Source organism: Methylobacterium sp. WL9, assembly GCF_008040035.1.
GTDB lineage: Bacteria > Pseudomonadota > Alphaproteobacteria > Rhizobiales > Beijerinckiaceae > Methylobacterium > Methylobacterium thuringiense.
Window position 1 is genome coordinate 56469 of the sequence record NZ_VRVE01000006.1, and the last position, 54406, is coordinate 110874.

General features: G+C 68.9%; 64 protein-coding genes and 1 tRNA gene (1 of these 65 running past the window's edge). 32 read left to right on the top strand and 33 right to left on the bottom strand.

The window, feature by feature from the left end; genetic code table 11:
• The 12 genes from FV217_RS04085 to FV217_RS04140 all read left to right on the top strand — a co-directional run.
• Positions 1–294 carry the 3' end of an EAL domain-containing protein gene (locus FV217_RS04085; protein WP_147814556.1) on the top strand. The gene continues 1812 nt to the left of window position 1, outside the view, so the window shows 294 of its 2106 coding nt (coding positions 1813–2106); its start codon lies off the left edge, out of view; the stop codon is at positions 292–294.
• 150 nt (positions 295–444) lie between these two features.
• On the top strand, positions 445–648 hold the full coding sequence (locus tag FV217_RS04090) for a CsbD family protein (protein ID WP_147814558.1): 204 nt from the start codon (positions 445–447) through the stop codon (positions 646–648).
• A gap of 73 nt (positions 649–721) precedes the next feature.
• Complete coding sequence (locus FV217_RS04095) at positions 722–898, top strand: DUF1328 domain-containing protein (RefSeq protein ID WP_147814560.1); 177 nt, start codon at positions 722–724, stop codon at positions 896–898.
• Positions 899–1077: 179 nt separating this feature from the next.
• A complete protein-coding gene (locus tag FV217_RS04100) occupies positions 1078–3033 on the top strand; it encodes a pseudouridine synthase (protein WP_147814689.1) in 1956 nt (651 codons plus the stop codon).
• 73 nt (positions 3034–3106) lie between these two features.
• Positions 3107–3667, top strand: a complete 561-nt coding sequence (gene rsmD / locus FV217_RS04105) for a 16S rRNA (guanine(966)-N(2))-methyltransferase RsmD (RefSeq protein WP_147814562.1) — start codon at positions 3107–3109, stop codon at positions 3665–3667.
• 154 nt (positions 3668–3821) lie between these two features.
• Positions 3822–5954 (top strand): molybdopterin oxidoreductase family protein, encoded by a 2133-nt coding sequence (locus FV217_RS04110; RefSeq protein ID WP_147814564.1) that lies wholly within the window; start codon positions 3822–3824, stop codon positions 5952–5954.
• A 57-nt stretch (positions 5955–6011) separates the two neighbouring features.
• Entirely contained in the window at positions 6012–6923 is a 912-nt protein-coding gene (gene hemF / locus FV217_RS04115) for an oxygen-dependent coproporphyrinogen oxidase (RefSeq protein ID WP_238232233.1), read from the top strand.
• Complete coding sequence (locus FV217_RS04120; RefSeq protein WP_147814568.1) at positions 6920–8038, top strand: AAA family ATPase; 1119 nt, start codon at positions 6920–6922, stop codon at positions 8036–8038. The genes hemF and FV217_RS04120 overlap by 4 nt, the downstream gene beginning before the upstream one ends.
• A gap of 34 nt (positions 8039–8072) precedes the next feature.
• Positions 8073–8720 carry a maleylacetoacetate isomerase gene (gene maiA, locus FV217_RS04125; protein WP_147814691.1) on the top strand — a complete coding sequence of 216 codons (648 nt, stop codon included), beginning with the start codon at positions 8073–8075 and terminating at the stop codon, positions 8718–8720.
• A gap of 138 nt (positions 8721–8858) precedes the next feature.
• Positions 8859–10187, top strand: coding sequence for an NAD(P)/FAD-dependent oxidoreductase (locus FV217_RS04130; RefSeq protein ID WP_147814570.1), 1329 nt, complete (start codon positions 8859–8861; stop codon positions 10185–10187).
• Positions 10188–10193: 6 nt separating this feature from the next.
• Positions 10194–11246: a hypothetical protein gene (locus FV217_RS04135; protein ID WP_147814572.1), complete on the top strand. Its 1053-nt coding sequence runs from the start codon at positions 10194–10196 to the stop codon at positions 11244–11246.
• Between the two features lie 93 nt (positions 11247–11339).
• Positions 11340–11588, top strand: a complete 249-nt coding sequence (locus tag FV217_RS04140) for a hypothetical protein (protein WP_147814584.1) — start codon at positions 11340–11342, stop codon at positions 11586–11588.
• Between the two features lie 4 nt (positions 11589–11592).
• On the opposite strand, the gene tgt is transcribed toward FV217_RS04140, so the two are convergent.
• Positions 11593–12732: a tRNA guanosine(34) transglycosylase Tgt gene (gene tgt / locus FV217_RS04145; RefSeq protein WP_147814596.1), complete on the bottom strand. Its 1140-nt coding sequence runs from the start codon at positions 12730–12732 to the stop codon at positions 11593–11595.
• 210 nt (positions 12733–12942) lie between these two features.
• Positions 12943–14031 (bottom strand): tRNA preQ1(34) S-adenosylmethionine ribosyltransferase-isomerase QueA, encoded by a 1089-nt coding sequence (gene queA, locus FV217_RS04150; protein WP_147814597.1) that lies wholly within the window; start codon positions 14029–14031, stop codon positions 12943–12945.
• Between the two features lie 133 nt (positions 14032–14164).
• Here queA and FV217_RS04155 point away from each other — a divergent pair, with 133 nt between their 5' ends.
• Together FV217_RS04155 and FV217_RS04160 are read left to right on the top strand one after the other, a co-directional pair.
• Complete coding sequence (locus FV217_RS04155; protein WP_147814598.1) at positions 14165–14380, top strand: hypothetical protein; 216 nt, start codon at positions 14165–14167, stop codon at positions 14378–14380.
• Positions 14381–14389: 9 nt separating this feature from the next.
• Positions 14390–14722 carry a hypothetical protein gene (locus FV217_RS04160; protein ID WP_147814599.1) on the top strand — a complete coding sequence of 111 codons (333 nt, stop codon included), beginning with the start codon at positions 14390–14392 and terminating at the stop codon, positions 14720–14722.
• Between the two features lie 60 nt (positions 14723–14782).
• On the opposite strand, the gene FV217_RS04165 is transcribed toward FV217_RS04160, so the two are convergent.
• Positions 14783–15010, bottom strand: coding sequence for a hypothetical protein (locus tag FV217_RS04165; RefSeq protein WP_147814600.1), 228 nt, complete (start codon positions 15008–15010; stop codon positions 14783–14785).
• Positions 15011–15203: 193 nt separating this feature from the next.
• Here FV217_RS04165 and FV217_RS04170 point away from each other — a divergent pair, with 193 nt between their 5' ends.
• From FV217_RS04170 to FV217_RS04185, 4 genes are all read left to right on the top strand, one after another.
• Positions 15204–16091: a cation diffusion facilitator family transporter gene (locus FV217_RS04170; RefSeq protein ID WP_147814601.1), complete on the top strand. Its 888-nt coding sequence runs from the start codon at positions 15204–15206 to the stop codon at positions 16089–16091.
• 123 nt (positions 16092–16214) lie between these two features.
• Complete coding sequence (argB, locus tag FV217_RS04175; RefSeq protein WP_147814602.1) at positions 16215–17111, top strand: acetylglutamate kinase; 897 nt, start codon at positions 16215–16217, stop codon at positions 17109–17111.
• 89 nt (positions 17112–17200) lie between these two features.
• Positions 17201–17935 (top strand): pyrimidine 5'-nucleotidase, encoded by a 735-nt coding sequence (locus tag FV217_RS04180; RefSeq protein ID WP_147814693.1) that lies wholly within the window; start codon positions 17201–17203, stop codon positions 17933–17935.
• Positions 17932–18351 carry a metallopeptidase family protein gene (locus tag FV217_RS04185; RefSeq protein WP_147814603.1) on the top strand — a complete coding sequence of 140 codons (420 nt, stop codon included), beginning with the start codon at positions 17932–17934 and terminating at the stop codon, positions 18349–18351. Before FV217_RS04180 ends, FV217_RS04185 begins: the two co-directional genes overlap by 4 nt.
• On the opposite strand, the gene FV217_RS04190 is transcribed toward FV217_RS04185, so the two are convergent.
• The 7 genes from FV217_RS04190 to FV217_RS04220 form a co-directional block, all read right to left on the bottom strand.
• Positions 18352–18741: a type II toxin-antitoxin system VapC family toxin gene (locus tag FV217_RS04190; protein ID WP_147814604.1), complete on the bottom strand. Its 390-nt coding sequence runs from the start codon at positions 18739–18741 to the stop codon at positions 18352–18354. It abuts the gene before it with no gap.
• A complete protein-coding gene (locus FV217_RS04195; RefSeq protein ID WP_147814605.1) occupies positions 18734–18982 on the bottom strand; it encodes an AbrB/MazE/SpoVT family DNA-binding domain-containing protein in 249 nt (82 codons plus the stop codon). The genes FV217_RS04190 and FV217_RS04195 overlap by 8 nt, the downstream gene beginning before the upstream one ends.
• A gap of 107 nt (positions 18983–19089) precedes the next feature.
• On the bottom strand, positions 19090–20316 hold the full coding sequence (locus FV217_RS04200; RefSeq protein ID WP_147814695.1) for a peptide ABC transporter permease: 1227 nt from the start codon (positions 20314–20316) through the stop codon (positions 19090–19092).
• A gap of 127 nt (positions 20317–20443) precedes the next feature.
• Entirely contained in the window at positions 20444–20974 is a 531-nt protein-coding gene (locus FV217_RS04205) for a DUF2937 family protein (RefSeq protein ID WP_147814606.1), read from the bottom strand.
• Between the two features lie 64 nt (positions 20975–21038).
• Entirely contained in the window at positions 21039–21317 is a 279-nt protein-coding gene (locus tag FV217_RS04210; protein ID WP_147814607.1) for a hypothetical protein, read from the bottom strand.
• Between the two features lie 7 nt (positions 21318–21324).
• Positions 21325–22332, bottom strand: coding sequence for a WD40 repeat domain-containing protein (locus tag FV217_RS04215; protein WP_147814608.1), 1008 nt, complete (start codon positions 22330–22332; stop codon positions 21325–21327).
• 31 nt (positions 22333–22363) lie between these two features.
• Positions 22364–23047, bottom strand: a complete 684-nt coding sequence (locus FV217_RS04220; protein WP_147814609.1) for a YoaK family protein — start codon at positions 23045–23047, stop codon at positions 22364–22366.
• 177 nt (positions 23048–23224) lie between these two features.
• Here FV217_RS04220 and FV217_RS04225 point away from each other — a divergent pair, with 177 nt between their 5' ends.
• Both FV217_RS04225 and FV217_RS04230 read left to right on the top strand, forming a co-directional pair.
• Positions 23225–23659: a response regulator gene (locus tag FV217_RS04225; protein WP_147814610.1), complete on the top strand. Its 435-nt coding sequence runs from the start codon at positions 23225–23227 to the stop codon at positions 23657–23659.
• Between the two features lie 38 nt (positions 23660–23697).
• Complete coding sequence (locus FV217_RS04230; RefSeq protein ID WP_147814611.1) at positions 23698–24048, top strand: photosystem reaction center subunit H; 351 nt, start codon at positions 23698–23700, stop codon at positions 24046–24048.
• Between the two features lie 225 nt (positions 24049–24273).
• On the opposite strand, the gene FV217_RS04235 is transcribed toward FV217_RS04230, so the two are convergent.
• From FV217_RS04235 to FV217_RS04265, 7 genes are all read right to left on the bottom strand, one after another.
• Entirely contained in the window at positions 24274–24909 is a 636-nt protein-coding gene (locus FV217_RS04235) for a DUF2939 domain-containing protein (protein WP_147814612.1), read from the bottom strand.
• A gap of 45 nt (positions 24910–24954) precedes the next feature.
• A complete protein-coding gene (locus FV217_RS04240; RefSeq protein WP_147814614.1) occupies positions 24955–25500 on the bottom strand; it encodes an RNA pyrophosphohydrolase in 546 nt (181 codons plus the stop codon).
• 138 nt (positions 25501–25638) lie between these two features.
• Positions 25639–26868, bottom strand: coding sequence for a divergent polysaccharide deacetylase family protein (locus FV217_RS04245; RefSeq protein WP_147814616.1), 1230 nt, complete (start codon positions 26866–26868; stop codon positions 25639–25641).
• Between the two features lie 135 nt (positions 26869–27003).
• Positions 27004–28326, bottom strand: a complete 1323-nt coding sequence (locus FV217_RS04250) for a S41 family peptidase (RefSeq protein ID WP_147814618.1) — start codon at positions 28324–28326, stop codon at positions 27004–27006.
• Complete coding sequence (locus FV217_RS04255) at positions 28326–29642, bottom strand: peptidoglycan DD-metalloendopeptidase family protein (protein ID WP_238232229.1); 1317 nt, start codon at positions 29640–29642, stop codon at positions 28326–28328. The genes FV217_RS04250 and FV217_RS04255 overlap by 1 nt, the downstream gene beginning before the upstream one ends.
• A 144-nt stretch (positions 29643–29786) precedes the next feature.
• Positions 29787–30278 (bottom strand): 23S rRNA (pseudouridine(1915)-N(3))-methyltransferase RlmH, encoded by a 492-nt coding sequence (rlmH, locus tag FV217_RS04260; RefSeq protein ID WP_147814619.1) that lies wholly within the window; start codon positions 30276–30278, stop codon positions 29787–29789.
• A 114-nt stretch (positions 30279–30392) separates the two neighbouring features.
• On the bottom strand, positions 30393–31019 hold the full coding sequence (locus FV217_RS04265) for a 2-hydroxychromene-2-carboxylate isomerase (protein ID WP_147814621.1): 627 nt from the start codon (positions 31017–31019) through the stop codon (positions 30393–30395).
• A 202-nt stretch (positions 31020–31221) separates the two neighbouring features.
• Here FV217_RS04265 and FV217_RS04270 point away from each other — a divergent pair, with 202 nt between their 5' ends.
• Both FV217_RS04270 and FV217_RS04275 read left to right on the top strand, forming a co-directional pair.
• Positions 31222–32469 (top strand): argininosuccinate synthase, encoded by a 1248-nt coding sequence (locus FV217_RS04270; RefSeq protein ID WP_147814623.1) that lies wholly within the window; start codon positions 31222–31224, stop codon positions 32467–32469.
• 118 nt (positions 32470–32587) lie between these two features.
• On the top strand, positions 32588–32881 hold the full coding sequence (locus tag FV217_RS04275) for a GIY-YIG nuclease family protein (protein WP_147814625.1): 294 nt from the start codon (positions 32588–32590) through the stop codon (positions 32879–32881).
• A gap of 98 nt (positions 32882–32979) precedes the next feature.
• Here the strand turns inward: FV217_RS04275 and FV217_RS04280 are convergent, their stop codons facing one another.
• A complete protein-coding gene (locus FV217_RS04280) occupies positions 32980–33552 on the bottom strand; it encodes a hypothetical protein (RefSeq protein WP_147814627.1) in 573 nt (190 codons plus the stop codon).
• Positions 33553–33611: 59 nt separating this feature from the next.
• Positions 33612–34286, bottom strand: a complete 675-nt coding sequence (gene mtgA, locus FV217_RS04285; protein ID WP_147814699.1) for a monofunctional biosynthetic peptidoglycan transglycosylase — start codon at positions 34284–34286, stop codon at positions 33612–33614.
• A gap of 116 nt (positions 34287–34402) precedes the next feature.
• On the opposite strand from mtgA, the gene FV217_RS04290 reads away from it, so the two are divergent.
• The 3 genes from FV217_RS04290 to leuB all read left to right on the top strand — a co-directional run bounded on the left by FV217_RS04290 (position 34403) and on the right by leuB (position 38308).
• On the top strand, positions 34403–35365 hold the full coding sequence (locus tag FV217_RS04290; RefSeq protein ID WP_147814629.1) for a polyprenyl synthetase family protein: 963 nt from the start codon (positions 34403–34405) through the stop codon (positions 35363–35365).
• Between the two features lie 215 nt (positions 35366–35580).
• Positions 35581–36999, top strand: a complete 1419-nt coding sequence (locus FV217_RS04295) for a diguanylate cyclase (protein ID WP_238232227.1) — start codon at positions 35581–35583, stop codon at positions 36997–36999.
• A gap of 205 nt (positions 37000–37204) precedes the next feature.
• Complete coding sequence (leuB, locus tag FV217_RS04300; RefSeq protein ID WP_147814633.1) at positions 37205–38308, top strand: 3-isopropylmalate dehydrogenase; 1104 nt, start codon at positions 37205–37207, stop codon at positions 38306–38308.
• A gap of 95 nt (positions 38309–38403) precedes the next feature.
• Here the strand turns inward: leuB and FV217_RS04305 are convergent, their stop codons facing one another.
• Both FV217_RS04305 and FV217_RS04310 read right to left on the bottom strand, forming a co-directional pair.
• A complete protein-coding gene (locus tag FV217_RS04305) occupies positions 38404–38817 on the bottom strand; it encodes a hypothetical protein (protein ID WP_147814635.1) in 414 nt (137 codons plus the stop codon).
• Between the two features lie 97 nt (positions 38818–38914).
• Positions 38915–39829, bottom strand: coding sequence for a hypothetical protein (locus FV217_RS04310; RefSeq protein WP_147814637.1), 915 nt, complete (start codon positions 39827–39829; stop codon positions 38915–38917).
• Between the two features lie 377 nt (positions 39830–40206).
• On the opposite strand from FV217_RS04310, the gene FV217_RS04315 reads away from it, so the two are divergent.
• Positions 40207–41085, top strand: a complete 879-nt coding sequence (locus FV217_RS04315) for an aldose 1-epimerase family protein (protein ID WP_147814639.1) — start codon at positions 40207–40209, stop codon at positions 41083–41085.
• A gap of 89 nt (positions 41086–41174) precedes the next feature.
• Here the strand turns inward: FV217_RS04315 and FV217_RS04320 are convergent, their stop codons facing one another.
• The 3 genes from FV217_RS04320 to FV217_RS04330 form a co-directional block, all read right to left on the bottom strand.
• A complete protein-coding gene (locus tag FV217_RS04320) occupies positions 41175–41699 on the bottom strand; it encodes a hypothetical protein (RefSeq protein ID WP_147814642.1) in 525 nt (174 codons plus the stop codon).
• Between the two features lie 5 nt (positions 41700–41704).
• A complete protein-coding gene (locus FV217_RS04325; RefSeq protein ID WP_147814644.1) occupies positions 41705–41914 on the bottom strand; it encodes a TOBE domain-containing protein in 210 nt (69 codons plus the stop codon).
• Between the two features lie 155 nt (positions 41915–42069).
• Positions 42070–42294 (bottom strand): hypothetical protein, encoded by a 225-nt coding sequence (locus tag FV217_RS04330; protein ID WP_147814646.1) that lies wholly within the window; start codon positions 42292–42294, stop codon positions 42070–42072.
• Positions 42295–42428: 134 nt separating this feature from the next.
• On the opposite strand from FV217_RS04330, the gene FV217_RS04335 reads away from it, so the two are divergent.
• Positions 42429–43496 carry a putative sulfate exporter family transporter gene (locus FV217_RS04335; RefSeq protein WP_238232222.1) on the top strand — a complete coding sequence of 356 codons (1068 nt, stop codon included), beginning with the start codon at positions 42429–42431 and terminating at the stop codon, positions 43494–43496.
• Here FV217_RS04335 and FV217_RS04340 read toward each other — a convergent pair.
• Complete coding sequence (locus FV217_RS04340; RefSeq protein WP_147814650.1) at positions 43493–43840, bottom strand: DUF2293 domain-containing protein; 348 nt, start codon at positions 43838–43840, stop codon at positions 43493–43495. The two genes, FV217_RS04335 and FV217_RS04340, sit on opposite strands and share 4 nt — an antisense overlap.
• Positions 43841–43981: 141 nt before the next feature.
• Between FV217_RS04340 and FV217_RS04345 the strand changes: the two genes are divergently transcribed.
• On the top strand, positions 43982–44260 hold the full coding sequence (locus FV217_RS04345; protein WP_147814653.1) for a hypothetical protein: 279 nt from the start codon (positions 43982–43984) through the stop codon (positions 44258–44260).
• A gap of 13 nt (positions 44261–44273) precedes the next feature.
• Positions 44274–45245: an ABC transporter ATP-binding protein gene (locus tag FV217_RS04350; RefSeq protein ID WP_147814655.1), complete on the top strand. Its 972-nt coding sequence runs from the start codon at positions 44274–44276 to the stop codon at positions 45243–45245.
• A gap of 8 nt (positions 45246–45253) precedes the next feature.
• Here the strand turns inward: FV217_RS04350 and FV217_RS04355 are convergent, their stop codons facing one another.
• From FV217_RS04355 to FV217_RS04375, 5 genes are all read right to left on the bottom strand, one after another.
• Complete coding sequence (locus FV217_RS04355) at positions 45254–45712, bottom strand: NUDIX hydrolase (RefSeq protein ID WP_147814657.1); 459 nt, start codon at positions 45710–45712, stop codon at positions 45254–45256.
• A gap of 255 nt (positions 45713–45967) precedes the next feature.
• On the bottom strand, positions 45968–46435 hold the full coding sequence (locus FV217_RS04360) for a MarR family transcriptional regulator (protein WP_147814701.1): 468 nt from the start codon (positions 46433–46435) through the stop codon (positions 45968–45970).
• Positions 46436–46832: 397 nt separating this feature from the next.
• The gene (locus FV217_RS04365) at positions 46833–47219 is read right to left on the bottom strand and encodes a hypothetical protein (RefSeq protein WP_147814659.1); all 387 of its coding nucleotides are present in this window, start codon (positions 47217–47219) and stop codon (positions 46833–46835) included.
• A 434-nt stretch (positions 47220–47653) separates the two neighbouring features.
• Positions 47654–47729, bottom strand: a tRNA-Lys gene (locus FV217_RS04370).
• Between the two features lie 248 nt (positions 47730–47977).
• Positions 47978–49534: a 2-isopropylmalate synthase gene (locus FV217_RS04375; protein WP_147814661.1), complete on the bottom strand. Its 1557-nt coding sequence runs from the start codon at positions 49532–49534 to the stop codon at positions 47978–47980.
• 454 nt (positions 49535–49988) lie between these two features.
• Here FV217_RS04375 and FV217_RS04380 point away from each other — a divergent pair, with 454 nt between their 5' ends.
• Complete coding sequence (locus FV217_RS04380) at positions 49989–50339, top strand: hypothetical protein (RefSeq protein ID WP_147814663.1); 351 nt, start codon at positions 49989–49991, stop codon at positions 50337–50339.
• Here FV217_RS04380 and FV217_RS04385 read toward each other — a convergent pair.
• Genes FV217_RS04385 through pdxY form a run of 3 tightly spaced genes read right to left on the bottom strand, consistent with a single transcriptional unit; the run spans position 50330 to position 52845 of the window.
• Positions 50330–51055, bottom strand: a complete 726-nt coding sequence (locus FV217_RS04385) for an NUDIX hydrolase (RefSeq protein ID WP_147814665.1) — start codon at positions 51053–51055, stop codon at positions 50330–50332. The two genes, FV217_RS04380 and FV217_RS04385, sit on opposite strands and share 10 nt — an antisense overlap.
• Entirely contained in the window at positions 51048–51968 is a 921-nt protein-coding gene (locus FV217_RS04390; protein WP_147814667.1) for a PhzF family phenazine biosynthesis protein, read from the bottom strand. Before FV217_RS04390 ends, FV217_RS04385 begins: the two co-directional genes overlap by 8 nt.
• Before the next feature lie 25 nt (positions 51969–51993).
• Positions 51994–52845, bottom strand: a complete 852-nt coding sequence (pdxY, locus tag FV217_RS04395) for a pyridoxal kinase PdxY (RefSeq protein WP_147814669.1) — start codon at positions 52843–52845, stop codon at positions 51994–51996.
• Between the two features lie 154 nt (positions 52846–52999).
• Between pdxY and FV217_RS04400 the strand changes: the two genes are divergently transcribed.
• Positions 53000–53521, top strand: a complete 522-nt coding sequence (locus FV217_RS04400; RefSeq protein ID WP_147814671.1) for a DedA family protein — start codon at positions 53000–53002, stop codon at positions 53519–53521.
• Between the two features lie 62 nt (positions 53522–53583).
• Complete coding sequence (locus tag FV217_RS04405) at positions 53584–54393, top strand: cobalamin-binding protein (RefSeq protein WP_147814673.1); 810 nt, start codon at positions 53584–53586, stop codon at positions 54391–54393.
• Positions 54394–54406 lie beyond the last annotated feature (13 nt).

Genomic DNA, 54406 nt, shown 5'->3' on the forward strand with positions numbered 1-54406 from the left:
TCCAGCATCAGCTACCTGCGGCGTTTCCCGTTCGACAAGATCAAGATCGACCGGTCGTTCGTGCGGGATTCCGTCGGGCGCTCGGATGCCGGCGCGATCATCCGTGCCATCGTCGGCCTGGGCACCAGCCTCGGCATCACCACGCTGGTCGAGGGAGTCGAGACGGAGGCGCAACTGGCCACCGTGCGCGCCGAGGGAGCTCAGGAGATCCAGGGCTATCTGTTCAGTCCGCCGCGGCCGTTGAACGAGATCAGCGAGATGCTCTATCTCGCCAAGACACGGTCGGCAGCCTGAAGCCGAGGCGGGCGATCTCTCTCGACCGGAGGCGCAGCGAGCCGTCGCATGGTAGGAGAACCGTATGTTAATCGGCGGAACATTGCGGCTCCGAGCGCCGTTCCTTTCCCGAAGACGGCACCGCCGTTGGAGAAGGGAAGAGACTTCGCCATGAGCAGCACGGTCGACAAGATCAAGGGTCTCGGCAACGAGGCCGCCGGCAACGTCAAGCAGGGCATTGGTAAGGCTACCGACAACGAGAAGCTTCAGGCCGAAGGCAAGGCCCAAGAGCTCAAGGGCGAGGCGCAGAAGACGGTTGGCGACGCCAAGGACGCGGTCAAGGACGGCGCGGACGCAGTGAAGCGCAAACTCTAGGGAAAATTGCCGGAGAGGCGGAACGATTTCGCAGCTTGGCCATTAGGTTCCCGAAGGACTGCAGGAGACCACCATGCTTGGTTGGGCCGTCACGTTTCTCGTCGTCGCGTTGATCGCTGCAGTCCTGGGGTTCGGCGGTGTCGCCGGCACGGCCATGGAAGCGGCCAAGATCATCTGCTTCGTGGCGGTCGCACTGTTTCTGATCTCGGCGGTAGTGGGCGCTGTGCGCGGACGCGCACCGCGACTCTGATCCGATTCGGATAGTGAAGGGCGGCTTCGGCCGCCTTTTTCGTGACTTTGCCCGTCTCTGCTCCCATGCATCCGTAACATCGCCGGCGTGCCGTTGGCCGGCGAACAGGCGCCTCGCAACGGGCGACGCGCTCTGTTATGGCATCGACCATGAACGACACTCCCGATGACGAAACCCGCATGGCGGAAGCCCCGCGCGGCGATGATGTGATTCCTGCGACCCCCGAGGTGCTTTCTGCAACTCCGGAGGGTGAACGCATCGCGAAGGCGATCGCCCGAGCCGGTGTTGCTTCGCGCCGCGATGTCGAGGCGATGATCGAGGCTGGGCGCGTCACCCTGAACGGGAAAATCCTGGCTTCGCCGGCGATCAACGTGACGGAATCCGATCGCATCACCGTTGATGGCGAGCCGTTGCCGGTCCGCGAGCGCACCCGCCTCTGGATCTTGCATAAGCCGCGCGGCGTGGTGACGACCGCGCGCGATCCCGAGGGCCGTCAGACGGTTTTCGATGTCGTTCCCGAGGAATTGCCACGCGTCGTCGCGATCGGCCGGCTCGACATCAATACCGAAGGTCTGCTGCTGCTGACCAACGACGGCGGTCTCGCCAAGGTCATCGCCCATCCCGATACCGGTTGGCTGCGCAAGTACCGAGTGCGGGCCTTCGGCGAGATCACGCAGGTGGAACTCGACAAGCTCCGCAAGGGCGTCACCATCGACGGCATGGAATATGGCCCCGTCGAGGCGCATCTCGACCGGGCGCAGGGTGACAACATCTGGCTGACGCTGGGTCTGCGCGAAGGCAAGAATCGCGAGGTCAAGCGGATCCTCGAACATCTCGGACTGTCCGTGAACCGGCTGATCCGCCTCTCGTTCGGCCCCTTCCAGCTTGGTGATCTCGAGGTCGGCCTCGTCGAGGAAATCCGCACCAAGGTGCTCAAGGAGCAGCTCGGCAAAACCCTCTCCGAGCAGGCCGGCGTCGATTTCGAGAGCCCGACGCGCGAGCCGATCGCTCCTTTCGGCAAGCCGAAGAAGCCAGCAGCGGCCTCTGCCGAGCGGGCAGGCTCCCAGGGCCAGAAGGCCCCGCGCGAGGGCGGACGTTCGCGCGAGCCGAGCTACGGCCGGCCGAGCTTCGACCGCCAGGGCCGCGATCCGTCGCGGCCGGCCCGTCCTGCGGCACCCGCCCGTGTGCCGACCGGCGGCATGAGCGCAGGCCCGCGCGAGTCGATCTGGCGTGCCGACGACAATGTCGAGAAGCCGCACGGCACCAAGATTCCGCGCCGCGGCGCCGATCCCAAAGCCTCGCGAGCCGCAGCGGCCGAGCGTGGCCGCGAGCGCGTCGGCGCGATCCAGACGGCTGGCGACCGCCGCGTCCTGGTGGAGCGTCTGCAGCCGAGCCCCGAGGTTCCGGCGCCCGAGCCGCATCGCCGGACCCGTTTCCGCACGCAGGAGGAGCGCCCGCAGCGTTCCGGAGACGACCGCGCCCCACGTGCCGATGCGCGTCCGCGCCGGCAGGATGGCGACGCGCCGCCCCGGCGCGAGAATTTCGAGGATCGCGGCGAGCGCCGTGGCCCGCCGCGGGACCGCCCACAGGGCGGCGAACGCTCGGGTGGTTTTCGTGGCGAAGAGCGTCCGCGCTCCTTCGGCGGCGGTCGCGACCGTCCCGAGGGCGGGGCCAACCGTAGCGAAGAGCGTCCGCGCTCCTTCGGTGGTGGCCGTGATCGTCCCGAGGGTGGGGCTGGTCGTAGCGAACGCCCGGGCGGATTCCGGGGTGATCGCCCCGTCGGCGACCGCGGCGGCTTCAAGGGCGGCGAAGGCCGGCCCGGACCCGGTGGGCGGTCCGATCGCCCTGCCGGTGGCGGCTTCCGGGCGGACAAGCCTGCTGGCGGACGCCCCGGCGCCGGTCGCAGCTTCAAGCCCGGCGGTGATCGCCCGGGCGGGTTCCGCAGCGACCGTCCCGGTGGCGGTGACCGTCCAGGTGGGTTCCGCAGCGATCGACCCGGCGGCGGCGGCTTTAAGGCCGGCGCTGGCCGTCCCGGTGGCGGCTTCAAGGGCGGAAAGCCCGGCGGGCGTCCGGGTGGTTTCGGCGGCAAGCCGGATTCCCGCGGCGGTGGTCGTCCGCCCCGTGCGGGGAAATGATCCCGAAGGGACGACTGCCCGTTTCGACGGGCGGTGAGTTCATGGCCCCTATGATCGGCACTTCTGCGAACCGATGAGGATTGTCGGGGGAGAATTGCGCGGGCGCGCGCTGCGCGGCCCGCGCACCGACGCGATCCGGCCGACCTCGGACCGGCTGCGCGAGGCGCTGTTCAACGTGCTCGTCCATGCCTACGGCGATGCCGTCGAAGGCGCCCGCGTCCTCGACCTGTTCGCGGGCACCGGTGCCCTCAGCATCGAGGCACTCTCGCGTGGCGCGGCCTACGCGCTGCTGGTCGACGAGGGCGCGGAAGCCCGCGGGCTCATTCGCGAAAACATCGAGGCGTTGGGGCTCGAGGGCACCACCCGCCTCTACCGGCGCGACGCGACGAAGCTCGGGCTGGCCCAGGCGATCGGCCGGTTCTCGCTGGTCTTCTGCGATCCGCCCTACGGCCGCGACCTCGCTCCGAAGGCGCTCGTCTCCGCCGCAGAGGGCGGCTGGCTGGAGCAGGACGCCCTCGTCCTCGTCGAGGAATCGGCTGCGGTGTCCCTGGTCCTGCCGCCGGGTTTTTCGGCGTTAGAACGGCGCGACTACGGCGAGACGGCCGTGACGTTTCTTCGCTACGCGGCCGGCTGAAACGGGACGTTCGACGACCGGATCGGCGCCTTGCCTCGCGATGCCGGGGTTGGGCGAGACCCCGTTCTTAGAATTATAATTGACTTAAAAGCGCGCCCGCGAAATCCTCCCGGCACAAAAGCGCCTCAAGGCGCCTGCCGGGAGAGACACGCCGATGCCTGCCACGCAAACCACCAAGCTCGGCGCCTGTCCGCACGACTGCCCCGACACCTGCTCGATGATCTACACGATCGAGGAGGGCCGGCTGATCCACGTTAAGGGCAATCCGGACCATCCGATGACCCGCGGCGCGCTGTGCGGCAAGATCAACGACTTCGAGCGGCATCACTACAATCCCGACCGGGTGCTCTACCCGATGCGCCGCTCCGGCCCGAAGGGCTCGGGCCAGTTCACCCGCATCAGCTGGACCGAGGCTCTGGACGAGATCCACGCCCGCTTCAGCGAGGTCCGCGATACCCACGGCCGCGAGGCGATCCTCCCTTACAACTACCTCGGCAACGAGGGCGTGGTGCAGGGCCTCACCGTCGGCGACGCGTTCTTCAACAAGCTCGGCGCGAGCGTCGCGGAGAAGACCTTCTGCGGCTCCGGCTCGTGCACGGCCTGGCTGCTCACCGTCGGGCCGACCAACGGCCTCGATCCGATGAGCTTCACCCAGTCGAAGTACATCATCATTTGGGGCTGCAACTCGATTTCCACCAACATCCACCACTGGCACGTGGTGAAGGAAGCGCAGCGCGCCGGTGCCAAGGTGGTGGTGATCGACCCCTACCGCTCGCGCACGGCAAAGGAAGCCGACTGGCACATCATGCCGAAGCCCGGCACAGACGGCGCGCTGGCGATGTCGCTGATCCACTGCATCATCAACGGCAACCTGATCGATTCCGAATATGTCGAGCAATACACGGTCGGGTTCGACCAGCTGAAGGAGCGGGCAGAGCCCTTTACGCCCGAATACGCGGAAAAAATCTGCGGTGTGCCGGCGGCGGACATCCGCATGCTGGCGCACGAATACGCGACGACTCGCAACGCTGCGATCCGGCCGGGCGTGGCCGTCGAACGCAGTGCCGGCGGTGCGCAGGCCTTGCGCGCGATCTTCTCGCTGCCGGCTCTCACCGGGGCCTGGAAGGACCCCGGCGGCGGCGTCTACCAGATGCCGCTCTGGGAATTCCCGGTGCACTGGGACCGCGTCTGCCGGCCGGACTGGATCCCGCAGGGCACCCGCGCCGTGAACGTGCTGAAGCTCGGCGCGGTGCTGAACGGCGAGGCCGGACTCAGCCCCGGTATCCACGCGTTGATGGTCTACAACGCCAACCCGGTCTCGAACTCGACCGAGACCGCCGCCATCAAGAAGGGCCTCGCCCGCGAAGACCTGTTCACGGTCGTGAGCGAGCATTTCGTCACCGACACGGCCCGCTATGCCGACATCCTGCTGCCGGCCACGATGGCGGCCGAGCACGACGACATGATGTTCTCGTGGGGGCACTTCTTTTTCACGCTGAACCAGAAGGCGATCGAGCCGCCCGGCGAAACCGTCTCCAACGCCGAGCTGTTTCGGCGTCTCGCCAAGCGCTTCGGCTTCGACGACCCGCAATTCTCCATGAGCGAGACCGAGCTGATGGAGTGGTATCTCGACTGGGACAGCCCCAAGATGGCCGGCGCCAGCATGGAGCACTTCCGCGAGCAGGGCTGGTACCGCCTGAACATCGGCGATGCCGAAACTCGCACGCCGCATGCCGAGGGTAACTTCCCGACGCCGTCCGGCAAGTGCGAGTTTTTCTCGCAAGGAGCGCTCGATAACGGCAACTTCGTCGCCCCGCCCTTCCGGCAGATGTACGAGGCCGAACAGGGCGGCGAGGCCCTCGACCCCCTGCCCGGCTATGTGCCGGCCAACGAGCGGCCCGAGACGAACGGGGCGCTCGCCGCACGCTTCCCGCTCAACATCGTCTCGCCGAAGAGCCACGGCTTCCTCAACTCGCAATACGCGAACGAGGCCCACAAGATCGCCCGCCAGGGCGAGCAGGCAATCCTGATCAATCCATCCGACGCTTCGGGCCGGCAGATCACCGAGGGCGCGCTGGTGCGCGTCTTCAACGAACGCGGCACCTTCCATGGGCAGGCCCAGGTGACCGAGGACGTACCGCCGGGCCTCGTCGTGGCCTCGCTGGGGTACTGGCACTCGCTGAACCGGGACGGCGCGGTGAACGTGGTCTCGTCCTCGAAGTACGGTGGCATGGGCCACTCGCCGACCTTCAGCGACAACCTCGTGGAGGTCGGACTCGCGGTTTAGCGAATTGACGCCTCCCGCTCGGGATGGGACATCGCTGGGGCCATGCAGAAGCCCGCGATGAACCTCCCCCTCCCGAGCGAGAGCGACCTCGTCGCCATCAAGGCCGACGCGCAGACGTGGTTCGCCACGCTGCGCGACCGGATCGTGACGGCGCTGGAGACTTTGGAGGATCAAGCCGCGGGGCCGTTCCATCCCGATGCGCCGTCGGAGCCGGGAGTCTTCGAAAAAACGCCGTGGCAGCGGACCGACCATAGCGGCGCGCCGGGTGGTGGTGGCGTCATGTCCATGCTGAAGGGCCGCGTCTTCGAGAAGGCCGGCGTCCACATCTCCACGGTGCACGGTGAATTCGCGCCGGAGTTCCGGGCGCAGATGCCGGGCGCCTCGGAGGACCCGCGCTTCTTCGCCACCGGCATCTCGCTGATCGCCCATCCGTGGAACCCGAACGTGCCGACGGTCCACATGAACACGCGCTTCGTGGTGACCACGAAGGCGTGGTTCGGCGGCGGGGCAGACCTGACCCCGGTTCTGGAGCGCCGCCGCAATCAGGAAGACCCGGACACGAAGCTTTTCCACGCCTCCCTCAGGCAAGCCTGCGACGCTCACGCGCCGGCGGCTGACTACGAAAAATACAAGGCATGGTGCGAGGAGTATTTTTATCTCCCGCACCGGAAGGAGCCGCGCGGTATCGGTGGAATCTTCTACGATTATCACTGGACCGGCGATCCCAAGGCCGACCTCGCCTTCACACGCGACGTCGGTCAGGCCTTCCTCAAGGCCTATCCCGAGATCGTCTTCTCGAATCTCGCCAAGGACTGGACCGAGGAAGACCGGATCGAGCAGCAGGTCCGGCGCGGGCGCTACGTCGAGTTCAACCTGCTGCACGATCGCGGCACCATCTTCGGGCTGAAGACCGGCGGCAACGTCGCCTCGATCCTGTCCTCGCTGCCGCCGACCGTGCGCTGGCCGTGACGGCCGATCTCCCGAAGGCCTACGCGCCCCAGCAGGAGGCGGCGCTCAAGGCGATTTCCCAATGGATGAAGGGCGGCGGCGATCAGGTGTTTCGCCTGTTCGGCTATGCCGGCACCGGCAAGACCACGCTGGCGCGGCGCATCGCCGACGACGTCGACGGTACCGTGCTGTTCGGCGCCTTCACCGGCAAGGCGGCGTCCGTGATGCGCCAGAAAGGCTGCCACGATGCCGCGACGATTCACAGCCTGATCTACCGCACCAAGGAGGGCGACGAGGGCGGCCCGACCTTTACGCTGAACCGCTCGGGTCCGGCGGCCAAGGCCGACCTCATTGTCATCGACGAATGCTCGATGGTCGATTCCGACCTCGGCAACGATCTGCTGGCCTTCGACAAGCCGGTGCTGGTGCTCGGCGATCCGGCCCAGCTACCGCCGGTACGCGGCGGCGGCTTCTTCACCGAGGCCGAGCCCGACGTGATGCTCACCGAGGTCCACCGGCAGGCGGCGGACGACCCGATCGTGCGCATGGCGATGACGGTTCGCGAAGGCGGCCGGCTGGAACTGGGCACCTTCGGCGACAGCCGCGTCGTCTCGCGGCGGACGCTCGATCCGACCGAGGTGCTCGACTGCGATCAGGTGCTGGTCGGCATGAACAAGACCCGCCGGCTCTACAACAACCGCCTGCGTGAACTCGCCGGCCACAAGGACCCGATGCCGTCCATCGGCGAGAAACTGGTCTGTCTGAGGAACGACCGCACCAAGGGCCTGCTCAACGGCTCTACCTGGACGGTGCAGGCCCTGCGCGCCCCGCCGCGCCCAGACACCATCCGCCTCGATGTCGTCTCCGAAGACGACCCGGCCGCCCGGAAGCGCGCCGTCGACATCAAGGTGCTGCGCCAGATCATCGAGGGCAGCGAGGAGGAAATCCCGTTCTCCATGCGCCGCGAGACCGACGAGTTTACCTACGGCTACGCCCTCACCGTCCACAAGGCGCAGGGCTCGCAATGGGACAAGGTGGTCCTGTTCGACGAATCCTTCGCGTTTCGCGAGCACCGGGCGCGCTGGCTCTATACCGGCCTGACGCGGGCGGCGCGGGCCATCACGGTGGTGGTGTGACGGAGACGGCGGGCGAGTGACGGAAGGCAAGCTTATGAAGATGTACGGCAATTGGCGCTCGGCGGCGTCGTTCCGGGTGCGGGCCGCGCTGAACCTCAAGGGCATCGCCTACGACGAGGTGTTTCTCGATCTCGATGCCGGCGATCACCGGAAGCCCGAATTCCTGGCGATCAACCCGCAGGGCGCGGTGCCGGCGCTCTTTGTCGACGACGGTCCGCCGCTGACGCAGTCGCTGGCGATCCTCGACTATCTGGAGGAGACGCATCCGGAGTCGCCGCTGCTGCCGGCCGATCCGCGGAAGCGTGCCCGCGCCCGCTCCCTGGCGCAGCTCATCGCCTGCGACACGCATCCGCTCTACACGCCGCGGGTGCGCAAGCAACTGATGACGGCCTACGGCCTCTCGAAGGAGCAGGGCCTGGAGTTCCTGCAGTTCGCCTTCGCCTCAGGGCTGGACACGCTGGAGAAACGGCTTTCGACCGAGGCCGGCACCGGCCGGTTCATGCAAGGCGATGCCGTCAGCCACGCCGATCTCTGCCTCGCCAGCCTCTGGGCCGGCACCGGCATCTTCGGGGTCGACACGGCACCCTACCCGACCGTGAAGCGGGTCGCGGAGGAATGTCTGGCGCTCGATGCTGTCGCCCGGGCGCATCCGCTCCGGCAGCCCGGCGCGCCGGCACGCTGACCTCGCGACTGCGACCCCCTCGCGCACGGGCGAGATAGGCCGATCGCGCGGGCGTGATGTATAGACGTTCCAACGTAGGCCTTCGTCGCCATGGGGCATGGCGGCGGCAGGGCCGACGGCTCAAGCACGGGGTGCGGAATGGTTCCGGGTGAAGCGGTCACGGACCGGCACAAGATCGTCGTGGTCGGCGGCGGAGCGGCCGGCCTCGAACTCGTGACCAAGCTCGGGCACAAGCTCGGCAAGGGCAAGGCGCACGTCACCCTGGTCGACCGGGCGCGGACCCACATCTGGAAGCCGCTGCTGCACGAGGTCGCCGCCGGCAGCCTCGACGTCGGCCACCATGCGGTCGACTATCTCCATCACGCCCACGCGCATCATTTCCGCTACCGCATCGGCGAGATGACCGGCCTCGACCGCGAGCGCCGGGTGATCCACCTCGCCGCCAGCCATGACAGCGAGGGCCGCGAGATCACGCCGGTGCGCGAGATCCCCTACGACACGCTGGTGATGGCGGTGGGCTCGACCACCAACGATTTCGGCACGCCGGGGGTGAAGGAACACGCCATCGCCCTCGACACCCAGGACCAGGCGGTGCGGTTCCACCAGCGTCTCGTCAACGGCATGTTGCGGGCCCACACCCAGGTCGGCCCGGTCCGCGCCGGCCAGCTCCATGTCACCGTGATCGGTGCCGGCGCCACCGGCACCGAGCTTGCGGCCGAGCTCCATCGTACCACCCGTGAGGTCGCCAAGACCGGCCTCGACAAGATCGACCCGTCGAAAGACCTCAAGATCACCCTGGTGGAGGCGGCGGACCGCATCCTGCCGGCCGTGCCCGCGCGGCTGTCGGGCGAGGTGATGACGCTGCTCTCGAAGATCGGCGTCGAGGTCCGCGTGAAATCGCGGGTCACGGAAGTGAACGCCGAGGGTGTGCAGCTCGCCGACGGGGGCTTCATCCCCTCCGAGCTCGTCGTCTGGGCGGCCGGCGTGAAGGCGCCGCCCTTCCTGCAGGGTGTCGGCGGCCTTGAGACCACGCGCAGCAATCAGCTTGTCGTCACCCCGATGCTGCAGACCACGCGCGATCCGAGCATCTACGCCATGGGCGACTGCGCCTACCTCGTCGAGCAGGGCTCGGACACGCCGATCCCGCCCCGCGCCCAGGCTGCGCACCAGCAGGCCGCGTATCTCTACAAGCAGATCGTCGCCCGGCTCGCCGGCAAGACCGCGACGCCGTTTAAGTATCGCGACTTCGGCTCGCTGGTCTCGCTCGGCCACTACACCACGGTCGGCAACCTGATGGGCTTCATCCAGGGGAAGAACATGTTCATCGCCGGGCTGTTCGCCCGCGTGATGTACCGCTCGCTCTACAAGATGCACGAGATGGCGGTGAACGGCATGATCAAGACCGGCCTGGATGCCCTCGCCCGCGCGCTCACCCGCCGGGGCGTGGCGCGGGTGAAGCTGCACTGAGGCGCGGTGTCCGGGCCGGGCAACGAAGCGGCGTGGGGTCGCTTCGGCACGGGCTTTGCCGCGACCGCCGTCCTGCTCGGCCTCGCCGCGATCGGCTTCGTCGCCGCGCTCGACCCCTACGGGCTGCGCGCGGCACCCGGCCGTCCGCCGGGGCCGCTGATGGATTCGAACCAGCGCTTCCTCTATCCGCAGGTCGCGCGCTCCGGGGGCTACGACGCCGCCGTGATCGGCACCTCGACGGCCCGGCTCCTCGACCCGCGCGATCTCGATCGAGCCTTCGGTGCCCGCTTCGCCAACCTCGCGATGAACGCCGCGACGCCCTACGAGCAGAGCGAACTCGCCGGGCTGTTCCTGCGCCACGTCGAGGCCAAGGCGATGATCTTCGCCCTCGACGTGACCTGGTGCGAGGCCGATGCGGACCGACGGCGCCTGACCTTCCGGCCCTTCCCGTCCTGGCTCTACGAGGAGGCGGCGAACGGTGCGGTCCTGCGGCAGGTGAATTGGCGCAGCCTCACCATCGCGGGCGGCGTGCTGCTGCACCGCCTCGGCCTCGCGCCGGAACGGATCCGCGGCGACGGCTTCGCGGTGTTCACCCCGCCCGAGTGGAGCTACGACGCGCCGAGAGCAGCAGCGCATATCCATTCCGGTGCGACGGCGCTCGACGACACGGATGCCTCCGAGACCGAGGCGTCGGCGTCGGACGGCCCGATGCCCGCGCTCGCCTGGCTCGACGGATTACTGGAAAAAACGCCTGCGAGCGCTCTCAAGCTCGTCGCCTTCATGCCGGTGAACCTCGCGGCTCAGGCGCGGCCTGACACGGCCCAGGGCGCGCGCGAAAGCGCCTGCAAGGGGTTGGTGGCGCGGATCGGAGCGGAGCGCGGCGCCACCGTGATCGATTTCCGGATCCCCTCGCCTGTCACGCGTGACGACACGAACTACTGGGACGCCCTGCACTACCGCTTGCCGATCGCGAAAAGAATCGTCGAGGGGCTGAAGGCGGCCGAGAGCGACGGTCGGGACGATGCGGCGGGCTTCTACAAAGTCCTGACGCCTCATTGACGGGGCGCCATCATGTGTTCGTCGCACTCTCGTCCAACTCGCTTGGTCTACGCCGCCTGCCCGGCCAGACCGGGACGCTAGAGAGCCTGATAGATGTTGGTCCGCGTTTCCTTCGCCCTGCTCGCAACGGCCACGGCCGCCCTAGCGGCGCCGGCCGCCACGCCCGCCCCGGACCGCGAAGCCCTGCGGCAGTACTGCACCGGCGATTACCTGAGCTATTGCAGCGATTACGCCGCCGATACACCCGAGGTGAAGGCCTGCTTCAAACAGAACAAGGCCAAGCTTTCCCCCGATTGCCGGGCCGCCATCGCCAGCTACACGAAGGCGCAGAAGCGGGGCTGAGGCCTCACGCGGCGCGTTCGGCCTCGGCCCGCGCCCATTCGGCCTTCGTCTCACCGATGAAATCCGCCAGCCGGCCGGCCGAGATCGCAGCGCGCATCCCGGCCATGAGCTCCTGATAGTAGGCGAGATTGTTCCAAGTCAGGAGCATCATGCCCAGGATCTCATCCGAGCGGACGAGGTGGTGGAGATAGGCGCGGGAGTAGTCACGGGTCGCCGCGCAGGCCGATTGCTCGTCGAGCGGCCGCGTGTCCTCGGCGTGGCGGGCGTTGCGGAGGTTGATCCGCCCGTGGCGGGTATAGGCGAGTCCGTGGCGGCCGGCACGGGTCGGCATCACGCAATCGAACATGTCGATGCCGCGCGAGACCGCCTGCATCAGGTCGTCCGGTGTGCCGACGCCCATCAGGTAACGGGGTTTGGCCGCCGGCAGGTGCGGCTCCACCGTCTCGATCATCGCGAGCATCACTGCCTGCGGCTCGCCCACCGCGAGGCCGCCGATGGCGTAGCCCTTGAGGTCGAGATCGGCGAGCGCCCTGGCGCTCTCGATGCGCAAGTCCGGGATGTCGCCGCCCTGCACGATCCCGAACAGGGCCTTGCCCGGCTGCTCTCCGAACGTGACGCGGCAGCGCTCGGCCCAGCGCAGCGATAGCCGCATTGCCTTCTCGATCGCCTCGCGCTCGGCCGGCAGGCGCACGCATTCGTCGAGCTGCATCTGGATGTCGGAGCCGAGCAGGCCCTGGATCTCGATGGAGCGCTCCGGGCTCATGTGATGCGCGGTGCCGTCGATATGCGAGCGGAAGGTCACGCCCTTCTCGTCGAGCTTTCTGAGCGCCGACAGCGACATCACCTGAAAGCCGCCGGAATCGGTGAGGATCGGCCCGTCCCAGCGCATGAACCGATGCAGCCCGCCGAGCCGCTCCATCCGCTCCGCGCCCGGCCGCAGCATCAGGTGATAGGTGTTGCCGAGCACCACGTTGGCCCCGAGGTCGCGCACCTGCTCTGGATACATCGCCTTGACTGTCGCCGCCGTGCCGACCGGCATGAAGGCGGGCGTGCGGATTTTTCCACGCGGCATCGAGATGGCACCGGTTCGGGCGGCGCCGTCGGTGGCGTGGACGGAGAAGCTGAAATCGGTCGGCTGGGGCATGCGTTCGAGCGTCTACCAATGGGTCGCAAGCGGTGCCGGATACCCCTCCCCCCTCTGCGGGGGAGGGTGGCCCGCGAAGCGGGTCGGGAGAGGGGAGCGCCCTCTCCTGAAGCGTCGCTCCCCTCTCCCGACCCTCGCTGACGCGAGGGCCACCCTCTCCCGCAGAGGGGAGAGGGCTTTTCGCGTGGTGTGATCGGTAAGGGAGCCCTATCAGACCGAGGCCGGAAACAGCAGGCTCGAATCGCCGTACGAGTAGAAGCGGTACCCCTCGCCGATCGCATGGGCATAGGCCGCCCGCATCGTGTCGAGCCCCGAAAACGCCGAGACCAGCATGAACAGGGTCGAGCGCGGCAGGTGGAAATTCGTCATCAGCGCGTCGACCGCGCGGAAGCGGTAGCCTGGCGTGATGAAGATCTCGGTGGGCCCGGCGAAGGGGCGGATGGTGCCGTCCGCATCCGCCGCGCTCTCTAGGAGCCGCAGCGCGGTGGTGCCCACGGCGACGATGCGGCCACCCTCCGCACGCGTGCGGTTCAGCGCCTCGGCCGTCCCGGCATCGAGTATGCCGATCTCGGCATGCATCCGGTGCGCGTCGGTGTCCTCGGCCTTGACCGGGAGAAACGTGCCGGCGCCGACATGCAGCGTGACGGCGTGCCGCCGGATGCCCGCTGCGTCGAGTTCGGTCAGCATCGCTTGCGAAAAATGCAGGCCGGCGGTGGGGGCCGCCACCGCGCCGGGCTCGCGGGCGTAGATCGTCTGGTAGTCGGTGGCGTCGCGGTCGTCCGTAGGGCGCTTTCCCGCGATGTAGGGGGGCAGCGGCAGGGCGCCTTGCGCCATGATGGCCTCGTCGAGCGCCGGGCCGGAGAGGTCGAAGCGGAGCGTGATCTCGCCGCCCTCCCCCTTGCTCTCGATGGTGGCGTCGAGCCGGCCGAGTTCGCAGGTACCGCTGGCGCCCGCGTCGTCGCCGAACCGCAAGAGATCGCCTGGGGCGAGGCGCTTGCCCGGCCGGGCGAAGGCGCGCCAGCGGTCGGGGGCCTCGCGCAGGTGCAGCATCGCCTCGACGCGTTGACCCGGTGCGCCCGGCCGGTGCCGGATTCCGGTGAGGCGGGCCGGGATCACGCGGGTGTCGTTGAAGACGAGGGCGTCGCCCGCCCGCAGCAGGCCGGCGAGGTCGCGCACGCCGCGATCCGAGAACGGTTCGCCCGGCCGCACCACGAGCAGCCGCCCGGCATCGCGCGGGCTGGCCGGTCGCAGGGCTATCGAGGCCTCCGGCAGGTCGAAATCGAACAGGTCCACACGCATCGCGCGCCAACAGCACGGAACGCCGGGATGAATCAAATGTCGGCCGCGGCGGCGCGCGGAACCGCGGCCTTGCGGCCCCGTTCGCTATCCGGTCCCGGTCGATCTTGCCCGGACCGCGGACAAGGATCGCGGCATGAGCGATGTTACCGGCCTCAACCGTGTCACCCTCGACGGCCAGCTCGTCGTCTACTGGGAGCGCGAGGCCGCCCGGTTCGACGATCTGGCGAAGCGCGCGTCGTTCAAGTGGATGGCCCGCAGCTACGCCCGCAGGGCCGAGCGTGCCCGCTCGCTCGCCGATACGAGCCGCACGCGGGAGGCCGCACGGGGGCGCGGCGTGGGTTCAGCCTGAGGTGGCACGATGACGCCTCCGAAGAAGCGACGCGGCGGAGTCCGTAAGGATGCGGCGAGCGAGAGCCGGCTGATCGGCACGTGGCGGATCTATGAATCCGACCTTTGGAACACGGATTATCTCGACATGGTCGACCCGGCCACGATGACGATTCCGGCGAACGGCCTCGGCGAATCCTGCTTCGGCGTCGTGACCTACGCTACCGATATCCGCTTCGCCGGCCCCGACGACATCGCCTTCACCTTTGCAGGCTCGGACGAGGGCGACGAGGTCGGCGTGCTGGAAATCGAATTGTCGTTTCACCCCGGCGACGACGCGGTGCTCAAGGCACGGAGGATGTGAGCGGGTTCTCGACGCGGGATGCGTCCTCTGCATCCCCTCGACCGAGATCCTCGCCCCTCACTAACTGTGCAGGATCAGGGTGATTAGCACGGCGGCCGTGCAGACGAACATCGTCACGCCGAGCGCCAGGCTCGCGAGGGTCGTCGACGAGATGTAGGTCCCCGCGACCGAACCGAGGACACGCAACGCGCCCTGACGGTCGTGTCCGGACGGATGTCCACAGGACGGGCAGGCGACGGCCTTGTCGGAGATGCGATGGTCGCAAGCGGTGCATTGGATCAGAGCCATGACGCTTTCCTCTCCTCGAACCGTAGTGCCGGACGACCGTCGGGGCGTCCCGACCGAGGATATCGGCACGCGCGAGCGCGGCGGCAAGCGGGAGGCCCATAGCCCCGGCTAAAACCTGTGCCGTGGCCTTCGGGCGAGGTCGCGGCTATGGCCGCGCTTCTTGCCGTCCCATCCGCGAGCGTCCGGTCGCCCCATGAATCGCACCGAGAAAGCCGCCTTGCTCAGCGCCGCCATCGGCGCCCTCGTGATGGCGCTGAAATTCGGTGCGTTCTCGCTGACCGGAAGCATCGCGCTCTATTCCGACGCGCTGGAGAGCATCATCAACGTCGTCGCCGCGATCTGCGCCTTCGTGGCGTTGCGCGTGGCATCCCGCCCGGCGGACGACGATCATCCCTACGGCCACCACAAGGCCGAGTATTTCTCGGCGGTGATCGAGGGCGTGCTCATCATCGTGGCCGCCCTGCTGATCCTGCGCGAGGCCTACCAGGGCATCGTCACGCCCAAGCCCCTCGACACGCCGGTGATCGGCCTCGCCGTCAACGGGCTGGCGACGGCGATCAACGCGGCCTGGGGTTGGGTGCTGCTGCGCCGCGGCCGCGCCTGGCGCTCGCCGGCCCTCGTCGCAGACGCCCGTCACGTGATCGCCGACGTGGTGACGTCATGCGGCGTGGTCTTCGGCCTCGCTCTGGTGCTCGTCACCGGCGTTCTGGTGATCGATCCGCTCGTGGCGGGCCTCGTCGCCCTGCAGATCCTGTGGTCGGGTTGGACGATGATGCGCGATTCGCTCAACGGCCTCATGGATCAGGCCGCCTCGCCCGAACTGGTCCTGAAGCTGCGCCGCCTGATCTCGCATCACAGCGAGGGTGCGCTGGAGGCCCATGACGTGCGCACGCGCCACGCCGGCAGCGCCACCTTCATCGATTTCCACCTCGTGGTGCCGGGCGAGATGACGGTGGCCGATTCCCACGCCATCTGCGATCGGCTGGAAGAGACCATCGAGGGCGAGATCCAGGGCGCCGTGGTGACGATCCACGTCGAACCGGGCGACCATGCCAAGCAGCGCGGCGTGCCGGTGATCTGACCAGAACGGCGCAGCCATGCGGCGTCAGCGCCGAATTCGCCCCATCGCCGCTTCGCATCCCGCTACGCCTGGGCTAGAAGCCCGGCCGCGAGAGCCCTCAGCCACGGAGCCGACAGGACCGCGATGACCGATCCGCTGCCGAACGTCCATGTGCGCGCCGAGGTCCTGACCCAGGCCCTCCCCCACATGCAGCGCTACGATCAGGAGATCGTAGTCATCAAGTATGGCGGGCATGCCATGGGGGATCCCGCAGCCGCCGAGGATTTCGCCGAGGACATCGTGCTGCTGGAGCAGTCCGGCCTCAAGCCGATCGTCGTGCACGGCGGCGGCCCGCAGATCGGCCGGATGCTGAACCGGCTCGGCATCCAGTCCGAGTTCAAGGGCGGGCTCCGCGTCACCGACGAGGCCACCGTCGAGGTGGTCGAGATGGTTCTCGCCGGCTCGATCAACAAGCAGATCGTCGGCTGGATTTCGGCCGAGGGCGGCCGGGCCATCGGCCTGTGCGGCAAGGACGGCAACATGGTCCGCGCCAAGCGGGCCACGCGCACCATGCGCGATCCCGAGACCGACACGGAGACCGAGATCGATCTCGGCCTCGTCGGCGAGCCCGACCATGTCGAGCGCGGCGTGCTCGACGCGGTCCTGAAGGCCGAGCTGATCCCGGTCCTCGCTCCCGTCGCCTACGGTCCCGACGGCAAGACCTACAACGTCAACGCGGACACCTTCGCGGGCGCCATCGCCGGGGCGCTGCGGGCCAAGCGCCTGCTGCTGCTCACCGACGTTCCGGGCGTGCTCGACAAGGACAAGAACCTGATCCCCGAGCTCTCGGTGGAGGATTGCCGCCGGCTCATCGCCGACGGCACCATCACCGCAGGCATGATCCCCAAGGTCGAGACCTGCATCTACGCCCTGGAGCAGGGCGTCGAGGCGGTGGTCATCCTCGACGGAAAGGTGCCGCATGCGGCGCTGCTGGAGCTGTTCACGGATTACGGCGCCGGCACGCTGATCCGGCGGGGCTAAGCCGCCGCGTTTCCCTTGGCGCCTCCGCGCGCCTATCCTACGGGGCGGCCATCCGGCCGCCCTTCCCTCGGCAGCGCATGACGAGTTTCTTGGCCGTCCAGGGCAAAACCAGCTTCGGCACCAGCGACAGCCGCGGCTTCGGCCGGGTCGACACCTGGGTGTTCGACCTCGACAACACGCTCTATCCGAGCGACGCGATGGTCTGGCCGCAGGTGGACGAGCGGATCACGCTCTACGTCATGCAGCTCTACGGGCTCGACGGGATCTCGGCTCGCGCCCTGCAGAAGCATTTCTACCACCGCTACGGCACGACGCTGAAGGCGCTGATGGTCGAGGACGGGATCGACCCGCACCACTTCCTCGACTTCGCCCACGACATCGACCACTCGACGATCCGTCTCGACGTGGCATTGGGTGCGGCCATCGAGCGCCTGCCCGGGCGAAAGCTCATCCTCACCAACGGTTCGCGGCGGCACGCCGAGAACGTGGCGGCCAAGCTCGGCATCCTCGATCATTTCGAGGACGTCTTCGACATCGCGGCCGCCGGCTTCGTGCCGAAGCCCGAGCGCTCGACCTACGAGCGCTTCCTCGGCCTGCACACCGTCGACCCGATGCGCTCCGCCCTGTTCGAGGACATCGCCCGCAACCTCGTGGTGCCGCACGATCTCGGCATGGCGACGGTGCTCGTGGTGCCGCCCGTGCCTGATCCGTTCCGCGAGCGCTTCGAGCAGGAGGCGGTGCAGGAGCCGCATATCGACCACATCACCAGCGACCTCGCCGGCTTCCTCGAGGCTTGCGTCCTGCCGGAGGCCCTGGGCCAGTGACCGACCGCTCCCAAGATCGTTTTCAAGACCGCGCCCCGACCCTCGCGGAGATCGAGGCCATCGCGTTCGACGCCTTCGCGCAGCTGCCGCACGCCTTCCGGCGGCTCTGCGCGGGCGTGCGCATCCATGTCGACGACTTTCCCGACGACGCGACCCTCGACGAGATGGAGTGCGAGTCCGAATACGACCTGCTCGGCCTGTTTCGCGGTACAGGCCTCGCGCAGGCTGGCGAAACCACGACTGGCCAGATGCCCAACGCCGTCTGGCTCTACCGTCGGCCGCTCCTCGACTACTGGGCCGAGCACGACGAAAGCATCGGTCACCTCGTCACCCACGTCCTCGTCCACGAGATCGGCCACCATTTCGGGCTGTCGGACGAGGACATGGCGCGGATCGAGGCGCAGGCGGAGGCGTGATCAGCGCACGACTTCGATCCGAACGCCGATCTGAATCTTTGCCGAAGCGCGATCGGCAGTAATCGCAACAGCGTTGGTGCTTGCTGCGAGTGCCAGACAAGCCCTGTCGCCGAGCGAAAGACCTGCCGTTCCCGTTGCTGCACGCAGCGCGCCGCAAGTTCCGGCCTGCAAGCCGTCGAACGGTTCGACGACGATGCAGAGCTCACGCAGATCGGCGATGGCGTCCTCGGCCATCTGTCCGCGATCAACCATCTTGGCGACCACTTCGGCGTAGTTGACGGCGCTTATGCAAGCTCGATCGAGAACCGCCTCCACGCTGGCGGCACCGGGTTCTTCGAAAAGGATGCAGAGGAGAGCGGAGGCGTCGAGGACGAAGTCAGCCTTACTCACGTTCCGCCTCGGCACGACGCTCGAAGATCAGCTCCTCCGAAACGAGACCGGATTTGGGTGCAAAAGCACGTAGTTTGGCTTGGATACGCCGAAGGGTGGAGCGGGCCGGCCTGATGCGCAGCTCATCGCCATGCAGCTCCATGAACACGGCATCGCCCTCGGTAAGGCCCATTCTCTTCCGAACGGTGGCTGGGACGATGATGCGGCCGCCTTCGACCATCTTGCCCTTGAGCGCTGCCATGCCGGCCACCGTGTGAGACCACCGCGAGCGGAGATCTGTACCACTTTGCTGGAAAGCCAGAAAGACAGTCTCATGAGGCTCTTGAGGTAGCCGCGCCGGGCCGGCGCTCACACCTGCGTCTTCACTAACAGGCTCGCCTTCGGCCGGCTCGACCGGAACTGCCCGCGCTCGATCGCCACGAAGGCCAGCACCGCGATGGCGATCGACGTCAGCCACCAGATCGCGGTGAGGCCGACGCCGATGCAGCCGATGGTGAACACGGTGGCGAAGGCGGCGATGGACCCGGGGACCAGGAGCGAGCTGTCGCGGCCGGCCCGGCGGATCGAGGCGTAGAGGGCGAAGGCGGCGGCGAAGGCGCCGACGATGCCGAGCTCGTACCAGAATTCGAACAGCATCGTGGTCGGTGCGTTGGCAGGCAGCAGGCCGACGAAGCGGCCGCGCAGAGCCGTCTCGAGGCCATGCCCGGTGATGAAGCGCACCGGCTCGGTCGTCACCAGCTTCTGCCAGACCTTGAGCGAGAGCGCGCTCGGCGCGGTCGCCCCGAACAGGGCGGCGCCGAGCGGACGGATCAGGAAGGGCAGCAGGGGAGCGGCGGCGAGCAGCAGCGCGGCGGTCAGGGCCGTCACCCGCACACCGAGGGCCTGCCGGACGTTGGTCAGGGCGAAGGCGAGCGCGCCGACGCCCAGCGCCAGCAGCGGCGTCAGTCCGGGTGCCAGCAGCAGCGCCCCGGCGACGAGCAGCACGGTGGCGAGCGCTCCGGTGTCGCGCCGGCGCGAGCGCAGCCAGGCCACGGCCGGCCAGGCGAGCAGCGCGAGCAGCACCGAGCCGCGTTCCAGCGCGCCGTCGCCGTCGCCGTTGTCGCTCATCATGGCGTCGCCGAACAGGCCGATCAGGATGGCGACGATGGCCGCCGCGCCGACGCCGAGCGGCAGAAGGTAGAGGTTGGCCGAGCGCATCCGGTCCGGCAGGGCGAGGTAGCCGGCGAGCGTCAGCACGATCGTGGCGACGAGGTTGGCCAGGCGTTCGGTCGCCGGCCCGGGGAACGGCGTCCAGGCGAGCGAGAGCGCCGACCAGAAGATCACCAGCGTGCCGGCGAGGAAGGCCGGTGCGCGGAGCAGCCGGAAGATGCCGCCGCCGGGCGGCCGCTGCTTGCCGTCGATGGCGCTGGCGATGATGAGGAGCGCCACCGTGATCGGCGCGAGCACCACGGTGGCGCGGCGCGAGACCTGGGCGGCCACCGGCACGATCACGAACAGTGTGAAGAACCCGATGCGGCGCAGGAGCGCTGCGGCGTCGAGAGCGGGGTCGGCGGTGGTGGTGGGCGCGCGCGCCATGTTCGAACCGGGACCGGCGCGGCGCGCAGGTACAGGCGCCGTCATGCTTCTCCTAGTTCAGCCGTCGCGGCAGCGCTGTAGGGCTCCTGCAACACCTGTGCCTCGATGGACACGCGCCGACGGACCGTCACACTGCGCGCGTCACGGGCACCGGACGTCTTCTCCGCCGGCTCAAGCTGCGCCCGAAATCGGTGATCACCCGCCAGCCGCCCCAGGCTGCGAGGAAGCCGACGAGGCCGGCGATCAGCCCATCCGTCGTCGTCGGCACGGCCGGCTGATAATCGCGATACGCGGCCCGCGCCACGGCGACGTCGGGATTGCGGGCGACGGCCACGGTCTTGCCCAGCGGCGAGGCGGCGGCGTCGATCGCCTGCTTCTGCGCGTCGAGGGCCTGGAAGCGCTCAACGTCGCCCCGCACGGCCTCGCCGCGGCGGGCGACCAGGGCGTCGGCGTTCCTGCGCAGGTTTTCGATGGCGCTTTCGCGGGTGTTGCCGGTGGCCAGCGCGTCCGAGTCGAGCGTCGCGATCTGGCGCCGCAATTCCTCGATCGCGCCGCCGAGGCGCTGGGCGTATTGCTGCGCGAATTCCGGCGCCTGCGCCGCGATGATCGCGCCGATGATGCCGAGCGCGAGGCCGAACGTGCGGATCACACGAAACACGGGTCGTCTCCTGAAGGGTTCGATAAAAAGAGCACGAGCGCGCCGCCTGTTCCAGCCGCCATCGTCAGCCGTCGGCGCGGATCGCACGCGCGACGTCGTCCTGCGTGACATCGGCCAGCGGCTTTACGATCTTGAGCGCGACGCTGCGCTGGCCCGGCGCCATCACCAGGATCACCGTCTCGAAACCCGGACAGGCCGGATCGGCGCAGACGATTTCGTTGACCTTTAGCACGACGCCCTCGCCGTAGCCGCCGGCCTCGCGCGCCCAGGCCGCGACGCGCTCACGCCCGGCCTGTCGTTCGGCGTCTCCCGGACGCGGCCGGCCGAATCCGAACAGCGCCATCCCGGCCTCAGCGCGGCAGCGTCAGGATGCCGGCCTGCCCGTCGGCGCAGCCGAAGGCGAGGCGGCCGCCGCTGGCGTCCCAGGCGAGCGCCGTGATCGCGCTGTCCTTCACGGCCGGGCGTACCAGCAGTTCGGCGGCGTCGACGAAGCGCACGAGCAGGATGCCGCCATCCTCGTAGCCGATCGCCAGCACGAGGGCCTTGGGATGGAAGGCGACGCGGGCGACGCGGGCCGGGCGCACGCCGCATTCGCGCGGCGCCTTGCCGGTCGGTCCCTCCTTCGTGTCGAAGGGCCAGACGATGGCCGCCTCGGCGCCGCTCGTCGCCAGCCAGTCGCCGTCATGCGACCAGGCGGTAGAGCGGATCTTGGCCGGATAGCCGGACATCCGCATGTGGCCGCGGTCGGGCTGGAGGCGCCAGCCGTGCAGGGCGTTTTCCTGCATCGTGGTGATGACGAAGCGCCCGTCCGGCGACCAGGTCACGTCGAGATGCGAGCCCTTCCATTCGACGAGTTCCGCCGGCGTCTCGAGATTCGGGTACCAGAGGCTGACGCCGTTGTAGTGAGCCACCGCCAGCCGGTAGCCCTTCGGGGCGAAAGCGAGCCCCCGGGCGCTCGTCGGCGCGGCAAACGTCCGTTCACGGCCCTTGGCGTCGCGCGATACGACGTTCTTCCCGACCGAGTAGGCGATGCCTCCGTCGGGGTGCAACGCCAGCGCGTCGATCCAGGCACCGCCCTTGGCCGCCGCAACCTCGGCGACCGAACCATCGGCGGAGACGGACATCACGCGGCCGTCGTCGCCGCCGGTGACGAGCCTGCGTGCGTCGCCGGTGGCCACGAGGATGCCGGCCTCGCCATGTGGCGTCACGGTCCGCTGCTCGCCCTCTCGTGCCAGCACGACGCCGCCCTCGGCCATCGCCAGGGCCAGCGTATCCTTGAGCCAGTGCGCGAGGGCGACGTGCGAGCCGGCGGCGAGCGGCACGACGTGGTCGGTGAGGGAGGGAACGCTGGAACTCATCCGCGCGGGCCTTTTCGAGACGGCGAGAGGGTCAGGGAGAGGGTCTGGCGGCGATGGCTTCGGGCGGCTTGCCGGTCCTGAGCGCGTGGAGCCCGGCCCACAGGGCCAACACTCCGGTGATGCCGGCCGGGACCGCGAGGGCTTCGATGCCGAGTCGCATATGCGCGAGGGTGCCGGCAACCGCCCCGACGAGCAGCGACAGCCAGACGAGGCCGTCGCCGACCCAGCCGAAGCGGGGACCGCGCCCGGCCAGCGCCAGCGCGACCTTCTGGCCGAAGGCGAACAGTGCCCCGGTGACGAAGGTGGTGCCGGCGCGAAAACCCTGGACCTGCGCCAGAACGGCGTTCTGTGCGCCCATGGCGAGCGACAGGAACAGGGAGGCGGTGCCGAGCTGCAGATTCTCGCGCGCCGTGACGAATGCGGTGGCGACCGCGACTGCCTCGAAGGCGAGGATGGCCGGCGTCGCCCAGCGCTCCGGCGCCAAGGCGGCGATGGCGCCGCCCGTCACTGACCCGACCAGGAAGGCGAGGATCAGCAGGAGGGGCAGCAGCGCCGTGTGTCCCTCGCCATGGCCGACCGCGACGGCGAGCTGGGTCGTGTTGCCGCTCATGAGCGAGGTGTAGAGGCCGCCGAGCCGGATGAATCCGATCGCGTCGACGAACCCGGCGAGTGCCGTCAGCATCAGGCCGAAGCCGAGGAGAACGGGCCGGCTCACGGCGTGTCACGCAGTGGAATGCAGTTCTTAACGTCCGGCCCCGAAAGGTTAACGATTCGGTTACCAGTTCGGCGCAAATCGAGGGAATCACGGTGAACGACGGCGCAAGCGGAGCCGTTGGTCCGGCGATCTGAAAGCTTTGCCGTTGCAGGCTTTCGGGTGAGTTGGAGTACCCTCATGCTGCCTTTCGCCTGTTTCCCCGCCGCCCCCGCCTTCCGTCTCGACGGGCTGGCGGATCGCGTCGTCCTCGTCGTCGAGGATGAATTCATGGTCTGCGAACTCACCGCCGAAGCCCTGCACGACGAGGGCTACCGCGTGCTCACCGCCGCCGACGCGATGGAGGCGGAGGAGATCCTCGCGCACGAGCGGGTCGACCTGCTCTTCACCGATATCGATCTGGCCCGCAACACGAACGGCCTCGTGCTCGCCCACCGCGCGCGCTGCCAGCACCCCGACTTGCCCGTGGTCTATACGTCGGGTGGCTGCGGCGGCCTGTCGCCGAGCGAAGCGGTGTGCGACTCGGTCTTCGTGCCGAAGCCTTATCTCCCGAGCGACATCGTCGCGCTCACCAACGACATCCTGCGCCGGTTCCCCAGCCCCCACCACGCGTGAGCGCGCCGCGCTCGCGCCGAAACCCAGGACACTTTCCGATGCGCTCAGCGCTTTCGACCGCCCTCGCGATCCTGCTGGCAAGCGGCGTTGCCGCCTCCGCCGCCTGCGACGTGAAGGGGCTGAAGCTCGAAGACGAGATCGCGGACAAGAAGGAACTGCAGAAATCGGCCAACGAGCAGACCGTGCGCGACCTGCGCACGCTGCGGGACGCCGCGATCGTGCTCGACGCCTTCAAGTTCGAACCGGAATGCGAGCGCCTCGTGGTCATCCTGAAGCAACTCACCGCGCACCCGGTGAAGACGATCGAGCGCGGCGGCGACACCGACGAGGAAAAGGCCGAAGAGATCGAAGAGGCCCGCGAGCCGAAGGCGCCCGCGAAGGCGAAGTAGCAACGCTCATCTCGATGTAAACCGCTTTCCCGGACGCATGAAACGCAGCGGACTGCGATCCGGGATCGGGTCGGAAAGTCTTCGCGAAGCGTCCGTATATCTTTTCCCGGCAGCAGAAAGCGGCGCCGCTACGCGGCGACTGCTTGCGCTGGATCCTGGATCACATTCCGCTGATGGTCCAGGCGTCCGGGAAAGGGCGGAGGACCTGGCTCAAACCTTCAAGGTTCAGTCGCCGGACCTTAGGGCAGGCGTCTCCGCCCCCTGATCCCCGCTCCGCTTCGCCGAACGCGAAATCCTGGCGACGATGCGGGCGCGCAGTGTCTCCGACAGCTCCACCTCGATCAGCCGCCACGACCAGTTGCGCAGCCGCATCCTGATCTTGAACTGGTCGGGGCCCGGCCGGTCGGGTGGTACGGCGATCACCACCGTGCGGAAGCCTCGCAGCTCCGAGGCCGTGTAGAACGCGCCGAGCCGGCCGAGTTTCTCGACGCGCAGGCCTTGCGAGGCGAGAAGAGCCGGCGGGTTCGGCAGGTCGAGGCCCTGCGGCCAGCCGTCGTCGAGGAGGTCGACGGTGGTCTGCGGCGTGACGAGCGCTTCGGCGAGCGGCAGCGCCAGTGCCGTGGCCGCATCGACGATGCGCTGGCGGTCGCGCGCCTCGAACTCGCTGCTGCCGGACTTCACCGCTGCGGCGAGCTGCCGGGTCAGCGAGACCCGCAGCGTGCGGAAATTGACGTGGTTCTCGACATAGGCCGTGTCGCCCGCCTGGACCGCGCGGGCGAGCTCGTAGAGGGCCCAGAGCGGGGTCAGCGTGTACGCGAACCAGCCGAGCGCCAACACGATCGGGATCAACCAACAGCGCATGTGTCGGCCCGTGTCAGGTGGCAGGCGGGCGGGTCGGGCATGGGCTCACGCCGGCCCCCGCCATGCCGCATGGCCGGCGAAGGCCGCGACCACGCTCTCGTAGACCGGCCGCTTGAAGGGAACGATCAACTCGGGCGTCGCGGCGAGTGCCTCCCAGCGCCAGCGATCGAATTCCGGCTTCTGCGTGCCGCCGGCCGGCCGCTCGATGTTGATCTCCTCGTCGGCTCCGGTGAAGCCGAAGGCGAACCATTTCTGGGTCTGGCCGCGGTAGCGACCCTTCCACGCGCGCTTCAGGAGATCGGGCGGAAGATCGTAGGTGAGCCAGCCCTCGGTCCGGCCGAGCAGCGTCACCGAGCCGGCCGACACGTTCGTCTCCTCGTGCAGCTCGCGCAGGGCCGCATCGAGGGGCGCCTCGCCGGCGTCGATCCCGCCCTGCGGCATCTGCCAAGAATGGGCCGGCGCGATCGCCCCGCCGCCGCCCCGCCGCCGGCCGAGGAAGACGAGCCCGTCGCGGTTGAACAAGGCGATCCCGACGCAGGGACGATACGCAGGCTCGTGCCGGTCGCGGGTATCGGGTGAGGACAGGGTCATGACGTCACGACCATAGGACGTGCACTTGCCCGGCCGCAATCTTGAGGACCGGCGAATGTTCCGATGTGCGGACGATGCCCCGCGCTTGCGGCGTCCGCCCGGCGACACCCTCGCCCGCGAGCGGCTTCCTCGAACCGGTCAATGGTCGGCGACCGAGACCTTGGCCGCGCGCGGCTGTCCGCGCAGGGCCGCGCTCACCGGGACGAGGCGGATGCCGCGCGCTTCGAGGTCGCGGGCCCAGCGGGCGATGCGATCGATGGAGAGCTGCTGCGCGCTGGCCGAGGCCAGGGCGAAGCCGTTCTTCTTTGCCTGCGCCTCGAGCCGCGCCAGCTCCCGGTCGATCGCCTCGGGACGCGCCATGGCGTCGAGCACGATCTCGGCGCGGGCGGCGGGGACCTTGAGCTTGAGGGCGCTCGCCGCCGCCTTCGAGCCCTGCGAGGCGCCGTCGTCGACGAAGCCGAGGCCGCGGCCGCCGATCTCCTTCAGGATCGGCTCCAGGGAGGCCTGATCGCTGAGCAATTTGCCGCCCATGAAGTTCACGAGGCCGACGAAGCCGGGGAACCGGCTCATCGCCCAGGCGAGGCGATCGAAGTTCTCGGCCGGCCGTGAGGAGGTCAGCAGCGTCTGCGGGCCGGGGTCGCTGTCGGGATAGTCGAAGGGCTCCATCGGGGCCTGGAGCAGGATCTCGTGACCGGCGTCGCGGGCTCGGGCGGCGGTCTTTTCCAGGTCCGCGGCATAGGGCGACAGGGCGAGGCTGATCGCGGGCGGCAGGCGCGCGATGGCGGCGGCCGTCGCAGCCTGGCCCGTGCCGATGCCCGAGACGAGGATGGCGATGCGGGCGCTGCCGGAGCCGTCGTCGGGGCGGGCATAGGCGTCCAGGGCGCGCAGACGCCCCTCCCCGAGTCGCGGCATGACGCCGTGCCGGCCGCGCTCGGTCAGGCGCGGATCGGGAGCCGCGGCAAGTCGGGTGGAATCCGGCGCCGGCACGCGGATGATCACCGCTTCCTCGGGCGCAGCCGTGCCGGCGGGGCGGGTGACCGTGACACCGGAGGCCCTTTCGACGTCGCCTGCCGAACTCTGCAGTGAGGGCGGCGCGGCCGGTGCATCCGGCTGCGCCTCCGCCGCCGCGGCAGGGGCGCCGGCCCGCGCCTGCGGTGCGGATTCGCGGACGGCGATCATCGCGACGGCGCGCGGCTCGCCGCCATGCGGGTCGCCGGTCAGGGTGAGGAGTCCGATGCCGAGCACGGCGACGCCGCCCAGTCCCGGCGCGACGTAGCGCACGTAGGGACGCAGCACCGCGAGGCGGCTCGGCTTCGGCGCGTCGATGCCGAGCGGACGGGTCAGGATATCGTCGGAGGGCTCGCTCACCGGGGTCCCAATGCCAAGGGCAGCGACGGGACGCCTCGGACGCGAGACGGCCCGCAGCATCGGTCTTAACCGACATTGCGGGCCGTCATGGTTAACGCTTCGCTAATCCGCGGCCCGAAAGCCGCAGGAATCGGCTTAGTTCGGGGTCGAGGGCTTCGTCACGTTGGCGGCGCCCTTCTGGATGCCGTGCAGGAAGTCGACGGCGGCGATGAGCTGCTTGTCCTTGGCCGGATCCGGCGGGATGTAGGCCGACGAACCGCCGCGCTCCTCGACGTCCTTCTGCTTGAGGTGGCCCTTCAGGCCGGCCTCGCCCTTGGTCTCGTCCTTGCCCTTCAGGTCGTCCGGCACCTCCTGCAGGATCTCCTGATCCGGCTCGATGCCCTTCGCCTGAATCGAGCGGCCCGACGGCGTGTAGTAGCGCGCCGTGGTCAGGCGGAGCGCGCCCTGGCCACCGAGCGGGATGATCGACTGCACCGAGCCCTTGCCGAAGGAGCGCGTGCCCATGATGGTCGCGCGCTTGTGATCCTGCAGGGCGCCGGCGACGATCTCGGAGGCCGAGGCCGCGCCGCCGTTGACCAGCACCACGATCGGCTTGCCCTTGGCGAGGTCGCCGACCTTGGCCGAGAAGCGCTGGGTCTCGTCCGGGTTGCGGCCGCGGGTCGAGACGATCTCGCCGCGGTCGAGGAAGGCGTCCGACACCATCACCGCCTGGTCGAGCAGGCCGCCCGGGTTGTTGCGCAGGTCGAGCACGTAGCCCTTGAGCTTGTCGTTGCCGATATCGGTCTGGAGCTTGTCGATCGCAGTCTTGAGGCCGTCGAAGGTCTGCTCGTTGAACTGGGTCAGGCGGACGTAGCCGACATCGTTCGACTCGACCTTCGAGCGCACGGGCCGGATCTTGATGATGTCGCGGTTCAGCGTGACGTCGAGCGGCTCCTTGGCCTCCTTGCGGGAGATCTTGAGCTTCACCGGCGAGTTCACGGGGCCGCGCATCTTGTCGACGGCCTGGTTCAGGGTGAGGCCCTGGACCTGATCCTCGTCGATCTGCGTGATGATGTCGTTGGCGAGCAGGCCGGCCTTCGAGGCGGGCGTGTCGTCGATCGGCGAGACCACCTTGATCAGGCCGTCCTCCATCGTGACCTCGATGCCGAGACCGCCGAACTCACCGCGCGTGGTGGTCTGCATGTCGCGGAACGCCTTCGCGTCCATGTAGCTCGAATGCGGATCGAGGGAGGTCAGCATGCCGTTGACCGCCGTCTCGATCAGCTTCGATTCCTCGGGCTTCTCGACGTAGTCGGTCCGCACCTTCTCGAAGACGTCGCCGAACAGGCTGAGCTGCCGGTAGGTCTCGGCCGAAGCCGCCACCGCGCTCGTTCCGGAGAGCAGATGGGTCTGCGTCGACACCGCGGACACGCCGGCGCCGAGAAACGCGCCGACCAGGACGAGGGACACCTTGCGCATTATCCGCGAACCTTCTCGCTGGGGCTTCTGGCCCACCAAGGCTCCGGATCGATGGAGCCGCCGTCTTTTCTGAACTCGACGTATAAGACTGGGTCGCCCCGATCATCGTCCTTCGATGACGCAGTTTGCGACGTATTTACGACCGGAGTGCCTGCGCCGCCCTCGCCCATGGAAGCGACCGGCTCTCCTGCGAGCACGAACTGACCCACCTCGACGTCGATCCGATCCATGCCTGCCAGCAAGAGATAGTAGCCGTCGCCCGCGTTGATGATCAAGAGTCGCCCGTAGGAGCGGAACGGGCCTGCATACGACACCCAGCCGTCCGCGGGCGAGGAGACGTTCGCTTTCGGCCGCGTCATATACGACACCCCACGCATGGTGCCGCCATTGCCGTCGGGCTGGTTGAAGCCGCGCATCAGGTTTCCGCTGACGGGCCTCGGCAGCTCGCCGCGCGTATCCGCGAATTTCACCTTTGGCGCGAGCCGGGCGGGATCGCGAAAACCCGCCGCCGCGAAGCGCTCCTGCGTCGCCTTGGCCTCCCGCTCCTCGGCGGCCTTGGCTTCCGCGGCGGCGCGCCGGGCGGAGGCGACCTCGCCTTCCATGCGGTCGACGAGTTCCTTGAGGGTCTTGGCCTGGCTGCCGAGTTCGGCGGTGCGCTGGCGCTCGGTAGCGAGGTTGCCCTCGATCTCGGCCATGCGCTTGCGGCGGGCGTCCACCAGCGCGTCGAGACGCTGCTTCTCCTTGGCCCAGCCCGCGATGTCGGTCTTCAAGCTTTCGCGATCGGCCGCGATCAATCCGCGCACACGCACCAATTCGGTGAGGTCTGCGGCGAGCGTCTCGGCCTCGCCGCGCAGTTCCGGCACCACCGCGCCGAGCATCATCGAGGTCCGGATCACGGCGAGCACGTCCTCCGGCCGCACCAGCACCGCCGGCGGCGGGCGCCGGCCCATGCGCTGGAGGGCGGCCAGGATCTCGGCGATGACGCCCCGGCGCGCGTCGAGCGATCGGCGGATCGCACCTTCGCTGTCGCCGAGCGTCTTGAGGCGCTCCTCGAGCCGGGTCAGCCGGTCCTCGGTCGCCTGGGCCTGTCGGGCGGCGTCGAGGAGCGCGAGGTTCAGCTTCGCCCGGTCGTTGCCGATCGCCGCGACCTCGGTTTCGAGGCTCGCGCGGTTCGCCGTGCTGGCGGTGAGCGCGTCCTGGATCTGCTTGAGGCTCTCGGCGCGCCGGTTCTTCTCCTCGGTCGCGCGTTGGATCGCCTCGGCGTCCTTCGGCTCTTCGGCATGCGACGGCACGGCCAACCCGAGGAAGGCGGCCATCCACAAGCCCGCGGTCCTGCGCGCCCGTCGCTGCATCGTCGTCGTCAGCCGTCTTCGGATTTCGGTGTCCCTCACAGAACTCCCGCTGCGCTGTCGTGGCCAGAGGGAAAACGACCTGCTCATCGGGAGTTCGGCCAGGTGCATTCAGGCTTCGCCGCGATGATACGGGTGGCCCGCCAGGATGGTCAGGGTCCGGTAGACCTGCTCCCAAACGAGCACACGCACCAGACCATGCGGCAGTGTCGCGGCTCCGAAGGCGAGAATAAGGTCGGCCCGTGCCCGCACGCTCGCGTCGAGACCATCCGCACCGCCGATCGCGATGACGAGGGCCGGCCGTGCGGCATCCCGCCACAGGCCGATCCGCTCGGCGATCTTCTCGCTGGCGAGGTCCGAGCGCCCGCGTTCGTCGTAGGCGAGCAGCGCAGCATTGGCCGGGAGCTGCGCGAGGATCGCCTGCGCCTCTTCGGCCTGACGGTCGGGGGCACGGCGGGCGCGGCTCTCGGCGACTTCGAAGAGGTCGCAGGCGGTGAAGCCGAGGCTACGGCCGAGGGCGATGGCACGCTCCTGGTAGCGGGCGGCGAGATCGCGTTCTGGACCGTTCTTCATGCGTCCGACGGCAACGATCAGGAGGCGCATGCGATGGGTCTGGTCCAAGACTCGTCGGGCGTTTTCGCTTCCAGCCCGACGATGCCAATTCCCGTTCGGTGTCGGCGCGTCAAGGATGGAATGCGGCCGGCCCCGGTGCCGATGTCACCGCATCGCGCCCGGCCGGTTGCCCGCCGCCCAGTCGAGCGCCTGCTCCAGCCGGTCGTTCCCCCAGAACAGCTCGCCATCCTCGGTCAGGAAGCTCGGCGCGCCGTAGATGCCGCGGGAGCGGGCCTCCTCGCCGGCCAGCTTGAGACGGCCCTTGCTCGCCTCGGAGGAGGCCGCCCTGAGGATTGCCGTGCCATCGAGGCCGAGCTTGTCGAGGATCGCGACGACCGCATGCGGCTCGGCGATGGAGCCGCCCTTGGCGAATTCGGTCTCGAACACCGCTTTCGTAAACGGCACCAGCCAGTCCTGGTCGGCCCCATGGATCGCGGCGCGGGTGGCGCTGAGCGAATTCTGCGGGAACGGGTTCGGGCGCGTGACCGGCGGCAGCCGGTAGCGCGCGGCCTCGCGGTCGAGGTCGCGCCACATGTTGCGGCCTTTGACGGGAAAGATGTTGAACGGCGAGTTGGTCCAGCCCTGAGCCGCAAAGATCGGTCCGAGCAGGAACGGGCGCCAGCGGATTTCGACCTCAGCGGCCTCGGCAAGGGCCTCGATCCGCATGGCGGCGAGATAGGAATAGGTGGAGGCGAACTCGTACCAGAATTCGAGGGTCGGCCGTCGCGCCATTCGTCGAATCTCCGGGGAGCTGAGTATCTACGTAGTGTCCTGCGCGAGCATGGCCGCGGCAAGGCCGATTTGCGTCGTGGACGGAGCAACGAACAGACCATCGAGCACGGCCAGCAACGCCGCACGGCAGGCATGGTTGCGCCGCTCGCGGCTCCGCTGTTAAGCCGCCTGCTTCCGGTTGCCCGATGCGATGACGACGCCCATGACCGACGCTTCCCCCGCCTCCTCTCCCGTGAAGAAGGTCGTGCTCGCCTATTCCGGCGGCCTCGACACCTCGATCATCCTGAAGTGGCTCCAGACCACCTATGGCTGCGAGGTCGTGACCTTCACCGCCGATCTCGGCCAGGGCGAGGAGCTGGAGCCGGCGCGCAAGAAGGCCGAACTCCTCGGCATCAAGCCGGAAAACATCTTCATCGAGGACCTGCGCGAGGAATTCGTGCGGGACTACGTGTTTCCGATGTTCCGCGCCAACGCGGTCTACGAGGGCGTCTACCTGCTCGGCACCTCGATCGCGCGGCCGCTCATCGCGAAGAAGCAGATCGAGATCGCCGAGCGCGTCGGGGCCGACGCCGTCTGTCACGGCGCCACCGGCAAGGGCAACGACCAGGTTCGGTTCGAGCTCGGCTACTACGCGCTCAAGCCCGACGTCACTGTCATCGCCCCCTGGCGCGAATGGGACCTGAAGAGCCGCGAACAGCTGATCGCCTTCGCCGAGCAGCACCAGATCCCGATCGCCAAGGACAAGCGCGGCGAGAGCCCGTTCTCGGTCGACGCCAACCTCCTGCACGCCTCCTCCGAGGGCAAGGTGCTGGAGGACCCGGCCGACGAGGTGCCGGAATACGTCTTTTCCCGCACGATCTCGCCGGAAGAGGCACCCGACACCCCCACCATCGTCACCATCGGTTTCGAGAAGGGCGACGCGGTCTCGATCGACGGCGAGGCGCTGTCGCCGGCAAGCCTGCTGGCCAAGCTCAACCAGCTCGGCCACGACAACGGCATCGGCCGGCTCGATCTGGTGGAGAACCGTTTCGTCGGCATGAAGAGCCGCGGCATGTACGAGACGCCGGGCGGCACCATTCTACTGCCGGCTCACCGCGCCATCGAGTCGATCACGCTGGACCGGGGTGCGGCGCACCTCAAGGACCAGATCATGCCGCAATACGCCGAGCTGATCTACAACGGCTTCTGGTTCTCGCCGGAGCGCGAGATGCTGCAGGCGCTGATCGACAAGAGCCAGGAGAAGGTCGCCGGCGAGGTCCGGCTCAAGCTCTACAAGGGCGGCGTCCACGTCATCGGCCGCACCAGCCCGCACTCGCTCTACGACCAGGACCTCGTCACCTTCGAAGAGGGCGCCGTCGCCTACGACCACCGCGACGCGGCGGGCTTCATCAAGCTGAACGCCCTGCGGCTGCGCACGCTGGCCCAGCGGAAGAAGCGCGACGGCGAGTGAGGGTTGCGGGGCTTGCGGTCGATTGACCGGACGCTTCGCGACTTTCTGTGCTGGGTCCCGGGTCGCATTCCGCTTCGCTTCATGCGCCCGGGAAAGGTGGTGAGTATACTTCGGAGCAATGCGCTCCGAATCGCACTGCTATATCCTGGCAAGCCAGCGTAACGGGACGCTTTATACAGGCTCCACGACCGACCTTGCGCGGCGTGTCTGGGAGCACAAGAACGGTATCGTGCCGGGCTTCACGCGCGAATATGGCGTGGCGTGGCTCGTCTGGTACGAAGGTTATTCTCACATCGCACTCGCCCGGCAGCGCGAGTACAGCATCAAGCGTTGGCGGCGGGCTTGGAAACTCGAACTGATCGAGACGTTCAATCCCGATTGGCGGGATCTCTACAATAACCTCAACGGCTGACGCAAAACCTCCGCCCCCTTTCCCGGACGCCTGCAGCGCAGCGGAAGGCGATCCGGGACCCAGCGTATCGACAGTCGCGAAGCGACACCAAATTTCTCCTATCCGACGGCCGTCCAACGCCCCTCGGACTCCTCGAAAAACCCCGGCCCCAGATCCGCATATCGCAGGAAGATCTGCAGGGCCGGCTGCATCTCGTGGTGCTGCGGAGGGATCTCGAGATCCGCCCCGTAGGGCTGCGCCACATCGATCCCCGGCACGTCGCGGGCCGTGTCCCACAGGACCGCGAGCCGCTGCGCCAGCACGATGTGCTCGGCCGTGATGTCGAAGGTGACGTGCTCGGGCGTCTCGCCGGTGGCCTCGTCGCGGAAGACGTCGCCGACATCGCTGGAATCGAGCTTGGCCAGAGTGTTGTGGTACTGGTAGCGGCCTGGCTTGAGCACGGCGTTCTGCAGGAACACGGCGAGCGCATCGCCCAATGCGCGATGCTCCTCGTCGGCGCCGTCGTCGTCGCCGGTGACGTTGAAGATGTCGCCGTCGCGGTCGGTGCTGCCGTAGGGCGCGTCGGGGTGGACGATCGGTGCGCCGGATCCGGCGCCGTTCCAGGCGACGACCATCCGGCGGATCAGGGCGATCCGCTCCAGGGTGAGCTCAAAGGGTGTGTCGTCGGCCATCCGGTTCCGCTCGGGTTTTTGGGTGTTCCGGAGCCACTACAGGATGACGGCGGCCGCCGCTATCGCGGGCCGAGGCAGCCGATGTAGTCGTCCATGGCGCCGTAGGCGGCCTGGATGCGGGAGGCCTTGGCACGGGTCTCGGGCGACGGCTTGCGCGGGTTGCGCGCGATCGGGTTCGGCAGGGTTGCGGCCAGCAGGATCGCCTCGGAGGGCTTCAGGTCGCGGGCGCTCTTGTTGAACCAGTGCCGGGCCGCGGCCTCGGCGCCGAAGACGCCCTCGCCCCATTCGGCGACGTTGAGATAGATCTCCATGGTCCGGCGTTTGCCCCAGAGCAGGTCGGCCAGCATGGCGATCGGGATCTCGATGGCCTTGCGGATGTAGGAGCGGCCGCGCCAGAGGAAGACGTTCTTGACCGTCTGCATGGTGATGGTGGAGGCGCCGCGGCTCGGGCCGCCCTCGTCGTCCACGACGTCGGTCAGCGCCGTCCAGTCGATGCCGTGGTGCATGCAGAACTTCTGGTCCTCGGCGGTGAAGACGGCGCGCACCAGTGCCGGCGCGATCCGGTCGAACGGCACAGCCTCCCGTGATACCGGCTGGCCCGTCAACCATCGCCCCAGCATCGGGGTTGAGACGGGCATCACCACGCGATAGACGAGCGTCAGCACAAGCGTGAGGGCGACGAGGGCGAGGGCGAGGCGCATGGCCAGCGAGGCGATGCGCCGGGCTCCCGCCATTCGCCGCGCAGGCTGGATCCGCCGCAGGCTGCGCTCCTGCGGATCCGGCCGGCGGGTCTCCTCGCGTTCCACCCTAAGCACGCCGCACGCGCCCACCCCCAAGTCAGGCCCTTTCGATGACCTCAACGCAGGGTTCCGACGCCCCGGTCAAGGCGAACGCGTCGGCCGAGCCGTTTTCCCACAGGCTCGCCACCGTGGCCGACGACGTCGAGCGCTTCCTGGTAGCGCTCCTCGACGAGACTTTGCGCGCCGGCGAGATCGCCCGGCCGCCGCGCCTGATGGAGGCGATGCGCCATGCCGTGCTCGGCGGCGGCAAGCGCCTGCGCCCGTTCCTGGCCATCGAGACCGCGCGCATGCTCGGCGGGTCCGAGGAGGGCGCGATGGCGGCCGGCGCCGGCGTCGAGCTGGTGCACTGCTACTCGCTGGTCCACGACGATCTGCCGGCCATGGACGACGACGACCTGCGCCGCGGCAAGCCCACCGTCCACAAGGCCTATGACGAGGCCACCGCGATCCTCGTCGGCGATGCCCTGCAGACGCTGGCCTTCGAGATCACCGCCGACGCGCAGTGGCAGCCCGATCCCGCGATCCGCGCCGACCTCGTGCTCGGCCTCGCCAAATCCTCGGGGCTCGGCGGCATGGTCGGCGGACAGCTCCTCGACCTCTCGGCCGAGGGCCGTTTCGGCAAGGTCGTCCTCGACATCGACGATACGCTGCGCATGCAGGCGATGAAGACCGGTGCGATCCTCGCCTTCTCGGTCGAGGCCGGCGCCATCGTTGGCCACGCCGACCGCGGGCAGCGCGCCGCGCTCCTGCGCTACGGCCAGGCGTTGGGCCAGGCCTTCCAGGTCGCCGACGACATCCTCGACCGCGAGGCGTCTCCGGAAGCGATGGGCAAGGCCACCGGCAAGGACAAGGACGCCGGCAAGGCGACCCTGGTCGATCGCCTGGGCCTCGACGGCGCCCGCGCCGAATGCGACCGCCTCGTCGGCATCTGCGAGGAGGCGGTGGCCCCCTGGGGCGAGCGCGCGGCCATCCTGCGCGAGGCGGCGCGGTTCACGGTGGCGCGCAAGGCATAGTCCGCCGCCGGCTCTCGCCGAACTGCCTCCGAATGCGGGACCGGTCTGGTTCCCAGTCGTTCGCCCGTGACCGGTGCGCCGAAGGCCAATTAAACCTTTACGCTTTGCACCTCACTGTCTGATATCCCTCGATCCGCGCGGGCGTTCGGTTCGGCGGGGTGGGGACGAGTGTCGTTCGTGTGATGTGCCTCGACAGCCCTGATCCGATCGCATTGTTGCTGGAGCGCGTTCGCCGCAGCTTCTGCGTCCGTGCGGCGATGATCCGCCTGACGGACGAAGAGGGCCGTCCGGCCGAATTCCATTCCGGCGCGCCGATCCCCTGGTCCGCCAATCCCGCCGCCTGCCGCCTCCAGGTGATGGCCGCTTCCGGCACGGTCGTCGTGCCGGACATCGATCTGGAGGCCGACTCGGTTCAAGCTGCATCCGGCCGGCCGCGCATCCGCTTCTATGCCGGCATCCCTCTGATGTCGGAGACGGGCCGGCCGTTCGGCGTGCTCAGTCTGGTCCATTCGCAGCCGCGCTGGCTCTCGGCGGTGCATGTTCGGGCCTTCGAGGATCTGGCGGCCGAACTCGCGCCGGTGGCCGCGCGCCGATGCGACGACATCACCATCGAGCGTCTCCGGGATCGCCTCGAGAAGCAGGCCCTCACCATCCGCGCGCAGGCCGAGGAGATGGCCCAGGGCCGCGGCACCTTCGAGCGGGCGGCGGCCGGGGCGCGCGTCGGCATCTGGGAATGCGCGTTGCACGACGACGGCCTGACTTGGACCGATCAGGTCTTCGACCTGTTCGAGATCCCGCGGGGTGCGCGCCTCGCGCGCCACACGACGCTGGATTGCTACACGCAGGCGTCGCGCGAGGTGCTCGAGCGGACCCGCAGCGCGGCCATCGCCGGCCGTCGCGGCTTCCGGCTCGATACCGAGATCGTCACGCTGAAGGGGCGCCGCCGCTGGATCCGGCTCACCGCCGCGACCGATTGCCGGGACGGGGTCCCCGTGCGCCTGTTCGGCATGAAGCAGGACATCACCGAGCAGACGCTGCTGCTCGAACGGACCCGCTATCTCGCCGAGTTCGACGTGATGACGGGGCTCGCCAACCGCGCCAGCTTCGAGGCTCGGCTGGCGGATCTCGGCGCGGATCGCCGCGACCGCGCACCCGTCGCCGCGCTGTTGCTGGTCGATCTCGATGGCTTCAAGCGGATCAACGACGGCTTCGGCCACGCCCTGGGCGATGCCTGCCTGCAGGAGGCCGCCCGCCGGCTCGGCACGGTCTGCACGGGGGCGGATCTCGTCGCGCGGATCGGCGGCGACGAGTTCGCCGTGCTGCTTGGCCGCGGTGCCGGGGACAGCGCGACGGAGGTGCTCGCCGACGCGATCGTCGCCGCCCTGAGCCAGCCCATGCAATGCGGTGCGCACGCCTTCCGCATCGGCGCCTCCGTCGGCATCGCCCCCGTCGTCGGGCCGTGCACGCCCTCCGACCTGTTCACGCAGGCCGACACCGCCCTCTACGCCGCCAAGGCCGCCGGGCGCGGCACCTTCCGGATATTCGATGCCGGCATGACGAACGGCGAGCGAGGAGGCATGCCGCAACCGCCCATGCCCGACGGCGAGCGCCGCGCGCTCCGGCAGGCGCACTGAGCCGAACCGGCGTCTCCGGACTTGCCAGCACCGGGACCGGCTCATTACAGCCCACTGACAATCGCCCGGCCGACCAAGCCCGGGCATCTCGATCGTGCCGCTGCCTTACGGGAGCGGTGGCATGATCGAGTTCCTCGTTCGCGCGTGATGTCGTCGGAAAACCGGATCGACTGTTCCGCATCATGCTTCAAAGGCCAGGGCGACCATGACGACCTACAAGCTCCTTCTCCTCCCCGGCGACGGCATCGGCCCCGAGGTGATGGCCGAGGTCGAAAAAGTGGTCGGCTGGCTGGGTCGAGCCGGCCTCGCGACGTTCGAGACCGAGACCGACCTCGTCGGCGGCTCGGCCATCGACGCGCACGGCACGCCGCTCTCCGACGCGACGCTCGCCAAGGCCGATGCGGCCGATGCCATCCTGCTCGGCGCCGTCGGCGGCCCGAAATGGGCCGGCGTCGCCTACGAGATCCGCCCCGAGGCCGGCCTGCTGCGCCTGCGCAAGGATCTCGGCCTGTTCGCAAATCTGCGCCCGGCGATCTGCTACCCGGCGCTGGCCGAGGCCTCCGCGCTCAAGCCCGAGCTCGTCGAGGGCCTCGACATCATGATCGTGCGCGAGCTCACCGGCGGCGTCTATTTCGGTGAGCCGAAGGAGATCACGACGCTGGAGGACGGCTCCAAGCGCGCCGTCGACACCCAGGTCTACACCACCGCCGAGATCGAGCGGATCGCCCACGTCGCCTTCGATCTCGCCCGCAAGCGCTCCGGCCGCGTCGCCTCGGCCGAGAAGAACAACGTCATGAAGACCGGCGTCCTCTGGAAGGAGGTGGTCACGCGGGTCCACCAGGAGCACCATTCCGACATCGCGTTGGAGCACGTGCTCGCCGACAACTGCGCCATGCAGCTCGTCCGGCGTCCGAAGCAGTTCGACGTGCTCGTCATGGACAACCTGTTCGGCGACGTGCTTTCGGACATCGCGGCGATGCTCACCGGCTCCCTCGGGATGCTGCCTTCGGCGTCGCTGGGAGCGGTCGATGCCAAGGGCACCCGCAAGGCGCTCTACGAGCCCGTCCACGGCTCGGCTCCCGATATCGCCGGCAAGGGCTTCGCCAACCCGATCGCGATGATCGGCTCGCTGGCCATGTGCCTGCGCTACTCCTTCGGCCTCGGCGACGCCGCCGACCAAGTCGAGGCCGCGATCACCCGCGTGCTCGCCTCCGGCGCCCGCACCCGCGACATCGCCAAGGAGGGTGCCGCGGTGATCAGCACGTCCGAGATGGGCGATGCGATCCTGCGCGAGCTCGGCTCCGCCTGAGCGCAGTGGGTGAGCTCGAATCGGTCGGGCACCACCCCAAACGAAAACGGACCCCGAAAAGGGGCCCGTCTCGAAATCCGAAAAGTCGCTTGGTTCTAGTAGGGCGACCGGCCCGTGCGCGAGACGTAGGACGTCGGGTCGATCGCGTCGATCGCCGAGAAGTCGACGTTGCGGATCGCGCCGCCGCGGGCGCCGATGAACGGGCCGTTGGTGATGGCGTCGGGCATGTTGCTGCCGCCGTACATGTCGTTGCGGCCGTAGACCGGCGAATTCAGGTTGCTGGCCTGGATCAGGTAGGGGTTGGTCGCCGGGTTCGCGACGGAACCGTTATAGGCCTCGGTGACGTTGCCGGCGTCGAGCCAGCTGCGCGGCTTGATGCGGATCGGCAGCGGACGGCTGACGCGGACGTAACCCGGAGCGCCGTAAGGGCCCTGCGCCTCTGCAGCCGAGCCGAACCCGATCGCGGTGACGGAGAGGGCGCCCAGGAGGGCGAGCTTGATAAAGCGCATGGCGGGACCCTGATTTGCGTGGGCAGAAGCTAAGGTGGGCACGTTAACAATTAGCCCGTTGTGGAGTAGACGCCTGAGCTGAGCCGTTGTTCCGCCCTTATAGCCGCGCTTGCGTATTTCGCCGCAGTTCCGCCTCATTTTTTCTGGGCCGGCGCGAATTCCTCTCCCCTGTTGCAGTTTTGCGACCGGCGATGGACCCGGTCTCGTCGCTGCCGCGGGTGTTTCCGGCGACGCCCCCCTCAGGACCGCATCCGGCGCTTCGGCGCAGCTCGGCCTCCCCGAACGCGACCTCGATCGTCGGGGTCGCGGCGATGGCGAGCCGCACCGCGCCGATGGCGCAGGCTACCGCGCGAGGCTCGGGAGCCTGCCCGAGCACGCCGCAGAGCCATCCGTCGATCCGCATCGCCTTGGCGCCGATGCCGGCAAACCCCGTGCAGAGGCGGGAGCCCTGCCCGCTCAGCGTCGCCTCCACCGTCTCGAACGGACCGAACTTGGTTTCGACCGTGCCGCGTACGCCGGTGCGGAGCACCGACAGCCCCTGCATCTCCGCCGCACGACGGGCGAGCGTCACGAACAGGCTCGTCGCCGGTTCGGGGCTCTGCCCCGTCTCGGTCATTGTCAGCCGCAGAAACGGCGCCTCGATCGCATCGAAGCTGCCCTGCGTCAGGGCATCTTCGCGCAGGCCCGTGGCCGCGTTCCAGCGCGGAGGCTCGGCGCGGGCCGGCGGATCGGCGGAATCCATGGCCAGCAGCGGCCCGGCCGTACTCGCCGGGATCGCTGCGCGAACGGCAGGCGCCTGCACGAGGCGTTGCGGTTCTGTCCAGGCGCGCGGCGATGGCGCCGACCCGGTTCTGTCGCGGGCGAAAAGGCTGAGGCCGGCGATCACCGCCGCGGCAAGGGCAAGGCGGGCGGCGAGACGGGCGCGGCCGAACGGCCTCGGCGCACCGAGCGGCAGGACGCCGTCGTCCGGTTGGTCGAAATCCAGATCGTCGAAGGTCGGTTCGCGCCGCATCCTAACCGCCTCGTGCCGGGTCCGCTGCAGCCCGCGAGGCCGCGCCGTTCCCGTTGCTGTGGCGTGCGGACTCGCAGGATCGGGTTTCCGTCGATGCGGTCCGGACCGGGTTATCCCCCGCGGCCTGGACTCACGGTGAATCGAACCTTCACTGCGACCGGTCCGGCGCGCTTCTGCCGAGCGGTGACGGCGTCCGCTCTATCCCCTTGGTCGCGTGTGATATTTTGCTCCTGCCGGAGTCCCTTTTTCTACGGCATGCGCTAGGTTCATGATCGGTTCGAGCCGGATTCGGGGCTCCGGTCCGCCGCGGAACCGGGCGCCCCCTGCCCCGCTCACCGGAAGAGTCCCGAAGCGGACGGCCCAGGGAGACGCGTATCATGAGCGAGACGATCGAGATCCGGGCCGCCGACGGGACCAGCGCCCGCATCGCGCTGCAGGGTGCCGAGCCGGTGTCGTGGCAGGTCGCCGGCCGGGAATACCTCTGGAACGGCGACCCCGAGCACTGGAACCGGCACGCGCCCTGGCTCTTCCCGGTGGTCGGCGCCTCGGCCGGCGGCGTGGTTCGGGTCGACGGCCAGACCTATCCGATGGGCCAGCACGGCTTCGCCCGCGACCTGCCCTTCAGCGTGGTGACGCAGTCCGAGGATGCGGTGACGTTGCGGCTCGAGGACGGCGACGCCACCCGGACGCATTACCCCTTCGCCTTCCGCCTCGACATCGACGTGCGGGTCGATACGTGCCGCCTGCTCTTCGTCTGCAAGGTCGAGAACACCGGCGAGACCCCCCTGCCCTATGGGCTCGGCTTCCACCCCGCCTTTCCCTGGCCCTTCGCGGACGGCGAGCGCCGGGCCGGCGGCGGCTACCACGTCGTCTTCGACGCGACGGAATCGCCGGACGTGCCGGAGATCGCCGAGGGCGGCCTGATCGCCGCCGAAACGCGCGCCGTGCCGCTCATCGACACGACGCTGCCGCTCGATCCCGAGATGTTCAAGGAAGCGCTGGTCTTCCTCGATGCCAAGAGCCGCTCGATGCGTTTCGTCGGCCCCGGCGACAAGGCGATCGCTATGGCGGTCGAGGACTTTCCGCATTTCGCGATCTGGACGAAGCCGACCGCGCCGTTCCTGTCGCTGGAATGCTGGACTGGTCATGCCGACCGGGCCGGTTTCGAGGGCGAGCTGGCGGAGCGGGATTCGCAACGCATTCTGGCGCCGGGCGCGCAGGCGTTGCACGGGGTCGGGTTGAGCCTGCAGGGGTGACCAGGTGGGCTTCGGACCAGCCCTGAGATCCAAGCCGCGCCACCCTCTCCCCGCATGCGGGGAGAGGGCATTCGCGCCACCGAAGTGGATCAGTCGACCGGCGTCACCGCGATACGCAGCGTCTGGGCGGCGGCGTTGCTGACAATGACCACCAACGGCTTCGTCCCGACCGCAAATCGCACGCTCTTGCGCAGGCTCACGCATCCCCTGCGGCCGCTATGAGCGCCGGGCTTGAGGGGCGCGCCGCCCTCCTCCGCCACGTCGATCCAGCCCTCGCCCGAGAGCGTCACCTGGACCTGACCCGGCGCAGGGGGCGCGGCGACGAGAACATATCCTGAAAAGCTGCCGGGCTTCGGCGCACGGCTCGGTACCTGGGGCAGGTCGGCCTCGGCCGAGGGCTTCAGGGTGAGAGTAGCCGCGGGCCGCTCCACGGGGAGGTTCGCGCCGGAGACCAGCACCGGCAGGTCGGGCGCTGAAAACCAAGCTTGCTCGCGCGCCAGCGGCCAATCGAAGCTCGCGCAGACATCCGCCTCGGGCTTGGCCGCGTCCTGCGCCTGGGCGGTGCTGCCGGCGAGCGCCAGAACGGCGAGAAGAACCGAGGCGGAGATGCGCATGGTGCTCAGTCCACCGCGATCATGACGTCGGAGCTCTTGATCACCGCGTAGGCCTCGCCGCCGACGGCGAGACCCAGGCTGTCCACGGCCTCGTTGGTGATCGCCGAGGTGACGACCTGGCCGGAGGCGACCTCGATCTTCACGTGGGCGGTGGTGGCGCCCTTCTCGACGGAGACGATCTTGCCCTTGAGTACGTTGCGCGCACTGATCTTCATGACGGGTCCTCGGCGACTCGGCCCTGAAACTGGGCCGTTGCGACGCTCTTCTGGGCCGTCGCGAGGACCTGATCAACCCGCCATGGGCATCGTTGCCAGAGTACCGTCAGCGGGCAGGACAACCAGTCAAGACGACACGTTCCTGCGTCGCGGAGCTACCAAGCGCCGCCGATCATCGCCACGACGAAGGCATGGGCAGCCGGCCAATCGGTCGTGTAGACCCTCCCGGCCACGAAGAGCAGCGCCAGGGTCCAGAACACGGCCAAGGCAGCCCGGTTGGCGCGTCGATCGAGGACGGACGTGATGGCGGGACGGTCCGTCGCGAGCGGCTCGCCGAACGGGTCGTAGCCCTGGTGCCCGGTCTTTGCATCATCGCTCATCCTAGCAGATATCGCCCGTGTCCTTGAGCCGGGCAATGGATGGATCTTTCGAAGGCCCGCCGCTCAAAAGACCTTCGTTCTCTCCGATTGGCCGTAGTTGGAAGTTTCTTCTCGATGGCGTGCGAAGGATCGGTGTGAACTCTCGACATCCCCGGAACCCGGCCCTCCGGCCCGCTCGAGGCGCGCGCGCCCTGTGGCCCGGGCTCGCCCTGTGCCTTGCCATCACCGCCCTGGCCGCGGGCGTGCAGGCCGTCGAGGAGGAAGCCTTCGGCCATCCCTATGTCGAGGCGCTGGTGGTCGCGATCCTCGGGGGCATGGCCCTGCGTACGGCATGGCAGCCGAGCGAGCGGTTCGCTGCCGGCATCGCCTTCGGCGCCAAGCAGCTGCTGGAAGTCGCCGTGACCCTGCTCGGCGCGTCCGTCAGCCTCGGTGCGCTCGTCGCCTCCGGTCCTGCCCTGCTCACGGGCATCGTCGGCACCGTGCTGCTCTCGATCCTGGCGAGCCTCCTGCTCGGACGCCTGCTCGGCCTGCCCGCACGCATGTCGATCCTGATCGCCTGCGGCAACGCGATCTGCGGCAATTCTGCGATCGCGGCCGTCGCCCCGGTGATCGGCGCCGACGGCCGCGACGTCGCCGCCTCGATCGCCTTCACCGCCGTGGTCGGCGTGCTCGTCGTGCTGGGCCTGCCGCTGTTCGTGCCCCTGGCCGGCCTGTCGGAGCACCAATACGGCGTGCTGGCGGGGCTCTGCGTCTACGCGGTGCCGCAAGTGCTCGCCGCGACCGTGCCGATCGGCCTCGCCGCGACGCAGATCGGCACGCTGGTGAAGCTCGTACGGGTGCTGATGCTCGGGCCCGTGGTGGTGGCGCTCTCGTTCGTCGCGCCGCGGCTGTCGCCGGAGGGTGGGGCGACGGATCAGCGCTCGGCGCGTCCCGGCCTCGGCAAGCTCGTCCCCTGGTTCATCCTCGGCTTCCTGGCGCTCGCGAGCCTGCGCTCCCTCGGGCTCGTCCCCGATGCAGCCCTTCCGCCGCTGGCGCGGATCGCGACAATGCTCACCATCGTCTCGATGGCGGCGCTCGGTCTCGGCGTCGACGTGCGCGGGCTGGCCCAGGTCGGCGGCCGGGTGACGCTCGTCGTGACGGGATCCCTCGCGGTCCTGATCGCGGTAAGCCTTGTGCTGATCCGCGTGCTGCACCTGAGCTAGCCCTCGTCGCTCTCCTCCACGTCCTCGGACACCTGCCGGCGGCAGCCCCATTCCCCCAACGTGGCGTTGAGATCGTCGAGGACGAAATGCCGGGCGCTGTCCCGGTCGTAGCCCTCGGCGAGAAGGTCGTCGTAATCCGTGAAGACGTGACGGGCATAGGCGACGAGGGCGAGCCATGCGGCCGTCTCGGGCGCGGCCCCGCGCAGGCCCGAACTCGACAGGGCGCGATCCAGGGTGGCGTCGGCCTCGAAAGCCGGCAGGCGCGGCGCAATCCGCTCCAGGGCGTCGGCGACGGCCTCGCGCCGGTTGCCTGGCACGCTGGCCGTGTTCTGCGCGCGACTCATCGCAGCATTCGTCCTCTTCGGCGCCGTCGATACGGCCCGCCCAGCTTGCGACCGAAGGGCGCCAATGTCACTCTCGACGCGACCTGACGCCGATGCCGCCGACCCTGCGGCTGCCGCGCGTCGCCTCTCGGAAACGATGTCATGCGCCGCCGCCTCGGAGCATCCCCGCTGATCCTCGCCGCCGCCGTCTTCGCGCTGCCGGCACTGGCGCAGACGACGAGCCCCGTCGTGCCGCCGTCGCCGAGCCCCGGCCGCAACGTCGCGGCCACCGGCAGGGTCATGCCGCCGGCCAACCCCGGCGCGATAAAGCCCTCCGTCGCCGACGAGATGGCGAAGGCGCAGAAGGCGGCCGACACACGCAACAAGGCCTGGGATTCGAAGATGCGCAAGACCATGGGTTCGATCTGCTCGGGTTGCTGATCGTGCCTCGCGCGTGATCCGCTTCGAGGGCGTCTCGAAGCGCTTTGCCGACGCTGCGCGCCCCGCCGTCGATCATCTCGACCTGACCGTCCCCGAGGGCACCACCTGCGTGCTGCTCGGCCCCTCGGGCTGCGGCAAGTCGACGACGCTGCGCATGGTCAACCGGCTGATCGAGCCCGATACCGGACGGGTGCTCGTCGACGGCCGCGACGTAGCGGGCGTCGATCCGGTGAAGCTGCGCCGCGGCATCGGCTACGTGCTGCAGGGGATCGGCCTGTTTCCGCACCGGAGCGTGGCGCAGAACGTGGCGACGGTGCCCGGACTGCTCGGCTGGCCGCGCCAGCGGATCGCCGAGCGGGTCGACGCCATGCTCGACCTCGTCGGCCTCGATCCGGCTCAGTACCGCGACAGGCGGCCGGATGCGCTGTCCGGCGGACAGCGCCAGCGCGTCGGCGTCGCCCGTGCGCTGGCGGCCGATCCGCCGGTGCTGCTGATGGACGAGCCGTTCGGGGCCGTCGATCCGGTGGCGCGCGGCCGGCTTCAGAGCGAGATCGGCGCGATCCTGGCGCGCCTCGGCAAGACGGTGATGATCGTGACGCACGATCTCTCCGAAGGCCTGCTGATGGGCGACCGCATCGTCCTGATGCGCGACGGCGCCATCGTCCAGGCCGACACGCCGGAGCGCTTCCTGGCCAAGCCCGCCGACGCCTTCGTGGCGGACTTCATCGGTAACGATCGCATCCTGCGCCGTCTCGCCCTCGTCGCCGTGAGCGCAGTCGCGTTGCCGGGGACGATCGACGGCGCGGCCCGGGTAAGTCCCGATCTCTCGTTGAGGGATGCCCTCGGGCTGATGCTGGCCTCGGGGGCGACGCGGCTCGCGCTCGACGGCGACGGCTCGCTGCGGTTCGTCACCCTCGACGCGATCCGGGCGGCGGCGCGGGAAGGCGCAGACGCCCCTGGCGCTCCGGTATCCGACGAACCCTGAGCAGTCGCTCAGCCGGCGATGCTGGGATCCTTCTTGCACGCGGCGCGGATGATGCCGGATAAGCCGGCTTCGGCAACGAGTTCGGCCGCTTCCGAGGGCGAGAACCAGTGGCCCTCGCGCTGGTGCTTCTCCGGCCAGGCCTTGAGCTGCTTGCGGACTTCCAGCGGAAAGACCTTGACCTGACAGAGCACCGAATCGCGGCTCTTGAGGCGCTTGTCGTAGAGGTAGAAGCCGAGCGGCCGCTTACCGATATGGCCGACGAGCCCGGCCTCCTCGTAGGCTTCGCGGGCGGCGGCCTCGTAGGGCTTGCGGCCCTTCATCGGCCAACCCTTGGGAATGACCCAGCGCCGGCTCTCGCGCGACGTGATCAGGAAGATCAGGAAGCTGCCCTCCGGCGTGCGCCGGAACGGCAGCGCACCCACCTGGCGCCTCGGTTCGAGGACCGTCTCCATCGGGCTCGACGTCATGCGGAAACGCCGCCGGACCGGGGTAGCGGTTCGGTATCCGTCAGGGCGGGTGGGGTCATCGCGAGCGTCACGGCGGGTTCACTATCCGATGCCGGAGCACGCGCTCAAGGCGAAAGTTATCTGGCAAAGCATTTGCGACCCCGACGGACCCGACGGATCGGCCATGATGGCCACCAACGCGACGCGCCGGTGACGGTTCGCCCTTCGGTCTGCATATTCGCGACGGATCGATCGCGACCGCGCAACACGCGCCGTTCAGGGAGCGGTGCTGAGATTCTCGATCAGCGCGTTGAGGTCGGCGCGCATCGCCTGGATCTCCGGCTCCGACATGTGGAGCTGGCACATCACCGATTGGCGGACCGACACGGCTTCGGCACGGAGGTCGCGGCCGTTCGGCGTCAGGGCGATCTCGACCTCGCGCTCGTCGGTGCGGCGGCGGTTGCGGCCGACGAGGCCCGCCGTCTCCAGGCGCTTCAGAACCGGCGTCAGGGTGCCCGAATCGAGCCGCAGCCTCCGCCCGATCTCGGATACGGTGACGCCATCCGTCTCCCACAGGACGAGCAGGACGAGATATTGCGGATAGGTCAGACCCATCCGCTCCAGCATCGGGCGATAGGACTTCGTCATGCGGTGCGCGGCCGCATAGAGGGCGTAGCAGAGCTGGTTGTCGAGCAAGAGGGGGTCTCGAAGGGCCCCGGCCTGCTCGGTCGGCGCGTTCACCATACTCACCATGCCGTTGGACCCCCTACCGTCGGTCGACCGTGCAACCGAGGCGAGCGCCGAGCTTTCACGAACCGTGCCGCATCGCAGCCGTAGTACGATAGCGGAAGTGAGACCGGGAGATCCATGCACAAATCTCTCGGGAAAATTTTCATATTCACGAAGGGGTGATCTGTCGATGCGTCGCACTGTCCCGCTACTCCGGGAGAGCTGCGTCTCCGATCATTCGATGTGGCGGAAGCCATGCAGATCGGTAGCGCCGCCCGAAAGGATCGCCGTGGCGCATCGCTGCGATCCCGCCACCGTCCGACGACGTCATCGAATGTTCGATCCTGAGTCGTACCCGTCCCTGTCGTCGGACGAAGATCATCGTCCGGGCATTCTTATCCGCTTGCCGGCTTCAAGTGGCGACGATCTTGGCCGTGAGCTGCGGCTGGGGTGCCATGATCTTGTGGAGTTGAACCTTGGACGCTTCGCCGCCCGCCGGTGATCCTGCCGGCTGCCGCAGACTCGGCTTCGTTTCGTGGCCGTGGCATTCCTCGAGGACCGGCACGAGAGTTTCGGCGATCGCCGTTGCGACCCCGGTGGAGGCGGTACCCTCCGATTGCTGGCTGTGGATGCGCTGAAGCGTCTCTTCGATCTGCCTCTCGATCCGCTCGAACAGGGTCTGCGCCACCTCCGGATCGAGCGTGACGAGCACCGAAGCGATCGCACCGTAGGCTTCCTTCAGCATGAAGAAGCTCAAGCGCTCGACGGCACGCTCGTCGCTCTCAGTCAGATCAAGCACGCGTTTCACCTCACGACTGGATGAGGCAGTTTCATGCCATCTGCGATTGCGACGTCAAGCCCGGGATCGCAACAACGTCGAAATCAGAGGCCGTGCGACTTCGATGTCGTGTGGCTGCAAGTCCTCGATCGAAACTGTTTTCTTTCGATCCGCCAACTTTGATTGGTTGGGCAGCGCTTTTGTCCGCGCGTTCCTGGAGCTGTATTGCGATCAACGAATATTTTAACGAGAAGCTTGCGGATTAGCGCAAAGCTACGACGCAGCGCGTCCGCAATGGAGGCTGGACGCCCAGATGTTTGCGGAGCAAAATATTGAGCTCGCAAGCCGGCATTTTCGAAGGAGTTAAAGCAAGAAGGTCGCAAGCGCGGCCCCGTAAAGCAGGTCGCACGTTCCGGGTTAGTTCACCCGAAGCAACCGCTGAGTATTTTAATGATTGGTGGGCGCACTAGGGTTCGAACCTAGGACCCGCTGATTAAGAGTCAGCTGCTCTACCAACTGAGCTATGCGCCCGTCGCCTAGGCGGCGGCGCGGGGTCCACCAAGTCCCCCGCGAGTGAGGGGCTGATAGCAACGCCGCCGGGGGCTGTCCACCCCCGACGGCCTAGTTTTTGGGGCAATCGCCGGAAAGCGTTCGCCCCCCGTTTTCTCGGCCTCGTTTGCCGGCGCCCGCCTTCGCGGGCTCCGGCCTTCGCGCTGCGGAGCGCTCTTCGCGCCCCGGCGCCGTTGGAGCGGCTTCCCGTTATCGCTCGCGACGGTCCTTCACACCGTCGCGGCGTGCTGCGCATGCAGGCGCACGGATGTCGCCGAGAGCTTGTTCAGCGCCGAGAGATAGGCTTTCGCGGAGGCCACCAGCGTGTCTGGATCGGCCCCGCGGGCGGTCATGCTGCGCTCGGCGGCCTTGAGGCGCACCGAGACCTCCGCCTGGGCGTCGGTGCCCTCGGTGACTGCGTGGACCTGATAGAGCTCGAGCACGGCATCGTGCGGTACCATCGCCTTGATGCAGTTGAAGACCGCGTCGACGGGGCCGTTGCCGTCGGCCTCCTCGGTGAAGGTGCGGCCGTCCATCATGATCTTCATGGTGGCGCGCTGCGGCCCCCGCGTTCCGGCGATCACCGAGAGCGAGACGAGGCGGATGCGGTCGTGTGCGGTGGCGAGGTTTTCGTCGACCAACGCCTCGATGTCCTCGTCGTAGACGTGCTTCTTGCGGTCGGCGAGCGCCTTGAAGCGCTCGAACACGTCCTGCAGCTGGTTGTCGGAGAGCGACAAGCCCAACTCCGTGAGCTTGGAGCGGAAGGCGGCCCGGCCGGAATGCTTGCCCATCACCAGCGAGGTCTTGCTGAGGCCGACGGAGGCCGGCGTCATGATCTCGTAGGTCTCGGAATGCTTGAGCATGCCGTCCTGGTGGATGCCGCTCTCATGCGCGAAGGCGTTCCGGCCGACGATGGCCTTGTTGTACTGCACCGGAAAGTTCGTAGCGTGAGACACGAGCTTCGAGGCGCGGGTGAGCATCGTCGTGTCGATGCCGGTCTCGAACGGCATCACGTCGGAGCGCGTGCGGATCGCCATCACGACCTCTTCGAGGGCCGCGTTGCCCGCCCGCTCGCCGATGCCGTTGACGGTGCACTCGACCTGCCGTGCCCCGCCCTCGATTCCGGCCAGTGAGTTCGCGACCGCCAGACCGATGTCGTTGTGGCAATGCACCGAGAAGATCGCCTTGTCGGCATCCGGCACGCGCTCGCGCACCTGCCGGAACATGGCGCGATACTCCTCGGGCGTGGTGTAGCCGACGGTGTCGGGCAGGTTGATCGTGGTGGCGCCGGCACGGATCGCGGCTTCCACGCAGCGGCACAGGTAGTCGATGCCGGTGCGCGTCGCGTCCATCGCCGACCACTCGACGTCCTCGACGAGGTCGCGCGCCTGGGCGACCGTCTTGAGTATGATCTCGACCACCTCGTCCTCGGTCTTGCGCATCTGGTAGGCGAGATGGATCGGCGAGGTCGAGACGAAGGTGTGGATGCGGCCGCGCCGGGCGTGCTTCACGGCCTCGCCCGCGCGGGCGATGTCGGCGGGGATGGCGCGGGCGAGGCCGGCCACCGTCGCGCGCTTGGTGCGCCGGGCGATCTCGGTCACGGCCTCGAAATCGCCGTTCGAGGCGATCGGGAAGCCGGCCTCGATGATGTCGACGCCCATCGCGTCGAGCAGCTCCGCCACCGCGAGCTTCTCGTCGAGGGTCATGGTCGCGCCGGGGCATTGCTCGCCGTCGCGCAGCGTCGTGTCGAAGATGACGACGCGGTCCTTTTCGGAATGACTGGTCATGATCGTTGCTACCTTCTCAGGTGCTCAGTCCCCATCAGCGGGAGTGGCACCGAAACCCGGGATCGGTTGTCCGAAGCGCGTCCCCTGAAGGCCCAGGCGACCACGCCCGGACGGCCCTCAGGGGCGGGTAAGGAGAAGGCCGGCGAGAAGGTTTTTTGCGCGCGCGCTCGCCACCGCTCGAGCGGCAGGCAGCATCGTCAGCGCTGAGCCGGCGGAAGCCACGGCTCGATTCTCCTCGGACGGGGGCAAGCCGGCATGTCGCCGACCCCTGAATTCCGTATCTAGCTTTGGCGCCGGGGCCTGACAAGCGCGCGGTCGCAGCCGAGTGATGCGCGCCGGCCGCATCTTCCCGAAAACGCATGTCGCACGGAGCACCCGCGATTGACCCTGCGCCGGCTGCGGCTCAGCGTCCCGCCCTGTCGTTCCACGTCCTCGCAGTTCCGGAGACGTCGCCATGCCGATCCGCCATTCGGGTCTCGCCCTCGCCGCCTTCCTTGCCGCCGGCTCGCTTTGCGCCTGCAACAGCCTGTCCGGCGTGACCGGGCCGACCGCCGCCGCGGCGCTACCGCCTGCGCCGGCTGCGCCGGCCCTCGCCGAACTGCCCAAGGGCAGCGGCTGCGGCCCGACCATCGCCCACACCCAGGCCGTGGTCGACAGCGACGTCGCCACCGAGAACCTGAACGCAGCGGTGGGCAAGCGCTTCAGCGCCGACCTCGATGCCGCCGCAAGCGCCTGCGCGGCCGGGAAGAGTGCCGAGGGCATCCGGCTCCTCGCGGCGGCCAAGGCGCGCTACGGCTACCGCTGAGCCAAGGCGTCCTCGAGATAGGCCCGTACGAAGCCCGGCATCCGGGCCGGGTCGATGTCGGCCGCTCCACGCACGACGACCAGACGGCCGAGTTCCGGCTCCTGCTCCTGACGGCGATGCGCTTCGACGCGCGTCAAGAGCGCGTCGGCGCTCGCCGCGAACCGGACCGGCCGCAGGAAGGCGAGCTGCCCCTCCCCGCGCAGCAGCACCCAGGGTGCGGTCTCCGCGCCATCGGGCAAGGCGAGGCCGGTCTCCTCCAGAAGCTCGCGCGCGGCACTGCCGGCGAGATCGACGAGGCCGCCGGCGCGAACGTCGTCGCGGTCGGGCGTGCCGCAGGGGAAATAGACTTGACCGGCATTGGCCGTGTGCGCCGCCATCTCTCCGAGCAGGATCGCCCCATCGGCGGTGTGCGGCACGATGGCCGAGAAGGCGTTGAACACGCTCGCATCCGGCGATCCGAGATCGCGCGACGCAAGGAACCGCGAAAAGCGCGTCTCGAAGAACGTCACCGCGCAGGCGCCGTCGCGGATGGTGCAGCCTGGGCTCAGCAGCACGGTGCCGTCGAACATCGCCGGCTTCTCGGAGACCCGCCGCCGCCAGTTGCGGTCGATCGCCTCCGCGTTCTCGCGCGCCCAGGCCCAGTCGTGCGCGACGAGCCGGGCCGAGACGATGGCGAGACGGCTGAGCGTGAAGCCGTGCCGCGCGCCCTCAGACAAGCAGCGCGCCCTCGCTGACCACCACCGCCGCGCCGCCGATCTCGACGGAGCGCAGGGCGCCGGCCTCGACCACTGCCTGCAGGGCAATCTCGCTGGGGCGCCCCATGGCGTAGCCCTGGCGCAGCACAACGTCGTGCGTGCCGTCGCCGAGCTTTTCGAACTGCATCAGCACGCCCGCGAAGGCGGCGGCGGCCGAGCCCGTCGCCGGGTCCTCGACGATGCCGAGATTCGGCGCGAACAGCCGCGCCTGATAGCGCCGGCCGTTCGGGGCGGGATCCGGCGTGTAGAGGTAGAGCGCGCCGGTCTTGCCCGCGGCCACCGCGCGGTCGAAGGCGGCGGTGTCGAGCCGCGCCCGGTCGAGGGCGTCGCGGGTGGCGACCGGCACGAAGGTGAAGGGCACGCCCGCCCCGTGCCGGCTCGCCTTGTGCCGGGAGAAACCGACCTCCCCCGGCTGCAGGCCGAGCATCCCCTCCAGGATGCTCGCCTCGAGTCCGTCGCCGGCGAAGACCGGCAGGCCCGGCACCTTGAAGCGGGCGCGGCCCCGGCCCTTGCCGGTCTCGACCAGGCAGGGGACGATGCCGATCCCCTCCTCCAGTCCGAAGGCGGTGGCGTCGGCCTGGGTCTCACTCTTGTGGGCGGCCCGGTCCTTCAGCGCGAGGAGCACCGCCGTCCCGATGGTGGGGTGGCCGGCGAAGGGCAACTCGGCGAGCGGTGTGAAGATGCGCAGCCGCGCCCGGTGGCGCGCCTCCTGCGGCGGCAGCACGAACACCGTCTCGGACAGGTTGAACTCCCGCGCGATCGCCTGCATCGCCGCGTCGTCCAGCCCCTCCGCATCGAGCACCACCGCGAGCGGGTTCCCGGCGAAGGCGGTCTCGGTGAAGACGTCGAGGGTGACGAAGCGGCGGCGGGTCATGCTGTCTCCTGTACCAGGGACCATCTCATACGGCTTCGACCGGAAACACCACGCTCGGGCTCACGAACTCGTCCTGCGCCTCGACGGTGAGGAGTTCGGTCGAGCCGGCCTCGGCCGTCTGGCGCAGCAGCCCGTGGATCGAGGCGCCGGCCATGCCGAGCGCGGTCGCCGCCGAGCCGGTGCGCAAGTAGTGCACGAGAAACAGCGCCGCGACGGCATCGCCCGCGCCGCTCACGGCCTTGAGGTCGAGGCGCGGGGTGCGCAGGCGCCAGAAGGCACCGCCCTCCCCGGCCAGCATGTCGATCGCGTCCGGCGGCGTGGCGTCGGTGGCGAGGGAGGTCACCAGCACCACGCGCGGCCCGAGCGCCTGGACGGCCTGCGCCGCCGCCTTGGCCTCGCGCAACGTGGCCGTCGGCAGGCCCGAGAGCAGGTTCAGCTCGAACTGGTTCGGCGTGACGATGTCGGCGGCCGGCACCGCCCGCTCGCACATGAGCTCGCTGATGCCCGGCCGCACATAGATGCCGGAATGGGTGTCGCCGATGACGGGATCGCAGCAATACAGCGCGTCCGGGTTGGCGGCCCGCACCTGGGCGACCGCGTCGAGGATCGCCGTGCCGATATCGGGCGAGCCCATATAGCCCGAGAGCACCGCGTCGCATCGGCCGAGCACGCCGCGCTCCGCCACGCCCTGTACGACCTCCTCGATGGCCGGACCGTCGAAGACGCGGCCCCTCCAGGCGCCGTAGCCGGTGTGGTTGGAGAACTGCACCGTGTGGATCGGCCAGACATCCACGCCCATGCGCTGCATCGGAAACACCGCGGAGGCGTTGCCGACATGCCCGTAGGCGACGTGGGACTGGATCGACAGGACTTGCATGGGTCTCCCCTCCAGGGGGCGTCGAGGGTCTGCCTGATAGCCGAGTTTGCGGCCGGCCGCACCGGATCGCATGACGAGTGCGATGGCGACGCTTGCTGGCGACGCCCCGACCGGTCACAGGGAACCTGCCGCCGCAGCCCGAGACGCCGAAGACATGGATTTCGACGCCATCCGCCAATCCGTCCTCGGCTTCGTCGAGGTGCACAAGGCCTGGACGCCGCTGATCGCGGGCTTGCTCGCCTTCGGCGAGTCCGTCGCCTTCCTGTCGCTGCTGGTGCCGGCCACCGTGATCCTCGTCGCGATCGGCGCGCTGATCGGCGTGAGCGACATCTCCTTCTGGCCGGTGATGATCGCCGCCGCGGTCGGCGCGGCGCTGGGCGACTGGCTGTCCTACGAGTTCGGCCGCTACTACAAGGAGGGCGCCAAGTCCTTCTGGCCGATGAGCCGCTACCCCGAGCCGACCCGCCGCGCCGAGGACTTTCTGCGGCGCTGGGGCGCCGGTGCGGTGGCGATCGGGCGGTTCTTCGGGCCGGTGCGCGCGGTGATCCCGCTCATCGCCGGCATCTTCGGGGTGAACCGGATTCCGTTCCAGATCGCCAACGTGCTGTCGGCGGCCGTCTGGGCCTTCGTGCTGCTGGCACCTGGCGCCGGGCTGATCGCCTGGTTCCACGGTTAGGCGTCCGCCATGTCGAGCGAAGTGGGTCCGGTTCGCGCGAAGACATTGCGGAAACCGGATTGATGCGGCGGTTTCCCCCGGAGCGCATCGTCTGCCTGACGGAAGAGACCGTCGAGACGCTGTATCTGCTGGGCGAAGAGGACCGCATCGTCGGCGTCTCGGGCTATTGCGTGCGCCCGGCCCGCGTCCGCCGGGAGAAGCCGCGCGTCTCTGCCTTCACCAGCGCGGATCTCCCAAAAATTCTGGCGCTCGACCCGGATCTCGTCCTGGCCTTCTCGGACCTTCAGGCCGACATCGTCGCCGACCTCGCCCGGGCCGGCATCGCGGTCCACCTGTTCAACCAGCGCGACGTGGCCGGCTGCCTCGCGATGATCCGCACGCTCGGCGCCCTGGTCTGCGCCTCCGACAGGGCCGAGGCGTTGGCGCAGGGCTACGAGCGGGACCTCGCCGCCGCCGTCGAGGCGTGCCGCGGGCGGGTGCGGCCAAAGGTATACTTCGAGGAATGGGACGAGCCGATGATCTCCGGCATCGGCTGGGTCGCCGACCTGATCCGCGCCGCCGGGGGCGACGACGTGTTCCCGGAGCTCGGCCGGGCACAGGCTGCCAGGGACCGCATCGTCACCTCGGAGCAGGTCGTAGCCGCCGCCCCCGACGTGATCCTCGCCTCGTGGTGCGGGAAGAAGGTCAACGTCGCGCGCATCCGCGAACGGCCGGGCTGGGACGCGATCCCGGCCGTGGCGTCGGGGCGCATCCACGAGATCAAATCGCCGCTGATCCTGCAGCCGGGGCCGGCAGCGCTGACCGATGGGTTCGCGGCGATCCGGGCGGCGCTCGGCACCGTCTCGGTCGGACCGAGTTCACGCGCGGTCTGAGCCTCGCGCCGTA

Coding starts and splice junctions, on each gene's coding strand:
- FV217_RS04090 (WP_147814558.1), top strand. CDS start 445: ATGAGCAGCACGGTCGACAAGATCAAGGGTCTCGGCAACGAGGCCGCC.
- FV217_RS04095 (WP_147814560.1), top strand. CDS start 722: ATGCTTGGTTGGGCCGTCACGTTTCTCGTCGTCGCGTTGATCGCTGCA.
- FV217_RS04100 (WP_147814689.1), top strand. CDS start 1,078: ATGGCGGAAGCCCCGCGCGGCGATGATGTGATTCCTGCGACCCCCGAG.
- rsmD (WP_147814562.1), top strand. CDS start 3,107: ATGAGGATTGTCGGGGGAGAATTGCGCGGGCGCGCGCTGCGCGGCCCG.
- FV217_RS04110 (WP_147814564.1), top strand. CDS start 3,822: ATGCCTGCCACGCAAACCACCAAGCTCGGCGCCTGTCCGCACGACTGC.
- hemF (WP_238232233.1), top strand. CDS start 6,012: ATGAACCTCCCCCTCCCGAGCGAGAGCGACCTCGTCGCCATCAAGGCC.
- maiA (WP_147814691.1), top strand. CDS start 8,073: ATGAAGATGTACGGCAATTGGCGCTCGGCGGCGTCGTTCCGGGTGCGG.
- FV217_RS04130 (WP_147814570.1), top strand. CDS start 8,859: ATGGTTCCGGGTGAAGCGGTCACGGACCGGCACAAGATCGTCGTGGTC.
- FV217_RS04140 (WP_147814584.1), top strand. CDS start 11,340: ATGTTGGTCCGCGTTTCCTTCGCCCTGCTCGCAACGGCCACGGCCGCC.
- tgt (WP_147814596.1), bottom strand. CDS start 12,732: ATGCCCCAGCCGACCGATTTCAGCTTCTCCGTCCACGCCACCGACGGC.
- queA (WP_147814597.1), bottom strand. CDS start 14,031: ATGCGTGTGGACCTGTTCGATTTCGACCTGCCGGAGGCCTCGATAGCC.
- FV217_RS04155 (WP_147814598.1), top strand. CDS start 14,165: ATGAGCGATGTTACCGGCCTCAACCGTGTCACCCTCGACGGCCAGCTC.
- FV217_RS04160 (WP_147814599.1), top strand. CDS start 14,390: ATGACGCCTCCGAAGAAGCGACGCGGCGGAGTCCGTAAGGATGCGGCG.
- FV217_RS04165 (WP_147814600.1), bottom strand. CDS start 15,010: ATGGCTCTGATCCAATGCACCGCTTGCGACCATCGCATCTCCGACAAG.
- FV217_RS04170 (WP_147814601.1), top strand. CDS start 15,204: ATGAATCGCACCGAGAAAGCCGCCTTGCTCAGCGCCGCCATCGGCGCC.
- argB (WP_147814602.1), top strand. CDS start 16,215: ATGACCGATCCGCTGCCGAACGTCCATGTGCGCGCCGAGGTCCTGACC.
- FV217_RS04195 (WP_147814605.1), bottom strand. CDS start 18,982: ATGGCAGCGCTCAAGGGCAAGATGGTCGAAGGCGGCCGCATCATCGTC.
- FV217_RS04200 (WP_147814695.1), bottom strand. CDS start 20,316: ATGGCGCGCGCGCCCACCACCACCGCCGACCCCGCTCTCGACGCCGCA.
- FV217_RS04210 (WP_147814607.1), bottom strand. CDS start 21,317: ATGGCGCTGTTCGGATTCGGCCGGCCGCGTCCGGGAGACGCCGAACGA.
- FV217_RS04215 (WP_147814608.1), bottom strand. CDS start 22,332: ATGAGTTCCAGCGTTCCCTCCCTCACCGACCACGTCGTGCCGCTCGCC.
- FV217_RS04225 (WP_147814610.1), top strand. CDS start 23,225: ATGCTGCCTTTCGCCTGTTTCCCCGCCGCCCCCGCCTTCCGTCTCGAC.
- FV217_RS04230 (WP_147814611.1), top strand. CDS start 23,698: ATGCGCTCAGCGCTTTCGACCGCCCTCGCGATCCTGCTGGCAAGCGGC.
- FV217_RS04235 (WP_147814612.1), bottom strand. CDS start 24,909: ATGCGCTGTTGGTTGATCCCGATCGTGTTGGCGCTCGGCTGGTTCGCG.
- FV217_RS04240 (WP_147814614.1), bottom strand. CDS start 25,500: ATGACCCTGTCCTCACCCGATACCCGCGACCGGCACGAGCCTGCGTAT.
- FV217_RS04250 (WP_147814618.1), bottom strand. CDS start 28,326: ATGCGCAAGGTGTCCCTCGTCCTGGTCGGCGCGTTTCTCGGCGCCGGC.
- FV217_RS04255 (WP_238232229.1), bottom strand. CDS start 29,642: ATGGCCGCCTTCCTCGGGTTGGCCGTGCCGTCGCATGCCGAAGAGCCG.
- rlmH (WP_147814619.1), bottom strand. CDS start 30,278: ATGCGCCTCCTGATCGTTGCCGTCGGACGCATGAAGAACGGTCCAGAA.
- FV217_RS04265 (WP_147814621.1), bottom strand. CDS start 31,019: ATGGCGCGACGGCCGACCCTCGAATTCTGGTACGAGTTCGCCTCCACC.
- FV217_RS04270 (WP_147814623.1), top strand. CDS start 31,222: ATGACCGACGCTTCCCCCGCCTCCTCTCCCGTGAAGAAGGTCGTGCTC.
- FV217_RS04275 (WP_147814625.1), top strand. CDS start 32,588: ATGCGCTCCGAATCGCACTGCTATATCCTGGCAAGCCAGCGTAACGGG.
- FV217_RS04280 (WP_147814627.1), bottom strand. CDS start 33,552: ATGGCCGACGACACACCCTTTGAGCTCACCCTGGAGCGGATCGCCCTG.
- mtgA (WP_147814699.1), bottom strand. CDS start 34,286: ATGGCGGGAGCCCGGCGCATCGCCTCGCTGGCCATGCGCCTCGCCCTC.
- FV217_RS04290 (WP_147814629.1), top strand. CDS start 34,403: ATGACCTCAACGCAGGGTTCCGACGCCCCGGTCAAGGCGAACGCGTCG.
- leuB (WP_147814633.1), top strand. CDS start 37,205: ATGACGACCTACAAGCTCCTTCTCCTCCCCGGCGACGGCATCGGCCCC.
- FV217_RS04305 (WP_147814635.1), bottom strand. CDS start 38,817: ATGCGCTTTATCAAGCTCGCCCTCCTGGGCGCCCTCTCCGTCACCGCG.
- FV217_RS04310 (WP_147814637.1), bottom strand. CDS start 39,829: ATGCGGCGCGAACCGACCTTCGACGATCTGGATTTCGACCAACCGGAC.
- FV217_RS04315 (WP_147814639.1), top strand. CDS start 40,207: ATGAGCGAGACGATCGAGATCCGGGCCGCCGACGGGACCAGCGCCCGC.
- FV217_RS04320 (WP_147814642.1), bottom strand. CDS start 41,699: ATGCGCATCTCCGCCTCGGTTCTTCTCGCCGTTCTGGCGCTCGCCGGC.
- FV217_RS04325 (WP_147814644.1), bottom strand. CDS start 41,914: ATGAAGATCAGTGCGCGCAACGTACTCAAGGGCAAGATCGTCTCCGTC.
- FV217_RS04330 (WP_147814646.1), bottom strand. CDS start 42,294: ATGAGCGATGATGCAAAGACCGGGCACCAGGGCTACGACCCGTTCGGC.
- FV217_RS04340 (WP_147814650.1), bottom strand. CDS start 43,840: ATGAGTCGCGCGCAGAACACGGCCAGCGTGCCAGGCAACCGGCGCGAG.
- FV217_RS04345 (WP_147814653.1), top strand. CDS start 43,982: ATGCGCCGCCGCCTCGGAGCATCCCCGCTGATCCTCGCCGCCGCCGTC.
- FV217_RS04355 (WP_147814657.1), bottom strand. CDS start 45,712: ATGACGTCGAGCCCGATGGAGACGGTCCTCGAACCGAGGCGCCAGGTG.
- FV217_RS04360 (WP_147814701.1), bottom strand. CDS start 46,435: ATGGTGAACGCGCCGACCGAGCAGGCCGGGGCCCTTCGAGACCCCCTC.
- FV217_RS04375 (WP_147814661.1), bottom strand. CDS start 49,534: ATGACCAGTCATTCCGAAAAGGACCGCGTCGTCATCTTCGACACGACG.
- FV217_RS04380 (WP_147814663.1), top strand. CDS start 49,989: ATGCCGATCCGCCATTCGGGTCTCGCCCTCGCCGCCTTCCTTGCCGCC.
- FV217_RS04390 (WP_147814667.1), bottom strand. CDS start 51,968: ATGACCCGCCGCCGCTTCGTCACCCTCGACGTCTTCACCGAGACCGCC.
- pdxY (WP_147814669.1), bottom strand. CDS start 52,845: ATGCAAGTCCTGTCGATCCAGTCCCACGTCGCCTACGGGCATGTCGGC.
- FV217_RS04400 (WP_147814671.1), top strand. CDS start 53,000: ATGGATTTCGACGCCATCCGCCAATCCGTCCTCGGCTTCGTCGAGGTG.
- FV217_RS04405 (WP_147814673.1), top strand. CDS start 53,584: ATGCGGCGGTTTCCCCCGGAGCGCATCGTCTGCCTGACGGAAGAGACC.